The 57,493-nt window shown below is 51.9% G+C and carries 57 protein-coding genes, 1 other RNA gene and 1 pseudogene (2 of these 59 only partly in view); 39 read left to right on the top strand and 20 right to left on the bottom strand.

All coding sequences use genetic code 11. The features are described from left to right. The 8 genes from MITSMUL_RS12375 to MITSMUL_RS12170 all read left to right on the top strand — a co-directional run. Window positions 1–796: the 3' portion of an EpsG family protein gene (locus MITSMUL_RS12375; RefSeq protein ID WP_211205239.1), read on the top strand. 287 nt of this gene lie to the left of the window's left edge; 796 of the gene's 1,083 nt are visible here — the last part of the coding sequence; the start codon falls outside the window, past its left edge; the stop codon is at window positions 794–796. 28 nt (window positions 797–824) lie between these two features. Further along, window positions 825–1,856 carry a glycosyltransferase gene (locus MITSMUL_RS12770; protein ID WP_147652994.1) on the top strand — a complete coding sequence of 344 codons (1,032 nt, stop codon included), beginning with the start codon at window positions 825–827 and terminating at the stop codon, window positions 1,854–1,856. 24 nt (window positions 1,857–1,880) lie between these two features. Next, window positions 1,881–2,759 (top strand): UTP--glucose-1-phosphate uridylyltransferase GalU, encoded by an 879-nt coding sequence (gene galU, locus MITSMUL_RS09640; RefSeq protein WP_005842211.1) that lies wholly within the window; start codon window positions 1,881–1,883, stop codon window positions 2,757–2,759. 50 nt (window positions 2,760–2,809) lie between these two features. Further along, window positions 2,810–3,907: a UDP-galactopyranose mutase gene (gene glf / locus MITSMUL_RS09645; protein ID WP_005842213.1), complete on the top strand. Its 1,098-nt coding sequence runs from the start codon at window positions 2,810–2,812 to the stop codon at window positions 3,905–3,907. 84 nt (window positions 3,908–3,991) lie between these two features. Further along, the gene (locus MITSMUL_RS09650) at window positions 3,992–4,936 is read left to right on the top strand and encodes an acyltransferase family protein (protein WP_272869385.1); all 945 of its coding nucleotides are present in this window, start codon (window positions 3,992–3,994) and stop codon (window positions 4,934–4,936) included. A gap of 93 nt (window positions 4,937–5,029) precedes the next feature. Beyond that, entirely contained in the window at window positions 5,030–7,252 is a 2,223-nt protein-coding gene (locus MITSMUL_RS09655; protein ID WP_040636189.1) for an NUDIX hydrolase, read from the top strand. 289 nt (window positions 7,253–7,541) lie between these two features. Continuing rightward, window positions 7,542–7,937 carry a hypothetical protein gene (locus MITSMUL_RS09660; RefSeq protein WP_005842219.1) on the top strand — a complete coding sequence of 132 codons (396 nt, stop codon included), beginning with the start codon at window positions 7,542–7,544 and terminating at the stop codon, window positions 7,935–7,937. Between the two features lie 213 nt (window positions 7,938–8,150). Next, window positions 8,151–9,023, top strand: coding sequence for a hypothetical protein (locus MITSMUL_RS12170; protein ID WP_050751671.1), 873 nt, complete (start codon window positions 8,151–8,153; stop codon window positions 9,021–9,023). A 103-nt stretch (window positions 9,024–9,126) separates the two neighbouring features. Here the strand turns inward: MITSMUL_RS12170 and MITSMUL_RS12380 are convergent, their stop codons facing one another. From MITSMUL_RS12380 to MITSMUL_RS09690, 6 genes are all read right to left on the bottom strand, one after another. Next, window positions 9,127–9,285: a YvrJ family protein gene (locus tag MITSMUL_RS12380; protein ID WP_005842221.1), complete on the bottom strand. Its 159-nt coding sequence runs from the start codon at window positions 9,283–9,285 to the stop codon at window positions 9,127–9,129. Window positions 9,286–9,400: 115 nt separating this feature from the next. Beyond that, the gene (locus MITSMUL_RS09670; protein WP_040636190.1) at window positions 9,401–9,613 is read right to left on the bottom strand and encodes a DUF2922 domain-containing protein; all 213 of its coding nucleotides are present in this window, start codon (window positions 9,611–9,613) and stop codon (window positions 9,401–9,403) included. A 110-nt stretch (window positions 9,614–9,723) separates the two neighbouring features. Continuing rightward, window positions 9,724–9,948 (bottom strand): DUF1659 domain-containing protein, encoded by a 225-nt coding sequence (locus MITSMUL_RS09675; protein ID WP_005842223.1) that lies wholly within the window; start codon window positions 9,946–9,948, stop codon window positions 9,724–9,726. Window positions 9,949–10,149: 201 nt separating this feature from the next. Beyond that, window positions 10,150–10,788 (bottom strand): N-acetylmuramoyl-L-alanine amidase family protein, encoded by a 639-nt coding sequence (locus MITSMUL_RS09680; RefSeq protein ID WP_050751672.1) that lies wholly within the window; start codon window positions 10,786–10,788, stop codon window positions 10,150–10,152. Between the two features lie 86 nt (window positions 10,789–10,874). Continuing rightward, the gene (locus MITSMUL_RS09685; RefSeq protein ID WP_005842225.1) at window positions 10,875–11,246 is read right to left on the bottom strand and encodes a hypothetical protein; all 372 of its coding nucleotides are present in this window, start codon (window positions 11,244–11,246) and stop codon (window positions 10,875–10,877) included. Further along, window positions 11,203–11,643 carry a helix-turn-helix domain-containing protein gene (locus tag MITSMUL_RS09690; protein ID WP_040636193.1) on the bottom strand — a complete coding sequence of 147 codons (441 nt, stop codon included), beginning with the start codon at window positions 11,641–11,643 and terminating at the stop codon, window positions 11,203–11,205. The genes MITSMUL_RS09685 and MITSMUL_RS09690 overlap by 44 nt, the downstream gene beginning before the upstream one ends. A gap of 1,218 nt (window positions 11,644–12,861) precedes the next feature. Here MITSMUL_RS09690 and MITSMUL_RS12385 point away from each other — a divergent pair. The 6 genes from MITSMUL_RS12385 to MITSMUL_RS09725 all read left to right on the top strand — a co-directional run bounded on the left by MITSMUL_RS12385 (window position 12,862) and on the right by MITSMUL_RS09725 (window position 21,273). Further along, complete coding sequence (locus MITSMUL_RS12385) at window positions 12,862–13,827, top strand: glycosyltransferase family 2 protein (RefSeq protein WP_071599951.1); 966 nt, start codon at window positions 12,862–12,864, stop codon at window positions 13,825–13,827. Between the two features lie 53 nt (window positions 13,828–13,880). Continuing rightward, window positions 13,881–15,359 (top strand): O-unit flippase-like protein, encoded by a 1,479-nt coding sequence (wzx, locus tag MITSMUL_RS09705; RefSeq protein ID WP_005842231.1) that lies wholly within the window; start codon window positions 13,881–13,883, stop codon window positions 15,357–15,359. A gap of 112 nt (window positions 15,360–15,471) precedes the next feature. After that, window positions 15,472–16,608, top strand: coding sequence for a polysaccharide pyruvyl transferase family protein (locus tag MITSMUL_RS09710; protein WP_005842233.1), 1,137 nt, complete (start codon window positions 15,472–15,474; stop codon window positions 16,606–16,608). A 28-nt stretch (window positions 16,609–16,636) separates the two neighbouring features. Beyond that, window positions 16,637–18,145, top strand: coding sequence for an oligosaccharide flippase family protein (locus MITSMUL_RS09715; RefSeq protein ID WP_005842235.1), 1,509 nt, complete (start codon window positions 16,637–16,639; stop codon window positions 18,143–18,145). 4 nt (window positions 18,146–18,149) lie between these two features. Continuing rightward, window positions 18,150–19,346 (top strand): Coenzyme F420 hydrogenase/dehydrogenase, beta subunit C-terminal domain, encoded by a 1,197-nt coding sequence (locus tag MITSMUL_RS09720; protein WP_005842236.1) that lies wholly within the window; start codon window positions 18,150–18,152, stop codon window positions 19,344–19,346. A 166-nt stretch (window positions 19,347–19,512) separates the two neighbouring features. Continuing rightward, on the top strand, window positions 19,513–21,273 hold the full coding sequence (locus tag MITSMUL_RS09725; RefSeq protein ID WP_005842238.1) for an AIPR family protein: 1,761 nt from the start codon (window positions 19,513–19,515) through the stop codon (window positions 21,271–21,273). Window positions 21,274–21,733: 460 nt separating this feature from the next. Here the strand turns inward: MITSMUL_RS09725 and tnpA are convergent, their stop codons facing one another. Continuing rightward, the gene (gene tnpA / locus MITSMUL_RS09730) at window positions 21,734–21,961 is read right to left on the bottom strand and encodes an IS66 family insertion sequence element accessory protein TnpA (RefSeq protein WP_005842239.1); all 228 of its coding nucleotides are present in this window, start codon (window positions 21,959–21,961) and stop codon (window positions 21,734–21,736) included. Window positions 21,962–22,183: 222 nt separating this feature from the next. Here tnpA and MITSMUL_RS09735 point away from each other — a divergent pair, with 222 nt between their 5' ends. Genes MITSMUL_RS09735 through MITSMUL_RS09745 form a run of 3 tightly spaced genes read left to right on the top strand, consistent with a single transcriptional unit; the run spans window position 22,184 to window position 25,324 of the window. Next, window positions 22,184–22,816, top strand: coding sequence for an NAD-dependent epimerase/dehydratase family protein (locus MITSMUL_RS09735; protein ID WP_050751673.1), 633 nt, complete (start codon window positions 22,184–22,186; stop codon window positions 22,814–22,816). 19 nt (window positions 22,817–22,835) lie between these two features. After that, window positions 22,836–24,332 carry a KAP family P-loop NTPase fold protein gene (locus tag MITSMUL_RS09740; protein ID WP_005842242.1) on the top strand — a complete coding sequence of 499 codons (1,497 nt, stop codon included), beginning with the start codon at window positions 22,836–22,838 and terminating at the stop codon, window positions 24,330–24,332. A 17-nt stretch (window positions 24,333–24,349) separates the two neighbouring features. After that, window positions 24,350–25,324 carry a DUF2971 domain-containing protein gene (locus tag MITSMUL_RS09745; RefSeq protein WP_040636199.1) on the top strand — a complete coding sequence of 325 codons (975 nt, stop codon included), beginning with the start codon at window positions 24,350–24,352 and terminating at the stop codon, window positions 25,322–25,324. Window positions 25,325–25,375: 51 nt separating this feature from the next. Here MITSMUL_RS09745 and MITSMUL_RS12895 read toward each other — a convergent pair whose 3' ends face one another. Both MITSMUL_RS12895 and MITSMUL_RS12555 read right to left on the bottom strand, forming a co-directional pair. Further along, on the bottom strand, window positions 25,376–25,522 hold the full coding sequence (locus MITSMUL_RS12895) for a hypothetical protein (protein ID WP_169627153.1): 147 nt from the start codon (window positions 25,520–25,522) through the stop codon (window positions 25,376–25,378). Window positions 25,523–25,672: 150 nt separating this feature from the next. After that, window positions 25,673–26,029, bottom strand: a pseudogene (locus MITSMUL_RS12555) (IS66 family transposase); the annotation flags it as partial. Between the two features lie 213 nt (window positions 26,030–26,242). On the opposite strand from MITSMUL_RS12555, the gene MITSMUL_RS12410 reads away from it, so the two are divergent. Next, complete coding sequence (locus MITSMUL_RS12410; protein ID WP_005842246.1) at window positions 26,243–27,184, top strand: bacteriophage abortive infection AbiH family protein; 942 nt, start codon at window positions 26,243–26,245, stop codon at window positions 27,182–27,184. Between the two features lie 201 nt (window positions 27,185–27,385). Further along, window positions 27,386–28,528, top strand: a complete 1,143-nt coding sequence (locus MITSMUL_RS09770) for an AlbA family DNA-binding domain-containing protein (protein WP_071599952.1) — start codon at window positions 27,386–27,388, stop codon at window positions 28,526–28,528. A 3-nt stretch (window positions 28,529–28,531) separates the two neighbouring features. Here MITSMUL_RS09770 and MITSMUL_RS09775 read toward each other — a convergent pair whose 3' ends face one another. After that, the gene (locus tag MITSMUL_RS09775) at window positions 28,532–29,689 is read right to left on the bottom strand and encodes an SAP domain-containing protein (protein ID WP_005842250.1); all 1,158 of its coding nucleotides are present in this window, start codon (window positions 29,687–29,689) and stop codon (window positions 28,532–28,534) included. Window positions 29,690–30,014: 325 nt separating this feature from the next. On the opposite strand from MITSMUL_RS09775, the gene MITSMUL_RS09780 reads away from it, so the two are divergent. Further along, window positions 30,015–30,368, top strand: coding sequence for a hypothetical protein (locus tag MITSMUL_RS09780; RefSeq protein WP_147653000.1), 354 nt, complete (start codon window positions 30,015–30,017; stop codon window positions 30,366–30,368). A 132-nt stretch (window positions 30,369–30,500) separates the two neighbouring features. After that, a complete protein-coding gene (locus MITSMUL_RS12780) occupies window positions 30,501–30,692 on the top strand; it encodes a hypothetical protein (protein ID WP_147653002.1) in 192 nt (63 codons plus the stop codon). 16 nt (window positions 30,693–30,708) lie between these two features. On the opposite strand, the gene MITSMUL_RS12560 is transcribed toward MITSMUL_RS12780, so the two are convergent. After that, window positions 30,709–30,864, bottom strand: a complete 156-nt coding sequence (locus MITSMUL_RS12560) for a hypothetical protein (RefSeq protein WP_005842257.1) — start codon at window positions 30,862–30,864, stop codon at window positions 30,709–30,711. Between the two features lie 599 nt (window positions 30,865–31,463). On the opposite strand from MITSMUL_RS12560, the gene relB reads away from it, so the two are divergent. Both relB and MITSMUL_RS09790 read left to right on the top strand, forming a co-directional pair. Continuing rightward, window positions 31,464–31,685 carry a type II toxin-antitoxin system RelB family antitoxin gene (relB, locus tag MITSMUL_RS09785; RefSeq protein WP_040636370.1) on the top strand — a complete coding sequence of 74 codons (222 nt, stop codon included), beginning with the start codon at window positions 31,464–31,466 and terminating at the stop codon, window positions 31,683–31,685. Then, window positions 31,682–31,948, top strand: a complete 267-nt coding sequence (locus MITSMUL_RS09790; RefSeq protein WP_005842261.1) for a type II toxin-antitoxin system RelE family toxin — start codon at window positions 31,682–31,684, stop codon at window positions 31,946–31,948. The genes relB and MITSMUL_RS09790 overlap by 4 nt, the downstream gene beginning before the upstream one ends. Window positions 31,949–32,014: 66 nt before the next feature. On the opposite strand, the gene MITSMUL_RS09795 is transcribed toward MITSMUL_RS09790, so the two are convergent. The 3 genes from MITSMUL_RS09795 to MITSMUL_RS09805 form a co-directional block, all read right to left on the bottom strand. After that, window positions 32,015–32,281 carry a HigA family addiction module antitoxin gene (locus tag MITSMUL_RS09795; protein ID WP_005842262.1) on the bottom strand — a complete coding sequence of 89 codons (267 nt, stop codon included), beginning with the start codon at window positions 32,279–32,281 and terminating at the stop codon, window positions 32,015–32,017. Between the two features lie 88 nt (window positions 32,282–32,369). Further along, window positions 32,370–32,933, bottom strand: coding sequence for a hypothetical protein (locus MITSMUL_RS09800; protein ID WP_050751674.1), 564 nt, complete (start codon window positions 32,931–32,933; stop codon window positions 32,370–32,372). After that, entirely contained in the window at window positions 32,915–34,102 is a 1,188-nt protein-coding gene (locus MITSMUL_RS09805) for an AAA family ATPase (protein WP_005842267.1), read from the bottom strand. Before MITSMUL_RS09805 ends, MITSMUL_RS09800 begins: the two co-directional genes overlap by 19 nt. Window positions 34,103–34,192: 90 nt before the next feature. On the opposite strand from MITSMUL_RS09805, the gene MITSMUL_RS09810 reads away from it, so the two are divergent. From MITSMUL_RS09810 to MITSMUL_RS09830, 6 genes are all read left to right on the top strand, one after another. Further along, the gene (locus tag MITSMUL_RS09810) at window positions 34,193–34,534 is read left to right on the top strand and encodes a hypothetical protein (RefSeq protein ID WP_005842269.1); all 342 of its coding nucleotides are present in this window, start codon (window positions 34,193–34,195) and stop codon (window positions 34,532–34,534) included. A gap of 84 nt (window positions 34,535–34,618) precedes the next feature. After that, window positions 34,619–34,955, top strand: a transfer-messenger RNA (tmRNA) gene (ssrA, locus tag MITSMUL_RS12415). 167 nt (window positions 34,956–35,122) lie between these two features. Next, entirely contained in the window at window positions 35,123–36,136 is a 1,014-nt protein-coding gene (gene cbiM, locus MITSMUL_RS09815) for a cobalt transporter CbiM (RefSeq protein WP_040636205.1), read from the top strand. Window positions 36,137–36,253: 117 nt separating this feature from the next. Further along, on the top strand, window positions 36,254–36,970 hold the full coding sequence (locus MITSMUL_RS09820) for an energy-coupling factor transporter transmembrane component T family protein (RefSeq protein ID WP_211205241.1): 717 nt from the start codon (window positions 36,254–36,256) through the stop codon (window positions 36,968–36,970). Beyond that, entirely contained in the window at window positions 36,967–37,629 is a 663-nt protein-coding gene (locus MITSMUL_RS09825) for an energy-coupling factor ABC transporter ATP-binding protein (RefSeq protein WP_005842274.1), read from the top strand. Before MITSMUL_RS09820 ends, MITSMUL_RS09825 begins: the two co-directional genes overlap by 4 nt. A 681-nt stretch (window positions 37,630–38,310) precedes the next feature. After that, window positions 38,311–39,651 carry an MATE family efflux transporter gene (locus MITSMUL_RS09830; protein WP_040636208.1) on the top strand — a complete coding sequence of 447 codons (1,341 nt, stop codon included), beginning with the start codon at window positions 38,311–38,313 and terminating at the stop codon, window positions 39,649–39,651. A 512-nt stretch (window positions 39,652–40,163) separates the two neighbouring features. Here the strand turns inward: MITSMUL_RS09830 and MITSMUL_RS09835 are convergent. Then, window positions 40,164–40,868 (bottom strand): hypothetical protein, encoded by a 705-nt coding sequence (locus MITSMUL_RS09835; RefSeq protein ID WP_005842280.1) that lies wholly within the window; start codon window positions 40,866–40,868, stop codon window positions 40,164–40,166. Between the two features lie 64 nt (window positions 40,869–40,932). Between MITSMUL_RS09835 and MITSMUL_RS09840 the strand changes: the two genes are divergently transcribed. Beyond that, window positions 40,933–42,642 (top strand): phosphoethanolamine transferase, encoded by a 1,710-nt coding sequence (locus tag MITSMUL_RS09840; RefSeq protein WP_244944595.1) that lies wholly within the window; start codon window positions 40,933–40,935, stop codon window positions 42,640–42,642. A 72-nt stretch (window positions 42,643–42,714) separates the two neighbouring features. Here MITSMUL_RS09840 and cydC read toward each other — a convergent pair whose 3' ends face one another. The 4 genes from cydC to MITSMUL_RS09860 are packed head-to-tail and all read right to left on the bottom strand — an operon-like array spanning window position 42,715 to window position 48,427. Continuing rightward, the gene (gene cydC / locus MITSMUL_RS09845) at window positions 42,715–44,382 is read right to left on the bottom strand and encodes a thiol reductant ABC exporter subunit CydC (RefSeq protein ID WP_005842284.1); all 1,668 of its coding nucleotides are present in this window, start codon (window positions 44,380–44,382) and stop codon (window positions 42,715–42,717) included. Then, window positions 44,379–46,007: an ABC transporter ATP-binding protein/permease gene (locus MITSMUL_RS09850; protein ID WP_169627173.1), complete on the bottom strand. Its 1,629-nt coding sequence runs from the start codon at window positions 46,005–46,007 to the stop codon at window positions 44,379–44,381. Before MITSMUL_RS09850 ends, cydC begins: the two co-directional genes overlap by 4 nt. 36 nt (window positions 46,008–46,043) lie before the next feature. Next, window positions 46,044–47,057: a cytochrome d ubiquinol oxidase subunit II gene (cydB, locus tag MITSMUL_RS09855; RefSeq protein ID WP_040636374.1), complete on the bottom strand. Its 1,014-nt coding sequence runs from the start codon at window positions 47,055–47,057 to the stop codon at window positions 46,044–46,046. Beyond that, complete coding sequence (locus tag MITSMUL_RS09860) at window positions 47,057–48,427, bottom strand: cytochrome ubiquinol oxidase subunit I (protein WP_005842289.1); 1,371 nt, start codon at window positions 48,425–48,427, stop codon at window positions 47,057–47,059. The genes cydB and MITSMUL_RS09860 overlap by 1 nt, the downstream gene beginning before the upstream one ends. Before the next feature lie 232 nt (window positions 48,428–48,659). On the opposite strand from MITSMUL_RS09860, the gene MITSMUL_RS09865 reads away from it, so the two are divergent. From MITSMUL_RS09865 to MITSMUL_RS09890, 6 genes are all read left to right on the top strand, one after another. Beyond that, window positions 48,660–49,511 carry a 4Fe-4S binding protein gene (locus MITSMUL_RS09865; protein ID WP_005842291.1) on the top strand — a complete coding sequence of 284 codons (852 nt, stop codon included), beginning with the start codon at window positions 48,660–48,662 and terminating at the stop codon, window positions 49,509–49,511. Between the two features lie 53 nt (window positions 49,512–49,564). Continuing rightward, a complete protein-coding gene (gene ispE / locus MITSMUL_RS09870; protein WP_005842293.1) occupies window positions 49,565–50,443 on the top strand; it encodes a 4-(cytidine 5'-diphospho)-2-C-methyl-D-erythritol kinase in 879 nt (292 codons plus the stop codon). A gap of 17 nt (window positions 50,444–50,460) precedes the next feature. After that, the gene (locus MITSMUL_RS09875) at window positions 50,461–51,219 is read left to right on the top strand and encodes a GntR family transcriptional regulator (protein WP_005842294.1); all 759 of its coding nucleotides are present in this window, start codon (window positions 50,461–50,463) and stop codon (window positions 51,217–51,219) included. Between the two features lie 70 nt (window positions 51,220–51,289). Next, on the top strand, window positions 51,290–52,657 hold the full coding sequence (gene glmU / locus MITSMUL_RS09880) for a bifunctional UDP-N-acetylglucosamine diphosphorylase/glucosamine-1-phosphate N-acetyltransferase GlmU (protein WP_005842295.1): 1,368 nt from the start codon (window positions 51,290–51,292) through the stop codon (window positions 52,655–52,657). Window positions 52,658–52,806: 149 nt separating this feature from the next. Beyond that, on the top strand, window positions 52,807–53,754 hold the full coding sequence (locus MITSMUL_RS09885) for a ribose-phosphate diphosphokinase (RefSeq protein WP_036378525.1): 948 nt from the start codon (window positions 52,807–52,809) through the stop codon (window positions 53,752–53,754). Window positions 53,755–53,853: 99 nt separating this feature from the next. Next, the gene (locus MITSMUL_RS09890) at window positions 53,854–54,585 is read left to right on the top strand and encodes a Crp/Fnr family transcriptional regulator (protein WP_419537975.1); all 732 of its coding nucleotides are present in this window, start codon (window positions 53,854–53,856) and stop codon (window positions 54,583–54,585) included. 50 nt (window positions 54,586–54,635) lie between these two features. On the opposite strand, the gene trxA is transcribed toward MITSMUL_RS09890, so the two are convergent. Beyond that, window positions 54,636–54,944 (bottom strand): thioredoxin, encoded by a 309-nt coding sequence (gene trxA, locus MITSMUL_RS09895; RefSeq protein ID WP_005842298.1) that lies wholly within the window; start codon window positions 54,942–54,944, stop codon window positions 54,636–54,638. 359 nt (window positions 54,945–55,303) lie between these two features. On the opposite strand from trxA, the gene MITSMUL_RS09900 reads away from it, so the two are divergent. From MITSMUL_RS09900 to MITSMUL_RS09910, 3 genes are all read left to right on the top strand, one after another. Then, window positions 55,304–56,152 (top strand): undecaprenyl-diphosphate phosphatase, encoded by an 849-nt coding sequence (locus tag MITSMUL_RS09900; protein WP_005842299.1) that lies wholly within the window; start codon window positions 55,304–55,306, stop codon window positions 56,150–56,152. A 112-nt stretch (window positions 56,153–56,264) separates the two neighbouring features. Next, window positions 56,265–56,915, top strand: coding sequence for an aminoacyl-tRNA hydrolase (pth, locus tag MITSMUL_RS09905; protein ID WP_005842300.1), 651 nt, complete (start codon window positions 56,265–56,267; stop codon window positions 56,913–56,915). Continuing rightward, window positions 56,899–57,493, top strand: the beginning of a protein-coding gene (locus MITSMUL_RS09910) for a radical SAM family protein (RefSeq protein WP_005842301.1). The gene runs 656 nt beyond the window's last position; the window shows 595 of its 1,251 coding nt (coding positions 1–595); its start codon is at window positions 56,899–56,901; the stop codon falls past the right edge of the window. The genes pth and MITSMUL_RS09910 overlap by 17 nt, the downstream gene beginning before the upstream one ends.

Consider the following 57,493-nt stretch of genomic DNA (forward strand, 5'->3'; position numbering starts at 1 on the left):
TCGCCAAATTTCTTTATCATTAGGAATTTTTACATTAGGAACGATAGGCTTAGTCGGATTGTGGTTTTCGTTTACAATGATTCGACAGTTTGCAGCTATGGCAATTATATTTTGGGGCGTAAAATATATTTTTACTGAGAACCGTTCTTTTATAAAATTTTTCTTTGCCATTTGCTTAGCTACTTTTTTTCATGCTAGTTCTATCATGTTTATTGTTTTTTATTTTATACCAACCAATCTATCTAAGAAGAAGGTCTTTATACTCATATTAGGAATACCTTTTATTGTTAAATTGATACTCTCATTACCTTCTGTACAGTTAATGATGGCTTTATCCGATAGATTATCAGGATATTCACTAGAAAATACGAATATGGATGGAACCTCTATTTCTTCATATATAATGACTTTGACGATGCTTGTATTTGTGTTTTTTACATTGAAAAATATAAGTGAAAAAAGGAGTATATTATTATTATTAACATCTCTAGGACTGTCTTTAAAAGTTTCTTTGTCAGGTTTATATGGCTTAGATCGCATTGCTTCTGAATTTTTGATTTTTTTCTATCCTACGTTAGTCCTATGTCTGTCTGAGTTACGATATGGATACTTCACACGCTTGGGAATTGTTTCACTTATAGTCCTGATGTTTCTTGTGTTAAATATTCGCATGATAAGCGGATATTCTGATACATTAATTGCTAAAACGATAGGTGGATCGCATGCTAATATTGACTATGTTTTTAATACTGATATTAGGAATGATTTTTGGTCGATTTATGATTTATTAAAATAGAAATAAGTGATATTATTGGGGTGATAATATGAAATCGGAATTCACTTTTATACATGAAACTGTTGGGACAGGTAAACATGCAGGAAGTAAGGCACGTAAGGATGTAGATGCTATATTTTATACTATTCTTTCCTCTCCAATATTTTCATATAAGGAACGTGTATTTCATTCAATTATAGAAAAAATAAGATATGTTTTTAATATTAGGAATATAAAAAATATATTTTCTTTATTACGTATATATAATAAAAAAATATTTATTCAATACCCATTTTACTGTAACCCTATTTTGAGGGAAGGATTGTTGAGATGTTTATCTCGAAATAATGTTATTCTGATTATCCATGATGTGAATTCTTTACGAGATTTTGGACAAGAAAAAATTTCTGATGAAATTAAAGTGTTCAATAAATGTAAAGGCCTTATTGTACATAATAAATATATGTTAGATTCATTGCAAAGGTTGGGGGTGATATCCCCTATGATAAAATTAGATTTATTTGATTATATTCGAGATAATAATTTTCACCCTAATCGGAACTTTGCACCAATTGTTTCATTTGCAGGAAATTTATCAAAGAGTACTTTCCTTTATAATGATTTAGAGAATATCGAAGTTACTTTCTTCCTTTATGGCATAAATTATAATAAGAAAAATATCAAATCTGCTAATACTAATTATAAAGGCGCCTTTTCTGCAGAAGAAATTCCGGCCAGATTAGAAGGAAGCTTTGGTCTAATCTGGGATGGAGACTCTATCGATACATGCTCGGGTGCATTTGGCGAATATACGCGCTATAATAATCCACATAAATTATCGTTATACGTATCTTCGTGCTTGCCGGTGATTGTTTGGTCGCAGGCTGCTATTGCTGATTTTGTGAAGGAACAGGATATAGGTTTCTGCGTTGATAAACTGAGTGATATCAATACGGTCTTAGATTCTATGACTGAGGAAGATTATGCGCGCTATCTAAAGAATATTACAGCTTTACAGGAAAAAGTAATCAATGGCTATTTTACCAAGAAAGCCATCAGGAAAGCAATGGATTTGATGTAAAAGTTTTTGTGCGGGGGAGAGAAAATGCAGAAAATTCGTAAGGCAGTTATTCCGGCGGCTGGTTTTGGCACGCGTTTCTTACCGGCGACGAAGGCGACGCCGAAGGAGATGTTGCCGATTGTTGACAAGCCGACAATCCAGTATATTGTGGAAGAGGCATTGGCGAGCGGGATTGAGGAGATCTTGATCATCAGCGGCCATGCGAAGCGGGCAATCGAGGACCACTTTGATTCGGCTCCGGCACTGGAGATGGAGCTCGAGAAGAAGGGGAAGACTGACCTTCTGAAGCTGGTTCGCGATACGGGGGCTATCGATATCCACTATATTCGTCAGCAGCATATGAACGGTCTTGGCGATGCCATTCTCTGTGCACGCGCTTTTGTGCAGGATGAGCCGTTTGCCGTACTGCTTGGAGATGATGTCGTTTACAATGGTGATGGCAAGCCGGCATTGAAGCAGCTCATCGATGCCTACAATGCGACAGGGGCATCCGTTCTTGGCTGCCAGACGGTGCCGGAGGATAAGGTGTCGTCGTATGGTATCGTCAAGGGCGAGCTGACGGACGATGTGCGCACGATGCGGGTACTCGATATGGTGGAGAAGCCGGCTGTCGAGGATGCGCCGAGCCGCATGGCGGTCTTGGGCCGCTACGTGATCACGCCGGCCATCTTTGACATTCTCGCGCACACGCTGCCGGGCAAGGGCAACGAAGTGCAGCTGACGGATGCGCTGGAAGTCCTGGCCAAGCGCCAGCCAGTCTATGCTTATGATTTTGAGGGCATCCGTTATGATCTTGGCGATAAGCTGGGCTTTCTCAAGGCGACGGTGGAGTTCGCCCTGCGCCGCCCAGATCTTGGTGGCAAGTTTGAGGCGTATCTGAAGGAGCTCGTGCCGCAGCTGTGATTTGAAGCGGTGGTTGATTGAGCGTTAGGTGATAGAAGAGGGGTAGTATCATGTATGATTATCTGATCGTTGGCAGTGGTCTTTTTGGTGCGGTCTTTGCACATGAGGCGAAGCAGGCGGGCAAGTCGGTGTTGGTCCTGGAGCGTCGGGAGCATGTCGGCGGCAATGTCTATTGTGAGGAGAAGGATGGCATCAACATCCACAAGTATGGCGCGCACATCTTCCACACGAGCTATGAGGATGTCTGGGCGTATGTCAACCGATTTGTCAACTTCAACAACTTTATCAACTCGCCGGTGGCGAACTATCAGGGCCATCTCTACAATCTGCCGTTCAATATGAACACGTTCCGCGAGCTCTGGGACATCGTGATGCCGGCACAGGCCAAGGCAATCATCGCGGAGCAGCGCAAGGCCATCAAGGGCGAGCCGCAGAACCTCGAGGAGCAGGCCATCTCGCTCGTCGGCACGGATATCTACACGAAGCTCATCAAGGGGTATACGGAGAAGCAGTGGGGCCGCAGCTGCACGGAGCTGCCGGCATTCATCATCAAGCGTCTGCCGGTCCGCTATACGTTTGACAACAACTATTTCAACGACCGTTATCAGGGCATCCCGGTCGGCGGTTACAACAAGCTGATCGAAGCACTGCTCGACGGCATCGAGGTGCGCACGGGCGTGGATTATCTCAAGGAGCGCGCGGCGTATCAGAATGTGGCCAAGAAGATCGTCTACACGGGCTCGATTGACGAGTACTTCGACTACAAGCTCGGCCAGCTCGAGTACCGTGGCCTTCACTTCGAGACGGAGCGCCTTGAGGAGGAGAACCATCAGGGCGTCGCTGTCGTCAACTACACGGAGCGCGAGATCCCGTATACGCGCATCATCGAGCACAAGCACTTCGAGTTCGGTACGCAGCCCGTCACCTATATCACACGCGAGTACCCAGCCGACTGGCATCGCGGCGAGGAGGCGTATTACCCGGTCAACAACGAGCGCAACCAGAAGCTCTACCAGCAGTACGCAGCCCTGGCCGAGCAGGAAGAGAACACCATCTTCGGCGGCCGTTTGGCAGAGTATAAGTACTACGATATGGATGACGTCATTAAGAGCGCGTTGGAGCGAGTGAAGATAGAGCTGGCGAAATAATAGGAGTGTATGTATTGATGCAGAACGAACAGGAAATTTTGTCTCCTAGGGGGGGGACAAGTAAATCGTTTAACGTATATTGACATTGCCAAGGGCATTGGCATCTTTTTGGTGGTTGTGGGACATTGTATCCCCGATGCGGCAAGTGCAAACGGGATATCGATACCGGCGTATCGCTGGCTGCATGACGTGATCTATTCCTTCCATATGCCGCTGTTCTTCTTTTTGGCAGGATTTATGGTATCACGCCAGAAGATGCTGGACCGAGCGCAAAAGCCGCTGGACTTAGTGCGCAAGCGCGTCTCACGTTTGCTCGTGCCGTATGTCTTTGTCGGTCTTTGCTATGCGCCGTTCAAGATGCTGCTGTCGAACTTCGCCAACAAGCCGTACGACATCAGCACGATTTGGCAGATTGTCATCGGCGTCAACCCAGACGGCGAGCTCTGGTTCCTCTATGCGCTATTTGTGATTACCGTCATAGCAGCTTTGTTTGCCTTCCGCATTTCGTTGCTGGGACTCGTGGCAGCTGTGGCTTTGCTGATCTGGAATCCCTGGGGCATTATCACGAATTTCCTGTTTTTCTTTCTCCTAGGCATCTACATGCGGCGGGAGCATAAGGACTTTGTTCTTCATCTGACTGCCCGGCACATCCTGGCGACTGTGGCAGTATTCCTGATTGGCCTCTATGGCCTGTTGGGGCTGAAAGAGCATGCCTGCTTCCTCTTGACCGCTACAAGTGGCACGGTGTTGGTCCTGTGGCTCTCTCTCGTCCTGAGCCGCCAAGAGTCAGCCCTCTCGTTCCTCAGCAACCTATTGGAGCATTGGGGCATCTTGTCGATGGATATCTACATCCTCAGCGACATCATCAAGATCCCCTTCCGCGTCGTCTTGTGGAACAAGTTGCATCTCTATACGCTCAGCTTTGTTCTTTGCACAGTACTGGCAATTGTCCTTTCCGTTTGGCTCAGTGAGCATTTGATTCGTAAAAATAGCTGGCTGAGGTTCTTGATTTTAGGAGTGCGGAAGTAAGGGCCTCTTCCACCATGGAGGTTGATTGTCTAGGAGCCGTTGTGCTTAGATTCTAAATCCGTCGGATTTTTTTAGATTGGAATGGTGGGAACGATGATGCAGCAGAAATATGTCTATCTCTTCGAATTGGATTCAGTACGCGATTCGGACGAAGAGATCATTGCTGGCCAGCATGCGATTTACGATGAGATTGTCCGCAAGGGCAATGTCGTGGTGCTCACCTATAATCAGCTCGTGGATTCACGGGCGTTTTTCAGCTTGATGACGGATGAGGCGTATTATCGCAATATCCTGAAGCTGTTCGAGCAGGGCTGTATCTGCATCTCGCAGTTCGGCGATATCCGCACGGTGGCGCAGTATATCCTCAGTACGGTCGATGCGAATAAGAGATTCATCTATTCGGCACTGCCGCTCATGTTCACGCAGAAGCGGTTGATTGCACTGGTACAGCGCAGTCTCATGTACTCGGACTTGTCGGAGATCCTTGAGTATCTGGATGGTGGGCGCCGCTCGGATGCGGAAGTGGAGGATCTCTTCCTCGAGGTTGAGCAGGATGAGACGGGCCATGTGAAGCGGATCGTATCGGGAGGCTCAGGTGAGAATATCGCGGCACACCGCAAGATCTTGGAGAATCTCTACAGTTTCCTGTCCATTATCTTGCGCCTGAGCATGCTCCATCATGTCTACATCGCTCCGCGCAAGGCGAGTGAGCTCGCTCCGTTCCGTTTCCATCACCTCATGCAGTGCATCTTGCAGTTATCGCTGCCTATCCCGTATTGGGGAGAGGTGCGCTCTATCTTACAGGAGCTGCCTGCTTTTCAGACGGGGCAGAATGGCCGCTCGCGCTATTACCGTGATTTGTATCGGCAGTTTCATGCGGTGGCGGCGGATGATCTCACGGAGACGCTGCGTCAGGCGTATCCACTGGCAGAGGCAGTGGTCGACCTCTGTTACAATTACGTTTGCGAGATCAGCATCTGCAATACCTCGAAGCACTACAATGTCGAAGAGCTGCGTGCGCTGGATTCGCCCAAGCCGACTTTTGCCGCTGATTTCACGAGGCGCTTGCAGGACCTCTGGGCGGATGGGGACCAGGTTGAGAAGCGTTTCCTGCGCACGGAGACGAACCGGTTCATCTCGTTTGACAAGAAAAAACAGCTTCCGGATTTCTCGGAAGCTGTTCGCGTGGCAGATTATACAAGCCGCCAGCCGCATGAGGAATCGGAGACGGTGCCGCGCTATGAATATGCGGAGGCGGAGCAGCAGCGTGTGCACCGACAGGCCATCTTTTCCAGCATCGGGCAAAAGCTCTTATTCTCACTTATCTGCCTGCTGGTGGCTTGCGGTGTGAAGTTCGCCTTCCAGGACATGAAGCTGCTGCTGGATCACTTCATGAACGTGGGGGCGGCTGTCTTTTCTATTGTGGAGACAATCTGTTTCCTGCTGTTTACGGAGTGGATTTCGCATGCCTTGTCGGCGCGTTGTTCGCTGTTTGTGCCATTATCCAAGGCGCTGGGCAGCATGTATACGTTGCTGCGAGATGGCTGGCATGCACTTTGGATGCCGAGGGCTGTGTCTGTAGCAGCTCAAGAAACGGATGTTGTTGAGGCGCGCAGTCAGGGAGCGCCGATTGATTTTGTCAAGCCGAGGGAACTGCGCGATTATCAGGCGTATCGAAACAGACATGCAGATTTATTCGCTCCATCGGCTGAGGTCCCTGTAGCGGATACGGACGACAGGGTAGTCATGCGTGAGCTGGTTCGCTCGATGGAGATCTACCATCAAAAGTATGGTATGATTTATCAGAGCCGCTACAATACCTTCCTCGTCGATCCGATTGCCCGACCGGATGGCACGTATTACGCTTTTGAACGGGTCCTGCCGACGGCGGGGAATGGTGTCGTCATCGTCGCCTGGAAAGCGGGAAAGTTCATCCTGCTGAAACAGTACCGCCATGCATTGCGGGCTGAGCAGTACTGCTTCCCTAGGGGATATGCGGAGCCAGGCGCGACTCCAGTCGAGAATATCCGGCGAGAGCTGGCGGAGGAGCTACATGCGACCCTCGCGCAGAAAACGCAGTCCCTTGGCTTCCTGGAGCCGGATAGTGGACTGACTTCACGCCGGATTGAAGTCTTCCTCGCAGAGCTGGACGATTATCAAGCCAATATCGGCCATGAAGGCATATTGGAGGTCCGTGAGGTAAGTCCAGAGGAATTGGAAAGCATGATTGAGGACGGCACAGTCTCCGACGGCTATACGATAGGGGCGCTGGAACTGTGGCGGCTCAAAACTACTGGTAATCTGGATGAAGTATAGGGAGTGTCCATTTGGTATTGAGCCGCTCTGCAGCTGATGTGTTGCAGAGCGGTTTTTCTTGCAAAATGTCTTTACTGTTTTGTATTTACATTTTTGTTCGTATATGCGCATAAGAAGTCAGTGTAATCAACATGACGGGAATGTAAATACAAACAAATCGGGAGAAGAATGTAGATGTTTATATACGAACAAGATTGACAAATACGAACAAGATTGATAAATAATTTGAGTTGACAATTTCGTGAGAGGATGGTATGCTTATGTTAGAAACATAAAGGAGGGGAGCGAAATGGACTTATCAGGGTTTAAAAAACTCGAGATTATCGCAGGCGAACCGTTTATGTCAATCACGGACCATGCGACGGCCTTTAACCAAAATGCCGTCATCAAGCTGGGGTGCCCAGAGAAGGTATGCCTGCTTTTTAATTATGAAACAAAGCAATTAGCCATACAACCGAGCGACAAGGATGATACGAAAGCAATCTCTTTTATGAAGCCTGGTCGTGATGCTGCTAAAGGCGCACGATTTAATTCTAAGGATTTGCAATACTCATTAGCGAGACAGATGGACTGGGATATCGATCATTATATCTACAGGATTAATGGCACTTACTACGAGGAGAATAATGTCATGGTCTTTGATTTGACAACTGCGAAAAAGTCTTCTAAGCGTAGTAGAAAATAAAAAGAAACAGAGCAGATAGATAGTTGCCGCTATCGCTTCTGCCCTGTTCCTGAATACATGCTGAATACCATAGAGCTGGTACAACACATACCATATACACCTATATTGTACCATCTCTATAGCTATTTGGCAATCTTTTTACTGATTGAAAGGAGTAATGTCAAATGGTTTTTTCTTTTGGTTCCAAAAGATTCTATAGGGAGGGACTTAAATATGATGCATTTATCTGATTTATTCCATGCTTCTCCAGATATGTTTGATTTTTATGACATTAACTTAGAGGAGGATACCCCTCGGTTTATCGAACCGGGATGTATTTTTACTGCAAGCGATGAATTGAGTAGAGCTGCATGGGCTGATGTTCAGGATTGCTTTCAGTGCATATTCTTAGCATATCAGCAGAAGGCATCAAATCCTGAAAAAATCGAGTTACTGTCTCATTTGCATGAAATAAATGCGACTAAACTTGGATACGGAAATGGTCGGAATGGTAAGGCTAAGACACCAGAGGGGATGTTGGAGGTATTTTCACAGCTCGATGCTCTTTTTGATAATGGTATCGAGGTCTCTCACCCTTTGGATCTGCCGCTTTTCTTTTATGGTTACGGCGCTGATTGTTTATCCGATGCTTTGACCAATATTTTGTTTGATCGGTTGAGCCGCTACACATATGAACAAGCTCAGATGTGGGGCGTCGATGAACAATACTTCGGTTATTCTCAAAAGCCAGAGTATTACTGGGATATCACAGCGCATCGTTGGCAGGTCTGCCAGCAGCCGCAACTAGTCTTTGACGGACAACAGGTGCTACTTGTACCGAAACGGTGGTTACGAACTCGTATTCTTTGCGATACAGTACACTTTCTTCGTCACATGATACTGCATACCTTGCAAGCACAGCAGACTACCTATCTGGATGGCAGAGCGATTCGCCCGACGATAAAGGGATTGGATGCTGATTTGAGAGAAAAATATGGAGCACCGCGTGAAATCATCAAGAAGTTTGTTCGAGAAAATCCATCTCTTTTGACTAAGTATCATCGAAATTTAGCTGATTTTTATCATCAGAATTGTTCATCTGACTGATTTCCTTTGTTGATGCCTTTGCTTTAATTAGTCTCAAAAACCGCCCTGCAAGTGATGTGCTGCAGGGCGGTTTTTTGATTGGTGGGGCAATCTCGACGTTGTGTTAGTGGACCATATGGCGCTGATGTTGGAGCTCTTTGACGAGCTCGCTGAGCTGGTCGGTGAAGCGGTCCATGGACCTTTGGAAGCTGGTCAGCAGGTAGAGCGTCACGACGATGGGGAAGCCGACGCTGGAGATTGCGGTGAGGAGATTCTGTTCCATGGGGATCACCTTGTCACTTTACTTGTTGGGGGGAGTGAAGGCGGAAGGGATGGCTGGTAAGAGGCAGCCGATGCGCGGAGGGATGACGCATCGGCCGACTGGGCTTAGTCCGGGCTTAGGCGAGTTCCTCGACTTCGACGGTGCGGACGTTCGCGCCCTTGTAGGCGACGGGGAAGGCGCCGCCTACGAGGAAAGCTTTCTTGGCGACGACGTTATCGGCCCAGGCCTTGACGGCGGCATCCGAGATGTCATCCTTCGGGTCGAGCAGGGAGATGGTCTTCGTCTTGGCGTTATCGAGCAGGAATTCGATTTCAAGCGTGCGTTTCATGGTGAGACTCCTTTCGTTCTAGCAATGAGGGAGAGACAGCGCGGGCGGGGAGATGCCTGCGCCATCCCGGCAGTTCAGGTTCAGCAGCTTAGCGGAGCTGCTTGGGCGGCTTAGCCCGTGATCATCGTCGCGTTCTCAAGGCGCTGGATGTCGCCGACATCGTGCGACTGCAGGGCGCCGAGGCCCTGGCCGACGGCGAGCAGGTCCTCGTCGCTGATCTCCGGGTTGATGGAGCTGAACGTGCGCGTCGCGTACTTGACCGTACCCGTATTCGTCGTGCCGTTCTCCACCTTGATCTTGAGGGACGTTGTGATGTTCGTGCGCTGCGTAGCCATGATGATTCTCCTTTCAATGGCAGAAATGAGTGGGATAGAGGTGGCCTCAGAGACAGCCGCGAGGCCGGCGGGCTGTCTGTTGGCTTAGGTGTTATTCCCTTGCCTTGATTTTATTGTACGGGATTGACATGTCAAAAGCAAGAGATTTTTTAGAGAAGATTTTGACACTTGAGTTGACACATCCTGGACAAAAGCTTCCTATTATATATGCGCCGGTACATATCGCCAGAGCATCGGAGCGGGCTCATCCTCTTCGTAGATCAGCTCCCCTTCGGGCGTGATATGTGCCCGGAGGAACTGGTCGACGCCACTCGCGATGGCCTGGCCGAAGACGGCAGGATAGTCGAGCAGCAGCCGGATATCCTCATCGTTGTCGAGGAAGGCGGTCTCGACGAGGATGGCGGGCATGGCGGTGCGCCTCAGCACGGTGAAGTCGGGATTGACCTTGACGCCGCGGTCGGGGAAGCTCTTGTCGAGGCGGCTGACGGCCCGGTGCACCGACTTCTGCACGATGGTCGCGAGGCCATGGCCCCACGAGCACTCGCTGAACGCGTACGTCTCGCAGCCGCGGCCGCCGCCGGCATTGGCATGGATCGAGAGGAAGACATCGGCGGGCCAGTTGTTGGCGAGCGCCGTGACATTTGGGTAGGCGGGCGCCTCGCCGCGCAGGTTGTGGCTCTGCACCGTCTTCGTCGAGTGGCCGTAGCGCTCGAGCGCGATGCAGCAGTTCCGCGCGATGCGCGCATTGACCTCGGCTTCCGTGATATCGTGTTCGAGATTGACCGCACCGGGATCCGGCCGGCTACCGAGCGCATGGCCCGGATTGATAAAGATTCGCATGGGATGCTCCTTTCGTATAGAGGTGGTTTGAGGAATGAGGATGGACTTGCTCATTCCATCCACTTTCCTTCCTATTATAATAGAAGCTATGAGGCAGATTCAGACGGATTGCCAGATTTGTCCGTGCTATTATCTGATTTTGCAGATTCCCTCGCCAGCCTTGACTTCTTCGCCGCCTGCTTGGCGCTCCAGACGGCTTCTGGCCCGGCCTCGTAGATGGCCTTCGACCTGGCGAGGATGACCTCGGCCAGTACCGGATTGATGAGCTCGTAATGCGGCTTGCGCGCGATGCGCTCGATGGCGATGAGCCCGAGTTCGCAGAGCTCCTGGCGCGCCGCGACGAACGTCCCGTGCGAGATCCCGCCGGCCTCGCGGCGCAGCGTCAGCTCGCGGATCGACCCGCCGCCGTACTTCTCAATTCCCCGATACAGCCCTTGTGCATGATTCGTTGCAAACATGAGTATCCTCCTCTCGGACCTGCGTCTCTGCTACATTGAAAGCCTGATACGATTTCGAGCCAGCGAGCATTTCCTCTGGCGTCATGAGCATGTGCGGGCGCACATTGCTGATGAGATAGTACTTGACCGAGCGGCTGCCCGGCTCCTGCTCGTAGAGCAGATACCCCTGCTCTGCGAGCTCCGCGCGGGCGCGCTGCACCGACGAGCGCGAGAGCCGCAGGGCCCCGGCCAGCTCGTTGAGCTGCAAATGCAAGGGAAATTGCCAGTACGCTGCGTTCGCGCGGTAGAAGAGATACTGCCAGAGTGCCTGTGCGCTCGCCGACAGCGGCCGGACCGGCATCATCTGGTGGAAGTAGCGGAACTCCGTGATGAAGCCCGTCATCGCTTCCTTGGCCATAGAAAACACCCCTTTCATCAAAACATCTTGCATAATACGGCCGTCAACAGCAAAACGGGCCTGCTCATCTCCAAGGCATCACAGACCGAGAGGATCGTCGGACTGCTGATCTGCCGTGCGAGACAAGCAAGCCCGAATTCCGTCTTGTTTGTTGGTCGTGCAAAAGAGTGTGCGTCGCATCGCTGCTGACAAGCTTAGTATACGGTACCGGGCTGCTCCGTGTCAAGCGTAAAAATGCCTGCGAACCGAGGACACGACGTGTCAAATGAGTGTCAACCCTTGAAAGTACTAGCTTTTTGCGCTCAAAAGAAAATTTTTTGATACTTCGAAAAAGTAGATGAAAACGAGTGTAAAATGAGTCTAAATGAGAATAAGTTCCAACAACAAGCCAGAATCTGCAACCTAGATGCACCGCCTCGTCAGACCTCAGACGCACAGCCGACACAGAGAAGGGGGCGCCTCTACGTTAATTTTTTCTTTCGCTTCGCTAGAGCTACGTCTTAGAGAGCCCGCGAAGCCAGCAGCGCCAACGGAAAGCGGCTATCCACAAGGTCACAGAACACACAAAACTGAGTACAGTGCGGGCGCAGACTGACACATAGAGCGGGGCAGTGATTAATTTTATCCACAAGTATTCCGAAGTTATACACATGTTATCAACAGAGTTATGCACAGGCTATATATGAAGGAAGTTGCTCGACTTGAGAGAATCGCTGATTGCCACCCTTTTTGTTGCTGAATCTTGCCGTTTGCGCTATAATGAGGGCGTATTGGTTTGTTTTAACCAATTCAAATCTTATTTGATTCGAAGTTATATAATCTAGCTCCTCATGCATGTAGTACATGGTGAGGAATTGGGGAGGGATGGGGGCTTAACAAAGAAGAGATAGAGAATCTTTTCATGTATAAGTATCTGATTGTCGATAGCGTCTGGTTTGATGCTGTCTTTGCTCATGAGGCGAAGCGATTGAGAAAGTCGGTTTTTGTGATGGAGCGCCGCGAGCATGTGAGCGGCAATGTCTATCGGCGAAGAAGCTTATTACCACGTCAACAACGAGCGCAACTAGAGCCGCTCAAGCAGTGCGCAGCCTTGGTCAAGCAAGAGCACATATCATCTTCGATGGCCGGCTTGCAGAGTATAAGTATTACGATATAGATGATGTGGTCAAGAATGCACTGGGCTGTGTGGAAGAAATTAATTAATATTAGGAGTAAAAATTGAAAAACGAAATAAAAGTAACTGTTATTATTCCGGTATACAATAAGGAAAATCTTTTAAAGCGGTGCTTGGACTCTATAGAAGCACAATCTTATCCGTACTTTGAAGTTGTTGTGGTAGATGACGGCAGTAAAGATAACTCTGGGGAAATATGTGATTCATATAGGGAAAAAGACAGTCGCTTTCGTGTGTATCATAATGAGAATCAAGGGCCTGGTGCATCTAGAAATTTTGGAATTGAACAAGCAAAAGGTGAGTATATTACCTTTGTAGATGCAGATGATAGAATACATCCAGATTACTTAAAATCATTACTTGATGCTAGTCTTAATGGAAAATATGATTTTGTGGTTGGTAATTATGAAATAATTACTTTGGAAAATGTTCACTACCCTTCTGGATTTAATATCCCATCACGAACTGGAAATATCTATGATGATTATTATAACCTGAATTTTCTGCTTTTTACTCCGTGGGGAAAGCTGTATCGAACAAATGTTATAAAAGAAAATCATATTTTATTTCCAATTAATATGCGTACTGCTGAGGATCAGGTTTTCAATTATCAATATTATGATTATATACATCAGTACAGCTATATTGACTTGCCAATTTATTTATATACGAGAGGGAATGAGAATTCACTCTCATCAATGAAGGAAAAGCAAACTTTTTCTGATGAACTTGTCAACTTGCGTTTAAAAAAAGATTTTTGCAAACGTCATGGTGTTCAAAATGCTGGCAAAATTTTGTTGATGCAAATATATTTTATAATAGTTCGTTATTATTTTATGGGCGCTAAAAATATGAATTTTTCGCAATATCTATGGGATGACTATGAAGGTGATACATATAAAGAAAAAATAAAAATATATTTCATAAAGAGAAAATGGTATAGATTTTTCATCTCGTGGGAAACGTTTAAAGAAGGGATGAGAAGTATCCTTCGTAAAATTAGAAGTTGAATATTATATGTTTGTACTAAGAGTTTTCTTGTTAGTAAATATAGGGACGTTTTATGCAAATAACTACTAAGAAAAAAGATATAATTTGGAATTATTTAGGTGTATTTTTCTCTTTGGGTTCACAGGTTATATGGTTACCTGTTTTAGTGCATTACATGCCGCCAGATATCTTAGGTTTGTGGTATGTCTTTATTAGCATTGGCGGACTGGTGGAACTCATGGACAGCGGCTTTACGCCGACGCTGAGCCACTGTATGACGTATGCCTGGAGCGGTGCTGCTGACCTGAAGAAGCACGGTGTCTCGTTCTCGTCTGCGAAGAGCGAGCCAAATTATTCTCTAGTTTGCGGTATGTTGGCCACTTGTCGACGGCTGTATTTCGGCATCGCTCTGGCGGCTACGCTCGTTATGGCCACGCTGGGGACGGTCTACATCCAGCGGATTGCTACAGAGTACCTTTCCTGGCAGATCTATGCGACATGGGGGCTCTACATCGTCTCGACGTTCATCAATCTCTACATTGGCTATTATTCGATTGTCCTGACGGGCATCGGCGATGTATTCCGCAAGAATAAAGCCAATATCATCGCGAAAGGTGTATTCCTGACGACGGGAATCATCGGCCTTGTGTCTGGCTTCGGCATCCTGAGCCTTGGCGTCGCTTATTTTGCCAGTGGTTTTGTCATGCGTTCGCTCTGTAAGCACTATTTGTTGCGCGTACATCGTTTTGATGAATTGTTGCAGAAATATCGCCATCAGACCATGTACTCCAAGAAGCACATACTGGCGATGATGTGGCCCAATGCCTGGCGCGATGGTTTGGTGACGGTGACGTTCTATTTGACGGGGCAGGCAACCGTCCTGCTCAGCAGTAACTTTCTCACGCTCTATGAGACGGGCATTTACTCCTTCTCGATGCAGGTCATCAATGCGATTATCGGCATATCTTGTGGCATGTTCGGAGCGTATATCCCGGCCATCCAATCGGCCTACGTCTCGCGCAATCGCGACCTGATGCGGACGCTCTATGCGAAGTCAATGGCTTGTGGCCTTTACCTGAGTATTGCAGGGATAACCATCTTTGCGACCATCGGCATTCCCATCGTGAAATGGCTGCGCCATGATTTCACGATTGATCGTCCCGTATTTCTCGTGATGGCGTGCTCCATCTACCTCATGACACGCCATCGCAACTCGGCTTGCTTCATCTCGACGATGAACCGGCTTCCGTACACCTTTAGCTTTATCTTCTTCGGCATCCTGACACTCATCTGCACCTATATCGGCCTGGCGTACTTCAGTCTCGGTCTTTGGGGCATTGTCCTGATCCCACTCATGGTCCAGTCTCTCTATAACAACTGGAAGTGGAACCAGGTCGTCAACCACTATCTGAGGACGACTGAACTGGGCCTGATGAAGGCCGGCTCAAAGATTTTGCTCGAAATGGTTAGCAGGAAGTGGAAGAAGATTGCATCTGTCTTGTGGGGGGGGGGACATTTTTGCTATAATGGTAAGAGTTATTCACCGGTATAGTTGAGTCGGCTATCCGAGAATGATTCTTGCTGAATAGTAGGGATAAATCTTGAACGGATTTTCTCATATTCAGTCTATGAATCCGAAAATGATTTTTAGAGGGAGAATGTAAATGAGGGAATCTGTTACTAGAGGAATTCGTATCGCTAAATTCACGCTGGATGGACATTTTAATTATGGCAATGTCTTGCAAAGTTATGCACTTCAACAGGCTCTTTTACGCTATGTAGACTATGTCGATACAATATGGACAAAGCCTGAGACATTTTTGCCTGAAATGTGGTGGAAATGGACTTGGAAAATGTACATTAAGTGGCTGATTGATTGGCGAAATTTCCGCACTGAGATAACGAATGGTCATATCGGTCGTGAGATGGCAAGACAGACAAAAATACGCGACTTCTCGGATCGATATATCTCATATCATCGTGTTGCTCTTGCTGAATTATCCCATCAGATAAAGCAATATGATTATTGTGTTGTCGGAAGTGATCAGGTGTGGAATCCACATTTCGGCAATTATCATCAGTTCTTCCTGGGCTTCGCACCGGAAGAAAAGCGTTTATCCTATGCGGCAAGTATTTCAACTACAGAGATTCCTGCTGAAGAGCATGATTTTTTTGTGCAGGGGCTCAAGAGTATGAAGACGCTGTCGGTGCGAGAGCAGGCAGGAGCGGATTTGATTGAGCAGCTGACCGGGCGAAAAGCAGAAGTCCATGTGGATCCGACGCTCTTGCTCACTGCCGATGAATGGCGCAGCGTTAGCAGGCGGCCGACTTGGTATCATGGGGGAGAGTACCTGCTGACGTACTTCCTCGGCAGGCGTCCGGCTCAGATCGATGCGATTGCCAAGGAGCTGGGCCTCGAGGTGGTCAATCTACTGGATGAGGATATCTATGAGCACTATGTGACGGGCGTCGATGAATTCCTCTGGGCAATCGACCACGCCAGCCTCGTCTATACGGATTCCTTCCATGGCAGTGTATTCTCCATCCTGTTTCAAACGCCGTTTGTGGTCTGTGATCGCTTAGGAGCAGGTAAAGATGATGCCCTTGAGAAGATGGGCTCGCGCCTCGATACCCTGCTTGGCTATTTCGGCTTCCAAGAGCGTCGCACGAATGAGTTGAAGGGCTATCGCATTGAGAATCCCCTGCAGCCGCCGGCTTGGGAACGGTGTGAGCCGGTACTAGTGAGGGAACGGGCTCGCTCGGATGAGTATCTGCGCCGTGTGCTCGGTTTGAATGGTTGATGCTTAGAGAAGAGGTTGTAAGGAATATATGAATCAGAGACGTTGGGGAGCTATCCTTTCCTATGTCAACATCGTGGCGACAGTCGTGGTCGGCCTTCTCTATACACCAATCATGCTGCGCCTCTTGGGGCAGTCTGAATACGGCCTGTATTCGCTGATCGGCTCAGTGGTCGGCTATCTGAGTGTCCTGGACATGGGCCTGGGCAATACGATTGTGCGCTATACGGCTAAGAACCGTGTGGACGGGACGGTGCAGAAAGAGGCAGAGCTCAATGGCCTCTTCCTGCAAGTGTACTCCGTCATCGGTGTCATAACCTTTGTGATTGGAGCCATCCTGTATGCGAACATCGATGCCTTGTTCGGTGCGACGCTGACGAGCGGCGAGATGCAGCGGGCCAGAATCATGATGATCCTGCTCATCTTCAATTTTGCTTTATCATTCCCGCTGAGCATCTTTGCTTCTATCCTGCAGGCGTATGAGAAGTTCATCTTCCTGCGCGTCACGAATATCCTGCGCGTCCTGCTGAACCCGTTGCTTGTCCTACCATTCCTGTATTGGGGCTATGGCTCAGTCATGATGGTCGTCGTATCAACAATCCTGAATTTTGCTTGTCTGTTTGCGAACTGGTTCTATTGCGTGCATTATCTCCATGTGAAATTCGCGCGTGGGAAGTATGAGTCGGTCTTTTTGCGCGAGATTGCGGCATATTCTTTCTTTATCTTCTTGAACGCCGTCATGGACAAGGTGTATTGGGGGACAGGGCAATTCGTCTTAGGTATCGTTTCTGGTACGGTGGAAGTCGCTATCTATGCGATTGCCATGCAGTTCATGATGATGGATATGAATTTTTCTAATGCCATCAGCGGTGTCATGCTTCCGAAGGTGACGATGATGGTCACAAAAAACGCTACCGCGAAGGAATTGACCGACCTGATGATCCGGATTGGCCGCTTGCAGTATCTGGTTGTGGGCTACCTCTTCATCATGTTCGCCTTGGTGGGGCGTGAGTTCATCGCGCTCTGGGCAGGGCCATCTTATCTAGAGGCGTATCCCATCGTTCTCCTGCTGATGGCGGCGATGCTCATCCCGCTCGTGCAGAACGTTGGTATCGCCATCTTGCAGGCGATGAACCTCAACCGCTATCGCATGACGGCCTATACCATCTGTGCTATGATCGCACTAGCGGCGAGCTTTCCCCTGGCTGTTCACTTTGGCGGCCTTGGCTGCGCTGTAGCAACGGCTTCGTCGCTGTTCATCAGTACGGGCTATATCATGAACCGCTATTACGCCAAGCGGATCCATCTGGATATCTGGCGCTTCTGGCGGAACATATTCTCGATGAGCAAAGGATTATTGCTGTTGGCTGTAATAGCATTTTCGTTGCAGGAATATATGGCATTGTCGGTATCCTGGCTGCACTTTTTTGAGCTCGTCGTGATGGATACCGTGCTTTATACCATCATCATGTACTTTGTGGGCATGAACGAATCGGAAAAAGAGTTGGTACGGAAGATTTTGCGGAAGTTGAGGCGATAATGATATGATTGCGATTGAGAAGATGATTGCGGCAAATCGTGCGGACTGCTGCGGCTGCTATGCCTGCTATAATTCCTGCCCGTTCGATGCCATCACGATGGAAGAAGATGCAGAAGGGTTCCGCTATCCTCGCGTTGATGCAGATCGTTGCCGCAACTGTGGCAAGTGTGAGCGAAATTGCCCTGTCTTGAATCCGATTGTTAAGGAGCAGGATCAGACTCCGCCGACCTATGCAGCTATCAATAAGGATGAGGCAATCCGCAAGGACAGCTCTTCCGGTGGTATGTTCCAACTTTTTGCTGAGCAGATCTTGAAGGAAGGTGGCATCGTCTTTGGCGCTGGCTTTGATGCAGATTGGGAAGTCTGCCACCAGTCAGTGGAGACGGTTGCAGAGCTGGATCGCTTGCGCGTCTCAAAGTATCTGCAGAGCCGTGTTGAAACGTCCTTTCAGCAGGTTACAGAGCATCTCAGAGCAGGTCGCAAGGTCCTCTTTGCCGGAACGCCGTGCCAATGTGCAGCGCTGCGCCGCTTCGTAGGGAAAAATGATGAAAATCTCATCTTAGTTGACTTCATCTGTCATGGTGTTCCATCACCGAAAATTTGGCGAAAATATCTCGCACTTCGTGCGAATAAAAAAGAAATCCGAAGGATTTCTTTTCGCAACAAAAACCTTTCCTGGGAAAGGTTTTTGTTAGCAATTTCCTACGGAAATGCTAACAAATACCTCGCTGCCGACCTGAATACAGATCTCTACTTACAAGGCTTTTTGCAGAACCTGTATCTTCGCCCATCGTGCCATAGCTGTCACTTCTGCAAGAAGAACCGTCCCAGCGATATCACCTTGGCCGATTTTTGGGGCGTACAAGAAGAATCGCCGAGCATGTACGACGGGAAGGGAACCTCCTTGATCTTCATCCAGAGCACTAAGGGACGTAATCTGTTCAACCAAGTCAAAGACCATGCCAAGATCATGGAACAGGATTTTGAACGGGCAATCCTACACAATCCGTCCATGATAACATCATCAACACCATCGCCGAAGAGAACTGCGTTCTTCCAAGACGTACAGCGCGATGAAAAGGATTTCATGAAACTGCTTTATGCTTACACAAAACCGTCCTTAAAGGCACAGGCCAAACAATTTATCCGCAAGATACCAGGAACCGTTGCGTTGGTCCATATGATAAAGGGAAAGCAATAACGTATACACATTGCATCATTGACTTTTAGAATTATAAGTGTTAAAATTAAATTATGAAAGTCGAAAAGCGACTCTGCTGGGTCGCTTTTTTCAATGTATACAACGTTATATCAATTATTTTCATGAAGCTGTTTTCGAATCTAAAATAAAAAAAGAGGAATGCTAAATGTTTGATTATTATGATGACTTTAATCGTCGTGAAGCATTAAAGGAAAACTTTAATTCTAATGCATTGATGCTTTATGCATTAGAATTGAGATTTGGTATTGATGATATATTTGATGTGGCTGTAGATTCACTTACGGATGGGAGTGATGACAAAAAATGTGATTTAATATATATTGATAAGGATTTGGGAATTGCGGTTGTAGGGCAAGCGTATATGAAAAAGAAAGCAAACAAAGATGTGGCAGCGCCTGCAAATAAGGCATCTGATTTGAATACAGCTGCTGCTTGGCTGTTTGCACAATCTACGACAGAAATCCCATCCGCTATAGCAGATAGAGCTAATGAATTAAGAGAGGGAATAAAAGAAGGAAATATCAATCAGGTATTATTCTGGTATGTGCACAACTGTAATGAATCTGCTAATACAATGATTGCACAAGAGTTAGAAACAGTTCAAAAGAGTGCGCAACTATTAGTAAATGATTGTGCCGGAGAAAGCAATACGGTAAAAGTTATTGCCCAAGAAATAGGCAATGAAACTATTGAAGAATGGTATGAGGAATCTGATAAAAGAATAAGTATAAACGATCATATAGAAGTGGATTCTATAGATAAGGGATTTGAGATTCAAAGCGAAAAATGGAATTCCTATGTGACTGCTGTAAAAGGAACATGGCTTGCTTCGCTATTGAAAAAATATAAGCCAGAAAAACTTTTTTCAGGGAATTTAAGAGAATTTTTAGGAGCTGGAAAAAGAAAAAATAAAATCAATTTAGGCATGATAGAAACAGTTAATAGTCAACCTGAAAACTTTTGGGCGTTTAATAATGGCGTTACGGCTCTAGTGAATGATTATGACATAAAATCCGGGAATAAACTTTATGTAAAGGGAATAACTATAATAAATGGAGCGCAAACCACTGGAGCAATTGCACAGTCAAACTCCAAAAAAGAATTTTTAATTCCAATACGTTTTATTGTATGTCACGATAGTGATGTTATAGATGATATTATTAATAATAATAATAAACAGACTGAGGTTCTGTCATCTGATTTAAGAAGTAATGATAAGCAACAAAAACGTTTGCGGAAAGAGTTTGAAGAATATCCTGGCTATTATTATAGCGGCGGACGCAGAACTGATCGGAAAACAAGAAAAAAAGATGTTTTTGAACCATATATGGTTGCGCAAGTAGTCGAGGCTTTTCATGGTGATTGTGTCATAGCATACAATGAGAAAAAAAGCCTATGGTCTGATGATAAAAGGTATGTATCTGTCTTTACAGATAACCTTCATGCTGAACATATTATTTTTTTGTATTCCTTGACAAGAGCTATATCAGATTACAAAAAATTCTTATTAGAAAAAGGAGATGATAGAACACCTGTAGATAATAACAACTTTAATTATTTGAAAAAAAGAGGAGCGAGAATGCTACTCATTAAAGTTATTGGTATTTCAATTGAATGCATCCTTGGCAATGATAGGAACCTTGATTCATGGAAATTGTCATTTAAAAAGAATGATAATTTTGAACGACTGGTGAGTTTATGGAAACCAGTAGTCGTGATGACGTTAAAGATGGGATCGAAGGAATTGCTCCCTGTGATCGAAAATGGTGGCTTGCGTAGTATCAAAGAAGCGGAATGTGCAGGTACAAAAATAAGAGATATAATATCAGCATTTTCGGAGGCAGTCTCTATGCAAGTAAAGGATTTTAGGGATAATGTGGATACAAGAGATCTTAGAAGGAGATAACGCTGTTTTGTGCGAATTATTGAATTAAATATAATGTGTTGGTGGCTTGTCAAGCTAAGCATTAAATCATCCGGTCATTGGCTCTGGCGGTCTTGATGATGCTGTAGACGGTAGCGCTGGCCTTGGCTCCTTTCGGGGCGTCGCTGAACAGCCAGTTCTTGTGGCCGATGGTGAAGTTTCGAATGGCGTGTTCGGCAGTCTGGATGATCCCAGTTGACCAGCGTTGTATGTGAGAGCAGAATGCTCCGTGCGGATCCTCTCTTTGCCCATGGACGTCAGGGCTGTGCTCGATTAAAGGCCATTCCCAATCAGGGTGGACCTTGTGGCCCCGTTTGGACGGCGAGATTGTGAGCTGGACAGGGCCACAGCGAAGCTCTAAGGAACTCGGAACTTTTGTTGAAGTTGCTGATGGCAACGGAGCAAACTACACATCTGCTTTTTTAGCATTGACAATCGGTTTTTAAGAAGCCAATTTGGCGGAAGGCAAAGCGTTTGCCTTCTCCTGCTGCTCATGCTGTTGGATGAGCAATTTCTGAATCAGGTTCTGCCGGTAGTAGAAGATGATGTTGGCAATCCCCTCGTGCTTGCAGTAAGCCAGCGCAGAAAGACCGCTGGCACGTTGATCTTTGATGATCTCGAACCATTTCTTTAGAGATTCTTGCTGCTTGACTTGATTGACCGATTTCAATAGGCTCCCTCACTTCCTGATGTGATTCGTGCACCCTGCTCAAAATCCCGAATTCTCCCGGCATTTCGCGTCTTTCGAGTCATTCGAGTTGCGCATCCTACATGTTTCCGACGTTTCGAGTTATTTGAGTCATTCGAGTGGCACATTTCGCGTTTTCGCGTGAGTCCATTATCTCACAGCAAAGGAGGAGAGAGAATACACCAGATTATTTAGCGTTTACTCTTGTTCTTCAGTACTGGGGATGTATATGGGGAAATGCCACAAGATGTTGGCAACTTCTCGGAGGAGCAGATTGGCCTCATGGATGTATTGGATGAGCATAGCTGTTATGGTGAGAGCAAACGGATGGGTGAGAATTGGTGTGCATCCTTTGCACGAGAGTATTATGTGCCCACCCGAAGTGTACGCATTACCCACACCTATGCTCCGACGATGGATGTTGACCATGATCAGCGTGTATTTGCATCCTTTATGAAATGTCTGATGAACCAGCAGGATATCGTTATGTTGAGTGATGGCAGCGCCAAGCGAACGTTCTGCTATATTGCCGACGCCGTTGCTGCATTCTTGCTGATCTTGCTCAAGGGTGAAAATGGCCAAGCATATAATATGAGCAATGAGCATGAATTCTTGAGCATTGGTGAACTTGCGGACACTCTTGTCACGCTGGATTCCAAAAAGCACCTGAAAGTAGTGCGAAAGCAACGACCTAAAGATGATGTCTATATGGAGAATAAAGCCAATTGTGACATTTGTCCATCATCAGCCAAACTCCGCTCATTGGGCTGGACTGGCGAATATGATGTTCGTCATGGATTTTCACAGGTATTGCGCTATTTGAAGGAAAACGGATAATATATTAGGAGGAGTATCTATGATTGATGGAGATTCTACAATAGATATTTTAAATCGCGATAAATATATCGATACAGTGTTATCAATTATCAATAGTGAATCTACCCGTAAGAATGGATGCTCCTTTGCCATTGAGGGACAATGGGGAGTCGGAAAGACTTTTGTTCTAAATGCTATTTTTAATAAACTGCCTAAAAATGAATATTATGTTTTTCGATATGATTGTTGGGCATATGACTATTATGAAGAACCGTTAGTAGCATTGCTGGCCAGCATTACAGATCAAATTGATGTAGATGATTCATGCATCAATCAACTTGTTAAAAAAGCTAAGAAATATGCAAGCGTTCTTTTAGCAGAAAACGCACCATTTATTGGAAGGGTAGTAGGGGCCCTGTTTGCTGGACCAGTTGGGGCGGAAGTGGTTGGTACAGGAATAAATCAGACGAAAAAAGTTATTAATGAAGTCAATAAAAAAGAAGAGAAGGAGATAGAAAAAGCACATTCATACGATGTTCATTTCTCTCTTCGAATTTATTTACGGCAATTACAAATATTGCTAGAAAAAATTGCAAAAGAGAAGAAAATTGTCTTTTTAATTGATGAGTTAGATCGTTGCTTACCAACTTACCAGATAAAAGTCCTAGAACGTATTCATCATCTGATTGACCTTGTTTCTTTATATCCAGATGAAGAAAAGTATGGATTAGATTCTTATGGATTATCCAAGAGTATTGTAGTATATGCTGTCAACCGCAAACAGTTAGAACGCACGATACAACGCATATATGGCGACGATGTAAAGTACTATCTGAAGAAATTTATCGATTTTTCTCTTGTTTTAGACGCAGGCGAACTTTCGAAGGATAATATGGCGAAAAAATATAAAAAGGATATGAGCCTATTTCTGCCATTTAAAGAATCAGAAATGTGTAAAATAAATTGGACAGAGATGGTTGAAAAATATCTTTTCCAAGGGCTTGATATCCGTACTCAAGAGAAATTGTGGGAGAAACGGCGAATTATCCATGATAAAGTGTTTACAGTTGAAGATTGTTTATTACCTCAGGTATACTTATCAGCTGAATTAATGCTATTAGCTATGAATGAGTGGCGAAATAGAGGCAAGATATTAGACGGAGTCGTCAGTATGAGCCAGGATAATCTTGCTGAAATTATGCTTTTGAACTATAATGTAAAAGGGAAACGAAACATCATAAGTAAAAAGAATAATGTGATAAAGTTCTTTAAGGAATTAACTGACGAAGCAAAACAATTTGCAAAGAATGAAAATAAAGTATCTGTTGGACAGAATGTATGGGTTATTGTTCCTCCGCATATGACAGATGAATTTCTGTTGATGGCGGTCTGGACAACTGCCACTAATAATAGATACATAGAAATAAGATTCTGTGATGATAAAGATTCTAAGACAGTATCTCCTACAAGTGATTATAGTGATTTTTTAAATAAGATGAAAAATTTTTACAATGTTATGAAAATTTTAGTAGATTAATTATTAAAGGTGAAATCATGAATGAAGAAGAATTTTTATCAAAACTGTTTGAGCGGGAAAATAAAAGAAAGGAAGATCTTTTTCATAGAGGTGCTTATTTGGCACATTATACAACTGAATCTACGTTGATGAAGATCATAAAGAATAAAGAGATATGGCTTAGGAATACATCACGTATGAACGATAGCATGGAAATCAAATACGGGGTTATAGGGCTGGAAAAAGCCTTAGCTACAAATGGAAATGCTGATAGATTCAGGATGTTTTTGATGCATGTATTTGATGGAGATACTCGGTATGTTGATAAAATTACTAACATCATATCGGAGCGAGGATATATCGACCAGTATATAACATATATCGCTTGTTTATCTGAACACCACATGCAACCTGATGACCACGAAGAGAAATATGGGCGTTTATCCATGTGGCGTGCATATGGTAATTCCTCTGGTGTTGCCTTATTATTTAAGCCGGGTATTCTAAAACTGCCGCAGGGTGTATTATATTTTAGTCCTGTAGAATATTGGGAACAGGATAAAATAACAGAAGTTGTTACAAAGGAAATAAATTTTCTTTGTGGCTGCGAAAAAGATGTTAAAAAATATATAGAACAAGGAGTGGTATATAAAAATAATTTTTTTGCTTTGATGATACGAATGATACTGTTTGCTATTATCTTATTAAAACATCCATCTTTTGTGGAGGAAAGAGAATGGCGACTGATTTATAATCCTTTTATTTCGGAACAATTGAATCATGCTGACGGAGTCGTTACAAATGATGTAGAAGAAATACATGGTTCTTTAGAGGAAATATATAAAGTACATTTTTCCCCAGACATGTACGCATTAGATAAATTGTTAGATTCAATCATGATTGGCCCTAATAACCATTCGGATCTCACTCGAAAGGCAATAGAAGCACTTTTGAAAAAGGAAGGATTGAGTTCGATTTCAGTAACTACTTCCGACGTACCATTGCTTGTATGAATACACACGCTCATCTGAGATCGCATCTTCTCTAACCTTGATTATGTTCATTCATCTTGTAACGCCGAAGGAGATGTTGTCGATTGTCGACAAGCCGACACTCCAGTACATCGTGGAGGAGACGTTGGCGAGTGGGATTGAGTTGCGGATGGCGTGCTTGGCAGGCCGGATGAACCCGTTGGTTAGTGTTGCACGCAAGAGCGGGAGGCTCCGTGTGGAGCTTCTCTTTGTTCGTAAGCGCTAAATCACCTGGTGTATCAATCGACTGCTTTGATAGCTTACCTTTTCATCGTCGCTAAGATGCATATCAAAAAAGCTCCGCTGCGTAAGCAGTGGAGCTTGGATGGTTCATTTGCAGTTTTGCTGGATGGTATCGTTCCATGGCAGGATGTCGTCGAGGTGCTCTGGATGCCGCTGGATGTCGGCGTTCGGCAGGTGCTCGAAGAGGTACTTGAGGTACTGGAACGGGTTCAGGCCGTTGGCCTTGGCAGTCTCGATGATACTGTAGACGGCGGCGCTGGCCTTGGCTCCTTTCGGGGAGTCGCTGAACAGCCAATTCTTGCGGCCGATGGTGAAGTTGCGGATGGCGCGCTCGCAGATGTTGTTCGAGAGCGCGGCGTTGCCGCTTTTCAGGAAGGCCTGGAGCGCTTCTTTATGGCTCAGGGAGTACTGGACGGCCTTGCCGAGCTTGGACTTCGGCAGGACTTATTTCCTCATATTACCAAATTTCTCGGCGCGTGCCTTAATGCATTCATGTGAGACCATTATCCCACAAGGCGGAGGGGGAGTATATACACTGTATTATTTAGCGCTTACCTAATATCGATGTCGTCAAGACCATCCTTAAGGAGTTCGGCAAGTCGCTTTCTTTCTGCTATATATATACCTATTTGCTTTAGTTTACGGGGGGTGTTTTTGATGATAGAACAATTATTTATTCTCGGTAATGGATTTGACATGGCTCATCGATTACCAACGGGATATGAAGACTTTGTTGACTACATCAAAAGAGAAGATGCACCTGATGATGAAAAGACATTGCTGGATTTCTTGATACATTATATTGGCGAGCCATTTTATGATGGCGATTTTTTATGGAAAGATTTCGAAAATGAATTAGGAGAGGCTGATTTTTCGCAAGATATATCAAATGCTGAATATAGAGAAGATCAGTTATATGATGACGCAGATAAAGATCCTGATTACTACGCATATCAAGCGATTGCACCTTTATCAACAATCGAGCATATTGCCGCGTCTTTACCATATATTTTTGAAAGATGGATTCGCACCGTTGATATTGATAAAGCGAAGCCAATCGAAAACTTCAGGCGGCTTATTCGTCAAAATCAAGCTGCATTTCTTACTTTTAATTATACGAAAACACTTGAAGAAATATATCGTGAAAATCATGTCAAGCACATCCATGGCGCAATTGATGGAGAAAATATTTTAGTTGGGCATGGGAATCACTTAGATCGAGTTCACACATACGAAGAAGATAAAATGAACCCATTGACAGAACTATCCTCAATCGATGATATTAACTATACTTTAAGAAGCGCAGATGCGGCCTACAATTCTTGGTCAAAGAATATCAAACAGAATATCATAAGGAATGCAGATTATTTTGCTTCTTTGGAGACTTATGATATCAAAGAAGTCTACTCCTTTGGATTCTCTTATAATGACATTGATATGCCATATATCAAGATTATCATTGATGGACTTAGAAATCCTTACAATGTAAAATGGATTTTTTCAGATTACAATGAAGATGATAATCAGAAATGTGAGAAAATTTTAAGGAATAATGATTTCAAAGGGACTTTTGCGCGGTTTCATTCTTCGGATGATTGAAGGATGGTGTCTATGATTTTTGCCTGACGGTTATTATCAGTAGAGCTGCCGGTGCGGGCTTGGTGATGCTATTTTCTGAGGATGAGTCGTTTGCTGCGCTACTAGGAGACGATGTTGCCTACAATGGGACGAGTAACGAGCAGGCCATTCATCAGGCGAAGGCAGAACAATGCATAGATAAGATTAGCGAGAGGGATAGGTATGTGTTTTAGAGATTATTCAACAGTACAGATTGTTCAACATTGTTTGCAACAAGGCAAAGAAGGAGAATATTGGGACTTCAAACAAGAATGGCACAAGAGAATACAAGATTTGCTAAAGGATATTATTTGCTTTGCCAATACGGTACACGACAAGAAGTGCTACATCATTTTCGGTATTGCAGACAATTTGAAAATTGTAGGAATGACTGAGCCTAGAAAAAAGCAAGCTGATATTATTGATGCATTATCGAATTTGCATTTTGCTGGAGATGTTTCTCCTAAGATATCTGTCGAAACAGTCATGATTAGTGGCGTTGAACTTGATGTATTGATAATTGATAATGTTGAACGTACACCAGTTTATTTGAACCGAGATTATGGGAATATGAAACGCGGATGCATCTATGCGCGTGTTCAAGATAGGAATACTTCTAATAATGGAAACGCTGATATGGAGATTATAGAAAATCTATGGAGAAAAAGGATGGGGCTCATTAAGCCGCCTTATGAATATATAATAGATCGACTGAAAAATCGAGAAGAGTGGTCGGACTATGATGGTGATTTCTACAATGTTTATAAGCCAGAATATCGAATCCACAGTTACCAAGATGATGAACAAGATACTCTGGTTGCGGAATTTTATGCATATACTCAAATTAACACGAGCGTATCCTACTCTTGCATTGATATAATAGCCAACAATACCGTGTTGGATACATATCAGATTGTTCATCTAGATGGAGGAAGACTGCATGTACCTGTTCCTGAATGGGGATTCATAGGTAAAAAAGAAGGATATAATGGTCGTTACTCATATAAATTTTATCTTTCTGACAGCCCTAGATATGAATTACTGAAATTTATGTATAGTCATGAAAAACAAGAACAAAAAATAGCGTATGATTACTTTATGCGAGTAGTATTATTATTTGAATCTGAAGCTGAGAAAAATGAATTTAAAAAGTATATATCGTCCAATTTAAATCAGCTTAAAAGCCTTATTAGTATGGATACGAAAGTTTATGACACATCAGATTTACGAGGCACCGAAAAGCGTGTCGTTCAGGAACGGTTGAAAATAGGTGCAGCACTTAATAAAATATTGTTACAATGGAGAAAATTAAATAAAACTTTATAGTGTTCATATTGAGTTCAACCGGGTATGCAGTCTGGCTTCCGCTTTGTGATAGATGGTATTCAGAATATCGGTGTCATCATTGAGTTCTGCCATTACGATATCGACGCATTCTGCAGTAGTGAAGATATGCCGATACAAACTGATGGATTCGAACTGCTGTAACAACCGTTCACGTAAACCTTCATCAGATAATCCCAATCGCCCTTGGAGATTGGCCATCCATTGCTTTATGGCTGGTGGCAGCTTTGCATTTGATTGTCTGTAAGGAAAATCATACTTGAGCATGAGCTCTAAGCGAAACCTTTCATCAATATCACTGAACTCATTGTTATCCATGCCGCTCAGATTATAGGCAATTACTTCACATAAAAAGTTGAATGCCTGTTCGTATTTCTTTTCTTCGAAGAGAAATTCATACATATCGAGCCGGGTACAACGGTAAAGTCCCATCTCACCTTCATTAATATGCTTAAGAGATTCCTCATTGAAGAACTGCCAGATGAGGTCGCGGTAGCTAAAGTGATGCGGATTCTTATGGTTCATCCGGTCGTTCATCTCCCAGATGGACATATACTTGTGACGATGGAGATAGGGGACATATTGATTCTCTGTAAGCTCCTGTATACCAGATTCAGTCAGTTCGTAAAAGCGTACAGGAAATTTCTTTTCCAACTCTTCGGGAGAAGCATTGCTTAACAGACGATCAATCAAATCAGCCTTCTTGCCGCTCACCTTTTGACCGATTGCCCTCAATTCATTTTTTATTATCGGGAGTGTCTGATTCTGGATGGCAGAACGTAGGTTACCAGGCTGGATAAAACCTCTTTGTTCCAGTGACTTTAATACCTCTCCAGGATGTTCTACAGAATACTCATAATACCAGAACCCCTGGAAATGCTGATGCGATAAGTCTGTAGAATATGTATGGGCATAATCGAGCATCAGGATTTCATGCGGATATAGGCCCCTTTTTGTCGGAACCGCTTTTTTTAGACGTACACTGAGGGGGACTATATCTGGCGACGGACTATCCGCAGGGGCTTCTAGTGAAAAAGTAATCTTCACAGGACTATCGTTGTCCGGAGGAGGAGTCTGCTCTGCTGCCGAGGTGTTGTCGATGGGATGATGGAACAGTTTCTTGAAAGTATCAAATAAGCTCATGGTATCAGCTCCTTGTTATAGATTCCTTTTATTCCAGTATACCATAATGGTTCAGGTCTGTAAGGAAAAAAGTGACCCGGACTATGTATACGGGGAATTCAAAATTTCAGTTATCGTTCGATTGTATCAAATATAACGTAGGTTGAGATCAAGCGTATGATCCTCCCGAATCTCCAGTATATGCCTAAGGGTGTGGGGGCCATGGGCTCGGTAGAGCGGGTGGCTGACAAGTGGGTGTTTCTTGATGGAATCCGATTTTTGCGTTATAATGTTAATACATTATGATGGCGTTCATAGAGGCTTTCGACCGCATGATTACCTTGGCTTGTACAAGAACAAGAGCGTCCGCGCGGTCGGCGAGATTGCGGCGATAATCGTCGCGGATGCATCGAAGCCGGACAACGTCAAGTATACGGTGGAGAAGGGCGAGCTGACCGGTGAGCGGAAAGAGCTGATCACACGGGCTATCGACGATGCGAAACGATATGGCTATGACCTGCGAAAAGATTCACAGAGGTATTTCTTTGTTGATGAATTCTACGAGACGGATTTCCAGAAAAAGTCGAAATACCCGCCCAGAGGCTCGAGAGTCTTTGACCTGACCGAAGTGCTCGGTAGGCAGGATATCCCCAATGCACAACAGCTCGCTGATTTGCTCAGACAGAAAACATGGGAGTGAGATGAGGACCCCTTCCACCGCTCCGCGGTCCTCCTTTCCCGTGCGCGGGGAAGGTGCCGAGCTTGCGAGGCGGAAGGGGGTCATGGGCTCGGGCGGTGGAATGCGATCCATAGGCTCGGCGGGGGAGTGGGCTTGGAGCTTCGATTGACTTTTCTCTATTTTTATGGTATGCTTTGCATAGATAAAAAGAGCGAACCTAAGATGGTCGGCTCGGCATATCTGATGTCTAAAAAAATTTCAGCCATACAAACAGCGCGGCAGACGCTGATGGCCACCGTACATCCCGAAGAAGTCGTCCCTGGCAGGACGGCTTTTTCATTTTGAGGTGTACGCCGAAGGGTTACTTGCGAATGATGCGGAGGAGTTCCAGCAGGAACTTCCCGTCAATGACCCCGAAGGAAGCCAGCACAATCAAGGCGAGGAAGACCAGCACTGAGAGTGCAGCCAGTCCGCAGACCGTGAAGATAGCGACCTCCGAGGAGAGAAACGCTTCCATGGAAGCAGGCATTCGTCACGTGACACCAGAGGCATCACGTCCCTTTCTATCTTGGATTTATGCCAGAGCCAGACGGCTCGACTACCGATGACCATCAAATTGCATCGTAGATGACAGCAAAATGCTGTGTTAGCTCTAAGGGGGAATCCCCTCTATTGTAGTATAGCAGGGATGGGAGATGCCAGCAAGGGTAGATGCGTGGTGCGCAACTCGTCCATGGACCTCTTCCGTCAGCCTGCGGCTGCCACCTTCCCTGTGTGCGGGGGTACACCGCTTGGAGGTTGAGGTGAAATGAGTTTGGGATGAGCTTGCAAGACCATGGACCTCTTCCACCGCTAACGCGGTCCCCCTTCCCCGTGCGCGGGGAAGGCTTTTTTGTTCGGGGAATTTTGTTGGTTTTTGGGGGTGGCTGGGGAGCGTTGCCTTCCCCGGGTGGGGAAGGTGCCGAGCTTGCGAGGCGGAAGGGTGCTATGGGCTCGTTGAGGAGCATGGCCTAAGTGAATGCGATTCATGGGCTCGACGGGAGAGTGTGGCTTGGAGCTGCGATTGACTTTTCCCTCCTTCTGTATTACAATGTATTACAGAAGGAGGGGTTCTTTATGACTATATCGGTTCGTTTGAATGACAATGATGCGATGCTTTTCCGCAAGTATGCTGAGATGAATGGGATATCGATGTCGGAGCTGGTCCGCCGCGCTGTGTTGGAGCGGATTGAGGATGACTTTGACATGAAGTGCTACGAGAAGGCCATGAAGGAATACCGCGAGAACCCGGAGACGTTTACCTTGGATGAAGTGGAGAAGGAGCTGGGCCTCGCGTGACGTACCATGTGCTTTTCACACCGGCGGCCAAAAAGGCCCTGAAGAAAATGGACCGTCACACGGCCGCATTGCTTTTGGGATGGATTCGCAAGAATCTGGAGGGCTGCGAGAACCCGCGTCAGCACGGCAAGGGCTTCACCGCCAACCATAGCGGTGAATGGCGTTACCGCGTCGGCGACTATCGCCTGATAGCCGATATCCAGGACGAGCGCGTCGTCATCCTGATGCTGCACGTCGGGCATCGCCGAGAGATTTATTCATGATGACGCAAGGACCGCCCTGCAGTTGCTGTGCTGCAGGGCGGTCCTTGGTATCCGGAGCGGTTTTGCTTAGGCAATGCATGGCTCGATTTTATCGAGCTCGTGCTTCATGTCGATTTTTTGGTTGCGGATGTCGATGTCGTTCTGGAGATCGAGGAAATAGCGGTCGCTGACGCCGAAATACTTGCCGAGGCGAAGGGAGGTGTCTACCGTGACCTTGCGCTTGTTCCGCAGGATTTCCTGGATGCGCGATACCGGCACATGGATGTCTTTCGCCAGCCGGTACGCGGAAATCCCCATCGGTTCCATGAATTCTTCCCAGAGGATTTCCGACATTCGCCGCTGCTGAAGACCCACATGTAGGATTTCGTCGGATTCTTGCGTTCCTTATCTTTGCCCATGGACGTCAGGGCCGCGTTCCAATTCAATTATTCGCTGGCTTTAGTAAATCCGCTAAACAGTATTCTTTTTGACCGCGTAACCTTTTGTATTCTGTGATGGCACAAATCAATTTTGTGACATCGCAGAAATAATCTTCCAGAAAATCTTTGCTCTTAATGTGCTTACCTAGGGAAAGTTCTTCTTTGCAGTATAGGCTTGGTTTTAAAGAAGATTTTTTGCTCTTTATATACTTATCGTAGGTACCTTCTGCAATAATCAAAAGTGTTTCAATCTCAGGTCGTGTGTAAATATTATACACTGGATATCGTCCTTGATAAACAGGTTGTAATCGGAAGTTTTCACTGCGGGAATCCAATATCCTTAGGATGACAACAGATTTTGTATAGCCCCGCTGTAAATACTCCCTTTCAATCTCACTAGCTTTTCTTTTCCTGGTGATAGAGCGTCCGACCAGGTTATCCCTACTAAAGCATAGACAATCATGATCTAGCAGGAGATTCATAATTGTTTCTTCTGCGGCACCTTCACAAATGCAAATGACGTAACCATCGGCGAGCATATCCAGATTTATTTTATCGTTTGACATAAATAATCCTCCAATGCTTGCATGTTCTCATAAAGAGGAGCTGTCCCTGTTATGTAATTAGAAAGGATGACCTCACTTTTCTTTAAATCGTTACGCCGTACTAAGCTTGAATAGTTGGAAAGCTCAATGCCGTTTTGATTTCTTCTTGCGATGTAGATATTATCTTTTCGGTCCATAAAATCAAGAATCTCTGCGTAATGAGTCGTGAAAATCAAACATGCCCCACGTGGATTGATTTTTGGATTTTTGAAGATGTCTGTAATCATATGAATCAACTCTTTGTTCATATGATTTTCCAATTCATCAACAATGAGATATCCGCCAGTTTCGAGAACATTTTTTATCAAGAATAGAATATTCTTTCCCTTTATAGTGCCAGATGAGATGATGTTATCCAGCACGAATGGGGAATAAACTACTCTGGATTTTTTGTCACCTCTGAACCGAATTGTATATACAATCCCGTCGTCAGAGTCTTTGGCATTGAATTCATCCAGCATCGGATCGAACGCATGAAGAATTGCAGGATCGGTTGCTCCTCTTGCTACCGATATATTCACATTCGTGAATAAAATGAGTTGCTGCAAAGAAGTATCTGCATCCCTGGTAATAGAAAGCGAGATACTGGTATCTGGCAACATCATTGCGAGTGTTTCCTTCGAAATAGTAGATCTTTGCATAAATTGACATTTTTGCTTACCGGAAGCACATGTGTCATAACGGAATGGGTCATCCTTTGACCGTATATCTTGCAAACTCTTTCCATATAAGAACTCATCTTTGTAATAAAGGCGATCTGCGTCCGCATTATCCTTCTTTATCCCAATAATAGAACAGAGTTGCCAACACATATTATCGCAAATAAATGTAACAGTGATTTCTGTACCGTCACGTAATAATTCTTTGCCTAAAAGGTTTTTATCATTCAATGTAGCATTGTTCAAAACAATAGACATAGCAAAGAAGAGTAACTTTAATGACGAAGTTTTCCCCGAGGCATTGATGCCAATGATAGCCTCAAGTTTTTGTGTATAAATGGAACGCTGGATGGAAAAGACTTGCGTTTTATCTGTAACGCGATCAGATGCCATGAAGTTAAAAGAGAACGTACCGTTTTCATAAAGTGGCAGGTTGCGATATGCCACCTTTAAAATGCGAATAGTCTTCATGTTAATACCTCCCGATAATATTTTACCATATTTCACACATATAAACAAGTATTATGTTTATATGTGTGAAATAACCGCATCGCCGGGACGGTGTTGGGCATCTACCTGATTCACGACAACCAGCTCAAGCGTGTGCTGATCTGGGACTACATCTTCCCAAACCTCGACTATCTCCACTCGTCCTGGTTCGTGCTGTTCTTCATCAGAAAGGTGCTCGCTGTATTCATCATCTGCAGTGCCATCGAGCTCCTGCGCAAACGCTATGTCGAGCGGCTCATGGCCGCGGCGGTTGACCGCCGTTGGCCGCCCGTACAACGCATGGCATGCGCCGTGCAGGCGAAGTGGATGAGGTCCATGGGCTTGGTGGGGGAATGCGGCCTGAGTGAATGCAATCCATGGGCTCGGCGGGGACTGTGTCTGACGAGGGATTGACGGGCGGGCGGGAGTGTGCTATCATTAAGGATACCAAATGTGGAGTCATCCACGCTGTCGCGTCTTTGGGACGTGATTTTGTAGGGGGATGTAAAGGTTTCGACGGGGTATTGAAGCCACGAAGTTCGCAGGCCAATGGTCATGAACGCCTGAAGCTTGACCGCTAAATTCAACTGACGAAGCTGAATACGCTTACGCTGCCTGAGCCTAGCTCAGATAGCCCCTCTGGAAGTACGAACCGTCAGCCAACCCGGAGGTTTTAAATAAAGACGGCAGTTTCCTGTTTTGTAAAAACAGGTGGTGGAGAACTCTGAATCCCAGAGTTCCGCTCCTATGATGCCCGCATTCTCGGGCTATTGCGATAATGCTTTGTGATGTGGATGTATTTCGGACAGGAGTTCGATTCTCCTCATCTCCACCAAATTGGACAATCGCTGCCTGCGGGCGGCTTGAGGCCTGGACCTTTTGGTCCGGGCCTTTTTGTGTTTCGCGGCTGATCCGTATCCCCCTGGGAGGCTTACGCGGGCCATGAAGATGACGTATAATGGAAGCATCGATTATCACGCTTTTTATAGGGGAGATGAATTCATGCATATTCCAGAGAACTACCTGAGTCCATCGACGTGTGCGGTGCTGGGCGCGGCGATGGCGCCGGTCTGGTTCGTGGCGGTCGCGAAGGTGCGGCGCCATGTGCCGCAGGAGAAGCTGCCGCTCTTGGGCATTGCGGCGGCATTGTCGTTCCTCGGCATGATGTTCAATGTGCCGCTGCCGGGCGGCACGACGGGTCATGCGGTGGGCGGCACGCTGATCGCGATCCTGTTCGGGCCGTACGCAGCTTGTCTTTCGGTCAGTGTTGCGCTGCTCATCCAGGCCTTGTTCTTCGGCGATGGCGGCATCCTGGCCTTTGGCGCGAACTGCTTCAACATGGCATTCGTGCTGCCATTCACGGGCTATGCGGTCTACCAGCTTGTGCGCCGTCATCTGAAATCGCCGTCGGGCGAGTACATCGCGGCGGGGCTCGGCGCGTATGCGGGCATCAATGCGGCGGCGCTCGTGGCGGCCATCGAGTTCGGCGTGCAGCCGCTGCTGTTCACGGATGCGGCGGGCCAGGCGCTCTACTGCCCGTATCCGCTCTGGATCTCGGTGCCGGCGATGATGGTCGGCCACCTGACGATCTTCGGCCTCGCGGAGGTCGTCTTCACGACGGCGGTGCTCGCGTACCTGCGCAAGACGTCGCCGGACCTCTTCCAGTCGGTCCGCATGAAGACGAACCGCGCGCTCTACGGCCTCATCGCGGCGCTGATTGTCTGCACGCCGCTCGGGCTGCTCGCAGCCGGCACGGCCTGGGGCGAGTGGGACTCCTCGGAGCTCGCGGAACAGGATTTCCTCGGCTCGGCGCTCGGCTACACGCCGGCTGGCATGGAGCAGGGCTTCTCGTTTGAGGCGCTGTTCCCGGACTATGCGATTGCGGGGCTGCCGGAGGCCTTTGGCTACATCCTCTCGGCACTGATTGGCACGGCTTTGCTCGTCATCGTGTTCAAGATGGCGGCACCGCTCTTCGCCTCGCACACGGATTACGGTGATTCGGTCTCGAATCACTGATGGTATTTAGAATCTGAGGTGTTCTTCATGAAGGATTTGCCGGAATGGGCAAAGCGCGAAGAATCATATCGACCTGACAAGGACCGGGATGCATTCATCTCCCGGTCTCTTTTGCGTATGATGGAGATGCTCAAGGTACTGCGCGCGCAGGCGGGAAGGCGTCACCGCGGGCAGGCGGGGGCGGCGCTCGCGCTCTTGCTGCTCCTGCTGCTCGCTGTCGTGACGGCGCGCACGCCGGCGTTCCTCTGGACGGTGCTCGGCGGGGAGCTCGTGCTCATGACGGCGCTGACGGGCGCGCAGCTGCGCAAGATCATCGCGGGGGCGCTGACGGCTGCTGTCTTTTGCCTGCTGCTCGTGCTGCCGGCGGTCGTCTTCTGGGGGCCGGGGCCGTCGCTCTTGCTGCCGTTCAAGACGTTCCTCTGCGTGACGGCACTCAATCTCCTGCAGCAGTATTTCTCGTGGCATGAGATCACGGCGGCACTGCGGCGCTTTCATCTGCCGCCGGAGGTCATCTTCATCCTCGACACGACGCTTCGCTATCTCGTCGTGCTCGGGGATCAGGCGTCGCTGCTGCTTACCTCGCTGAAGCTGCGCTCGGTCGGCCACAACCCGCGCAAGCACAAGGCGATGGCGGGCATCATGGGCATCGTCGTGCAGCGCTCGCAGCGGCTCTCGCTCGAGATGGCGGAGGCGATGCGTTGCCGCTGCTTTACGGGGGAGTACCCGCGCCTGGAGGGGCCGCGGGAAAAGGGGGCTCTATGGGGCCGCCTCATCCCGTGCCTGCTCGTCGCGTTTTATGTGTTCTTGTATCTGCGCTTGGAGGGATTCATTTGATTGCGCTTGAAGATGTCTGCTGTGCGTTTGACCGCGAGCCGGTGCTGCGCCACATCAGTTTCACGATAAAGAAGGGGGAGGCGGTGCTGCTGACGGGGCCGAATGGCTCGGGCAAGACGACGCTCTTGCGGCTGCTCAACGGGCTGGTGTTCCCGGAGGTGGGGACGTATCGCTTTGAGGGCACGGCGATCACGGCGAAGAAGATGCGGGAGCACCGCTATTCGAAGTACTTCCACCAGCGCGTGGGCTATGTCTGGCAGAATCCGGATGCGCAGCTCTTTTGCGCGAGTGTGGAGGAGGAGCTGGCGTTCGGGCCGCTGCAGATGGGGCTGGCGGAGGATGAGGTGCGCCGGCGCGTGGAGGACGCGATCGGGTATTTCTCGCTGGAGAAATTGCGCGAGAAGCCGCCGTATTTCCTGTCGGGCGGCGAGAAGAAGCGCACGGCGCTGGCTTCGATCTTCACGATGAATCCGGCGGTCTGGACACTCGACGAGCCGGAAAACTTCCTCGACGCCGAGAGTCAGGAGTGGCTGGCGGGGTTCTTGCAGGCGCTCAAGGAGGCGGGGAAGACGATCATCGTGACGTCGCACCACCCCGATATCGCAGGGAAAGTCGCGGATCGAGAGATACGGCTGACGGCGGAGCATCAGTTGGGATGAGGCTGCTAAGCGAGCCGGGGATGTGACGAGGGGCCCGAGGGGCTGGCTGAACAACGCTGCGCAATGGAGGGCCGGGGAGAGACTGGCAACGCTTCGCCACGGCGCGCTGCTAAACGTATTTTTTGTCTTTTATGGTATCCTTAGCAAAGAGCTAAACGCGCTGCGCTTGGACGACGCTCTTTGTTAAGGATTCTAGTGGACAAAAAATCCGTTCTTCACGCAGCGCGCCGAAGGCTACGCTTTTGCCAGCCTCTCCCCTGACACGTAGTCCCGTCGATGTTCCGCTTATGCTCATCCAGCCCCTCGGGCCAAGGTACGGTTGCAAAAAGCCTCGATCGTTCGTCGTATCATCGATGAAAGGTCGAGGCTCTTTTTGCATATCGCAGCGAGGAGAGGGCTCCGCTGCAAGACGTATCTTTAGGAGGTGGGCTGTATTTCGCCTGCAGGAGCGCAGCGATAGCCCGTAGGGCTGAGTCCTGACAATCTCTGGCATAGAGATGCGATGTGAGAACGCCGCGGCAGGCGGCGAAGTGACATCAAAGGGATATCCTGCCATAGGGCTCATTTAGCGGAGCGACGAAGCCGAAATATAGCCCACCTCCGTCCGTACATATATTTCTCGAATCCCCCTTGACTCTATCATAGTTGTAGTGTTTACTATGGTGTCAAGGAGGGATCTTTTTGAGTAAGAATCTGACAACGGGCAGTGTGGCGAGGAATATCTTGTATTTCTCGCTGCCGTTTTTTCTTTCGTATTTCCTGCAGACGCTCTACGGCATGGCGGACCTCTTTATCATCGGGCAGTTTGAGGGGGCGGCTAGCATCACGGCGGTATCGATTGGCAGTCAGGTCATGCACATGCTGACGGTCATGATCGTGGGGCTGGCGATGGGGACGACGGTCACGATTGCGCAGGCGGTCGGCGCGGAGGACGGGCTGCGGGTCCGGAAGGCCATCGGCACGACGGCGGTGCTGTTCTTTGCGGTCTCTATCGTGCTGGCTGTGGTGCTGATCGCGCTTCGCGGCTCGATCACGGGTGTCATGGAGACGCCTTTGGAGGCGGCATCTGGGACGCAGGCGTATCTTTTGATCTGCTTCCTCGGCATTCCGCTCATCACGGCTTACAATATCATCGCCTCGATTTTCCGCGGGCTCGGCGATGCGAAGAGCCCGATGTACTTTGTCGCGGTGGCCTGTCTCTGCAACATCGCGCTCGACTATCTCTTCATGGGGGCTTTTGCGATGGGCCCGGCTGGCGCGGCCTGGGGCACGGTCATCTCGCAGGCCATCAGTGTCGTGCTCACGCTCGCCTATGTGAAGAGCGGCAAGGCGGGCATTGCGCTTTCGCGGCAGGATTTCCGTCCGGATCTTGCGGTGCTGCGCCGCATCCTGCGCATCGGCGTGCCAATCTCGCTGCAGGACGGCTTCATCCAGGTGGCATTCCTCGTCATCACGGTCATTGCGAACATGCGCGGGCTGACGGACGCGGCGGCGGTCGGCATCGTCGAGAAGGTCATCAGCTTCATCTTCCTCGTGCCATCGTCGATGCTCTCGACGGTCTCAGCGCTCGGCGCGCAGAACATCGGTGCGGGCAAGGTCGGCCGCGCGCAGCAGACGCTTCGCTATGCGTTGGCGATGGCGGTGAGCTTCGGCATCGTGGTCTCCATCGTCACGCAGTACACGGCGGATGGCATTGTCGGGCTGTTCACGTATGACGCGGCCGTCATCGTGGCGGGCGGCGCGTACCTGCAGGGCTACATCTTTGACTGCATCTTCGCGGGCATCCACTTCTGTTTCAGTGGCTATTTCTGCGCCTGCGGCCGCTCAGAAATCTCGTTCTTGCACAATGTCGTCTCCATCGTGACGGCGCGCATCCCGCTCGTCTACCTGACGTCCATCTGGTACCCGGACACGCTGTTCCCGATGGGGCTTGCTACAGCGACGGGCTCCATCGTCTCGGTCATCATTTGCATCGGGGCTTTTGCCCTTCTGCGAGCGCGCGGCAGGGCAGCGTTCTGCTAAGCGAGGTCGGGGATAGCTGGTCAACGCTACGCGATGGCAGTCTGCTGAAAGGATTTTTTGCCTTTTAATGCATCCTTACAAAACGCTAAACGCGCTTCGCTTGGACGACGCTTTTTTGTAAGGGGCTTGGTAGGCAAAAAATCCTTTCTTAACGCAGAACATCAAATGCTCCGCTTATGCTCATCCAGCCCCTCGGGCCAAGATGCAGTTGCAAAAAGCCTCGACCGTTTGTTGTATCATCGATGAACGGTCGAGGCTTTTATTTGCAGGAACGTAGCGGGAGGGAGGCTCCGTCGTAGGGGGTATCTTCAGGAGGGGGCTGTATTTCGCCTGCAGGAGCGCAGCGATAGCCCGCAGGGCTGAGCCCTGACACTTTTTAGCATAGAAATGCGATGTGAGAACGCCGCGGCAGGCGGCGAGGTGACATCGAAGGGATATCCTATCATAGGGCTCATTTAGCGGAGCGACGAAGCCGAAATATAGCCCCCTCCGTCCGTATGCCCGCGCACTTTTTATATATCCCAGTGCAGGTTATCGGGGTTCGGGGTGGCTTTGTCGACTTCGGTGAGGATCCACGAGGCGTTGTCGTGGGTGGCGGCGAAGGCTTTTTCGAGGCCGGCTTCGTATTCTTTGGGGATCTCCATGGCGTGCAGGGCCATGTGCATGTAGTCCTTGGCCACGAGGGTGACGCCGCGCTCGGCGGAGAGCTGGGCCTTGAAGCGGTAGCCGTAGTAGAGGTAGCTGTTGTGGTGGATGGGGATGTCCTTGTAGGCTTCGATGCGCTCGTCGACTTCGGCTTCGGCTTCCTGGGTCATGTTCATCTTGTGCATGAGGTTCCAGCGGTCGGCCCAGAGTTCGCCGCGCAGGATGTACTTGTAGAGGAAGTCGGTCGACTCGGCGAGCTCGATGGCCATGTCGATGTGGCGCAGGGCGTCGTCGTTCTTGTTGAGCTCTTTTTCGAGGGAGCTCAGGCGCTGCAGGGCGAAGACTTTTTCCTCGACGTCCTCGGCTTTCTCGTCGTCGATCTCGGCGTCGACGACGCTGTGGAAGAGCTCGAGGGCTTCATCCGTCTTGTCGATGCCCTTCATGGCGAGGAAGTGGGCGAGGCGCGCGCGGGCGTGCCAGCTGTCCATGCCGCCGATGAAGAGTTTCTCGGGCGGATGGGCGGGGGAGTCCATCACGAGGTGGACGAGCTTATGGAATTCTTCTTGTGTCATGAAAAAAACCTCCAGAATCGTGTATAATAGTTATATTATACCATTTCTTCGGGAGGTTGGGAATTTGGACGCGTTGAAACGATTTGTGCTCAGGGCTTGGGCGCGCGGGACGCATGTGGTGGAGCATGAGGCGGGGCTGCTGCTCGTCTTGTATCTCTTGAACTTTGCGCCGATCGCGTGGCTCAACATCCACATGTACAAGGGGGACCAGCTCGGGGTGCTTGCGGCGGATGCGGTCTTCCTGCTCGGCGGGGTGCTGCTCTACGTCCTGATCCTGGGCTTTATCCCCGTGCGCCGGCTGCGGCGCTTGCTCTTTGCTCTGTCGTTCTTTGTCTCGCTGCTGCTCGGCGGCGTGGAGTTCTTTTCCATCGTGCAGTACAGCTCGCTGATTGGCGCGGGCATCGTGACGGCGGTGCTGCAGACGAATCCGCGCGAGGCGGGGGAGTTCATCCGCATGTACGTGGGCTGGAAGGGCGTGGCGGCGGCTGCCCTGCTCGTCGTGGCGGGCGTCTTTGCCTACCGCAGGCTCCACCTCGTGAAGGTCCCTTTTTTGACGCGCCACCATCTGTCGCTCTCGCTGCCTCTTGTCATCGTGGCGGCACTCATAGCGGGCGGGGTGCTCCTGACGCGCTACTACTCGTTCATCGTCAATGATTCGCTCGATGTGCCGGTCGTGCGGGTCGGGCGGGCGGCGACGACGTCGGTCGAGAACATCCGCGCGTTCGAGAAGCTCAAGGAGGAGGCATCGTCGGACGTCGAGATCACGGAGAACAAGAGCGACACGCCGTACGTCGTCTTCATCCTCGGCGAGTCGACGACGCGCGACCGCATGCACCTCTACGGCTACCCGCTCGAGAACACGCCGAATCTAGATGAGCTCAATGAAAAAGGGGAGCTCGCGGTCTTCCGCGACACGATCTCGCCGGAGGCGGCGACGGTCGCGGTGCTCCGGAAGCTTCTGACGTTTGCGGATATGGACTCCGCGAAGCCCTGGTATGCCTACAACAACATGATTGACACGATGAAGGCGGCGGGCTACCGGACGTACTGGCTCTCGAATCAGGAGAGCTCGGGCATCTGGGGCAATGTCGCGCAGCTGTTCGCGGGCCGCAGCGACTACAGCCGCTTCACGCGGCTGCGCGAGTCGCATGAGGACAATGGCATCTACGATGAGGCGCTGTTCCCGCTCGTCGATGAGGCTTTACAGGCGCCGGCGGAGAAAAATTTCTACCTGATCCACCTGATGGGCGGCCACGGGCTCTACTATATGCGCTTCCCTTACATCTTCTCAAAGTTCACGGCGGCCGACGTGCCGCCGCCGCAGGACGGCCTCTCGGAGGGGAAGCGCACGGAGATTGCGCAGTACGCGAATGCCATCTACTACAACGACTTCATCGTCACGAGCATCATGGGCAAGTTCGCGGACAAGGACGCAATCGTCGTCTACATCCCGGACCACGGCGAGGCGCTCTACGACCGGGGCAGTACGTTCTCGGGCCACGTCGAGGAGCACCCGACGAAGGAGACGCTCGAGGTTCCGATGATCTTCTGGGCGTCGCCTGCTTACCGCGCGCACCATCCGGAGAAGTGGCAGGCGCTCAAGGCGGCGGTCGACCGCCCGTATATGACGGATGACTTCATCCACACGCTTCTCGACCTCCTCGACATCCGCACGCCGGAGTACGACCCCAGGAAGAGCGTTATCAACCCGGCGTTCCAGCCGCGCGCACACCGCATGGTGCAGGGGCATGACTACGATGCGGAGATGAAGTGATGGTCGGATTGCGTGCAAAAGAAGACCCTGCGGGCTGTGCCCGAGGGTCTTTTTTGCATGGTGAGTATTGCTTCACTTGCGCAGCTCGATGGTCTGCTGGAACTTCGTCACGAGCGTGCGCTCGTGGGTGATGGTGAGCAGGGTCTGGCCGGTCTCTTGGACTCTCGTGAAGAGCGCGGCCATCAGGGCGGCGGCGGTCTCTTGATCGAGGCCGCAGGTCGGCTCGTCGAGCAGGATGACGGGCTCTTTGCCGGCGATGGCGATGGCGGTCAGCAAGCGGCCTCGCTGGCCGCCGGAGAGGAAGCAGGCATCTTCGCCGAGCGGGGTGTCGATGCCTTGTGGCAGGGCGGCGACGACCTCATCGAGTTGGGCGTCTCTTAGCGCGGCGAGGATGTCTTCTTCCTTGCAGTCTGGCCGGTAGCGCGCGAAGTTCTCGCGGATGGAGCCGGAAAAGAGCACGCTGCCCTGCGGCAGGGCGGCGATGGCTTGCTGGATGGCGCCAGCGGGCAGCTCATGGTAGGGCGTGCCGCAGAGGCGCAGGGTGCCGCTGTCGGGCGGCCAGACGCCGAGCAGGAGCTCGGCGAGCGTCGTCTTGCCCGCGCCGCTCGCGCCGACGATGGCCGTGTGCTGGCCGCGCGCGATGCGGAAGGAGAGTCCCTGAAGGACGCCCTGACCCTTGCGGTAGGAGAACGAGAGGTCCTGTGCTTCAAGGAGTGGCGTCTGGTTTGCTGCATCTGCATCGCGGGAAATCGCCTGCGCTGGTGCGGGAAGCCTCTCCGGCTCGCCTGCCTTTTCATCCGTCGCCGCTGTCTCGCCAATCTGCCGCTCTGGCAGGAAATGGGCGGCCAGCAGGCTGCGGCGGCCCTGCCACATGGCTTCGGGCAGGGTGCGGAATTCGACGAGCAGGGTCTGCAGCACGAGGAAGTAGACGCAGAGGTCAATGCCGCTGAGCGCTCCGTCGGTGACGCGCAGGATCAGGAGGGCGAGCAGGGCCATCAGCACGGTGGTGTCGAGCAGGTTCTCGGCGGCATCGCGCCTGGCATCGGTGTGTGCGAGCTGTAGGGAGCCCTCTAGCAGATCGTGAGCGGGGGCCGAGAGGCGTTTGAGGGCGGGGTCGCGGCCCGCGCAGATCAGTTCATCAGCACCGCCTGCGGCATCCAAGAGGGCGCTGCGGTAGGCGGCGTCGCGCGTGCGCTGCCTTTCTTCGCCTGTTTGGCGACTGGCGCAGGAGAGCACGAGCCGCGCGAGATAGAGCGCGGGTAGGGCGAGGGCCCAGAGGCCGATGACGCCAGCGAGCAGCCAGGTGGTCAGCGCGGTGATCGTGCCGATGGCGGCGATGGGCAGCAGGGCGCGGACGTAGAAGTCGCGCAGTTCGTCGGCGCCCGTCAGGAGGTCGTGCAGGAATTCGCCCTGGCGCGCGGGGCCGCTGCGAAGCGGCAGGACCTTGGCGGCCCTGTCGTAGAAAGACGTGCGTATCTCGGTCAGGATGCGGAAGGCCATGCGGTGCGAGAGGTAGCGCTCGCCGTAGCGGAATACGGCGCGGCCGATGCCGCAGGCCCGCACGGTGGTGATGCCGAGCGCGAGCGTGTATAATGGCGGCATCAGGGCGGCCGAGGCCACGAGCCAGGCTGAGGCGCCGAGCAGCGCGAGGCCCGTGAAGAGCGCCATGAGGCTCACGAGCAGCACGGGCAGGAACTCCAATAGCGTGGTCAGCCGCAGGAGTTTCCATAAGTTCGTCATGGGCGTTCACCTCCTTTATGGGCAGCTGCTTCATCTGCCTGGAGCGCATCAAGGTCCAGCACGGTGTCGGCTGCCGCCTGCAAGCGCTCGTCGTGGCTGATGACAAAGAGCGTGTGCCTGCCGCTCGCCTTCAGGGAAAGTAGCACCTCGCGTATCGTGGCGGCTGTTGCCTCGTCGAGTGCGGCGGTCGGCTCATCGAGCAGGATGAGCGGCCTGTCCTGCACAAGGGCGCGCGCGAGGCCGAGGCGCTTGCGCTGGCCCTGTGAGAGGCTCTGGCCGCCCTCGCCAAGCGGGGTGGCGGGGCCCTGCGGCAGGGCCTCGGCCCATTCGCTTAGGCAGAGCGCTTTAAGCGCTTGGCGCACGGCCTGCTCGCTGCAATCCTGCTGGAACAGCGTGATATTCTCGAAGAGCGTCGCATTGTAGAGGTGCGGCTCCTGCGGCACGTAGCTGCAGGCCGCTGCCCGCGCAATCTGGCCGGACTCCGGCAGCAGCAGTCCCGCGAGCAGGCGCAGGAGCGTCGTCTTGCCGCAGCCGCTCGGGCCCGCGAGCACCGTCAGGCCGCCCTTGGGGACGGTGAACTGTATGCCAGAGAGCAGGGGCAGCGGGCTGCCGGGGTAGCGGAAGGAGAGATCGCGGACGGAAATTGCTCCTCTTGTCGCGGATGGACTTAGGGAGGTCTGCGTGACCGAGGAGGCTTTCAACAGGGAGGCCTCAGCTGTGTGGGCAATCATCCCACTATGGAAGGCGGTGCCGGAGAGGCGCAGGGGCTGGTAGAATTCGGGTGTCAGCAGCAGCACGAAGAAGGCGGCGCTGAAGGTCAGCTGGCCGTAGAGCAGCCGCAGGCCGATGCTGACGGCGATGATGGCGATGGCGAGGGTCGTGATGAGCTCGAGAGCGAAGGCGGAGACGAAGGAGAGCTGCAGGACGCGCAGGGCGGCGCCGGCGAAGTCCTCGCTGAGCCCCCGCACGCGCTGGCGCTCGGCCCGCTCGCGCGCGAAGAGCTTGAGCGTCGGCAGGGCGCGAAGGATCTCGGCGAGGCCCGCGGAGAAGCGGTTCATCGCGCGCCACTGCGCCTCGCTGGCCTCGCGCGTCACGCGGCCAATCAAATAGAGCAGGAACGGCGCGATCGGGACGGTCACGAGCATCAAAAGGCCCGTCATCGGGTCGACGAGGAAGGCGGCGAGGAGCAGGCAGGGCATGGTGATGGCGATGCCGAGCACGACGGGCAGGACGCGCGTGTACCAGGCGTCGAGCGCATCCGTGCTCTCGAGTGCGAGCGGCAGCAGCTCGCGCGTGAAGCGCTGGTCGGTCTGGCCCTCCTTTGAGAGCAGCCGCGCGTGGAGCTTCTCGCGCACATCCTTGCGCACGGCACCCGACAGCGATTGCTGCAGGCGGCTCTGCCAGAGCCCGATGAAGTGAAGGGCGCCGAGCATGACAAACAGCACCAGTAGGACTGGTGCTGTCGTGCTGAGGCTGCCCTTTCCGAGGAAGACCTGGTCGATGGCCAGGCTGGCCGCCCCGCAGGCGCCGAGAACGGCGAGCGCGTGCAGCAGCTCGGTCAATATGAGCCTGCGGCGCGCCCGCGCATCGCGGTGCAGGGCGCTGTAGAGAAAGGTCTGCTTCATATTCATGGTAGATTGTATCCGTTAATCGTTACTGCATCAATAGTGTTCTTCTGCATCCTTGGCGGTGACGCGCTTGCGGAAGATGTAGTAGGACCAGCTCTGGTAGATCAGGACGATCGGCACGAAGATGCCGGCGGCGACCGTCATGACGGAGAGCGTGTAGGGGCTCGAGGAGGCGTTCGTGATCGTCAGGCTCCAGGCCGGGTTGAGGCTCGAGACCATCAGGCGCGGGAACAGGCCGGCGAAGAAGGCGACAGTTGTCGCGACGATGGCGGCGGAGCTCAGGAGGAAGCTGGCCTTGCCCTTGCCGAGCTTCATGCTCAGCATCGCCATGACGAAGAAGAGCGCGGCGCCGACGAGTGCGACGGCAGCGACCGGCTTCGTGAAGAGGTCGGTGTACGTCAGCGTCATCGCCATGCAGAGCACGAAGAAGATGACGGCGATGGCGCCGGTCTTCAGGGCGACTTCCTGGCAGCGCAGGATGAGGCTCGTCTTGGCGAGGCGCAGCGTCAGGAAGGCCGTGCCGTGGAACAGGAAGACGAAGAGGAAGGCGAGACCGCCGACAATCGTGTAAGGCGTCAGGAGGTCGAAGAAGCCACCCATGTAGATCATCTTCTCGTTGATGGGCAGGCCGGCGATGAGGTTCGTGACGGCGACACCCCAGAGGAAGGCCGGCACGACGCTGCCGAAGCAGATGGCGCCGTCCCAGAAGCGCTTCCAGCAGCGGCTCTCCTGGCGGCCGCGCAGGTCAAAGGCCACGCCGCGCAAAATGAGCGCGACGAGCATGAGGAAGAGCGCGAGGTAGAAGGCGGAGAACATCGTGGCGTAGACGTGCGGGAAGGCTGCGAAGAGCGCGCCGCCCGCCGTGATCATCCAGACTTCGTTGCCGTCCCAGACCGGCGTGATCGTGCGCAGGATCTCACCGCGCTCCTCCTCATCGGAGGACAGGAACGGCAGCAGGCCGCCGACGCCGTAGTCGAAGCCCTCGAGGAAGAAGAAGCCTGTAAAGAGTACCGTGATGAGGATGAACCAGAGAATTGTTAAGTCCATCATGCGTCCCTCCCTTCTTCGAAGGAAATCTGTGTTTTCTTGATGAAGCGCATGGCAATCCAGAGCGCCGCGATGGCGAGCACGAGGTAGAGGACGGTGAAGCCCGCCATCGTCAGCCAGACGTCTGCGCCCGTGAGGTTCGGCGAGACGGCATCGCTCGTCTTCTGCAGGCCGAACACGATCCAGGGCTGGCGGCCGGCCTCTGCGACGTACCAGCCGACGCTGTTGGCGAGGTACGGCAGCGGCAGCAGCCACGGCAGGACCTTGAGGTAGCACGGGCAGGCCAGCGGGCGGTTCGTGAAGCCGAAGTAGGCGGCGGCGAGTCCGAGGAGGATCATGAGGCCGCCGAGGCCGATCATGATGCGGAAGCTCCAGAAGAGACCGGTGACATCCGGCCGGTATTCATCGGGGCCGTACTTCTCGGAGTAGTCCTTCTGGATCTGGTTGATGCCCGGCACAGCGCCCGTCGGCGTGTTGTAGAGCATGAAGGAGAAGGCACCGGGCACGGTGAGCTCGAAGTTGTTCTTGTGCATGTCCTCATCGATATCGGCGACGATGGCAAATGGTGCCGGGTCTTCCGTCTCCCAGAGCGCCTCGACGGAGGAGAGCTTCATCGGGTTGACCTGCGCGATGTACTGCGCCTGCAGGTGGCCGCTGCCCATCGTGGCGAAGAGGCCAAAGAGCATGAAGACGGCACCGGCCTTGAGCGTCTGCGTGAAAGCGCGGCGCGAGGCCTCGTCATGCAGGACCTTCCAGGCGGAGACGGCGATGACGAGGAAGCCGGCCGTCGCGATGGCGGAGAACAGCGTGTGCGTGTACTCACCGATGACGTACGGGTTCGTGACGAGCGCGAAGAAGTCCGTCATCTCCGCGCGGCCGTTGCGGACGGCAAAGCCGACCGGATGCTGCATGAAGGAGTTCGCGACGAGGATCCAGAACGCCGAGAGGTTGCTCGCAAATGCGACGATCCAGATGCAGAGGCAGTGGACCTTCTCCGAGAGTTTATCCCAGCCGAAGAGCCAGATGCCGAGGAAGGTCGACTCGAGGAAGAAGGCTGTGAGCGCCTCAAGCGCGAGCGGCGCGCCGAAGATATCGCCCATGAAGCGGGAATATTCGGACCAGTTCATGCCGAAGTGGAACTCCTGCACGATACCGGTGACGACGCCCATCGAGAAGTTGATGACAAAGAGCGTGCCGAAGAAGCGCACGAGCTTGCGGCTGGCTTCTTTCCAGGCCGGCCGCTTCGTGCGGACGTAGCACGTCTCGAGCAGTGCAACGAAAATCGAGAGCCCGAGCGTCACGGGGACAAATAGAAAATGGTAGACGGTTGTGATGGCGAACTGCCATCGGGATAGGATCAGTGCATCCATGTATCATGCCCTCCTTTTGTATTAGTGCATCGTGATGCATTATGTTTATGGTTCCATTATAGCCTAAAACGGCAGAGGAGACAATGAAAAATTATATTGAGTCGTAAAAGAAAATAATTATTGCGAAGTGCACCGAGAAAACGCAGAAAGATGGAACGGATTCCATGGGAAAAATCGCATGGCGAACGCAGATGTGGTATAATGAATACAATTAAGATAGGAGAGAAGTATCGTGGAGAAACGAAGGATCGATCTGAGCCGTTGCCTCGTGCGCGACGGCAAGGCGGACTGCCACTGCTGTGAGGAAATCTGCCCGCAGAAGGCCATCAAAGATCACGTGGTGGACACGGCGGCCTGCGATGGCTGCGGCCTCTGCAGCGCGGTCTGCCCTGTGGCGGCCATCGTGGCGCCGGAGGACTATGAGGGGGCACTGACGAAGGCGCAGGAGCTCGCACCGCAGGTCCTCATGTGCGAGAAGGCCAGCGAGGGCGGCGTGCACTGCCTCGGCTTCCTCACGCGCCGCCTGCTCTGGGCGCTCGCAGCAAAGCGGCCGCTCGCGCTCGACATCTCGCACTGCGAAGCGTGCCGGCCTGCGGTCTTTGCACATCTCGAGCGTGAGGTCGCGGCCTGCAATGATGCGCTCGCAGAGGCGGGCAAGAAAGAGATCGCGCTCGTCCATGTCAAGCCGGCCCCGCCGAAGCCGAAGAAGACAAAAAAGGTCGAGCGGCGCGGCTTCTTCCAGGCGCTGTTCCACTCGACGGCAGAGGGCTTGCAGGAGATCGCCGAGGCGCAGATCGAGCACAGCTACTGCTTCGACGCGGCGGCCTTCCTCAAGGCGCAGCAGGCAGAGCCCTGTGCGCTATTCAACGGGCTTGCGCTGCAGCAGGGCTGCACGGCCTGCGGCCTCTGCGCCGTCGTCTGCCCGACGCGGGCGCTTGCAATGGAGCGCGGCGAACAGGCAGCCTTGCACGTCGACCCGGCGGCCTGCACGGGCTGTGATCTCTGCGCGCTGCACTGCCCGCAGGGCGTGCTGGAGCTCCTGCCACAGTTTGCGGGACAGCGCGATTTCCCGCTGGATAAGTGATGATTCAATAGGTGATTAGGTGATATTTTGTATTGTGATTAGGAGGGGAAGTCTTGATTACAGTAGAGGGAAATGCCAAGATAAACTTGACGCTGGACATCCTGGGCAAGCGCCCGGATGGCTACCATGAGGTCGCGATGGTCATGCAGTCCATCAACCTGCACGACACGCTGACGCTCTCGAAGATCCCGAGCGGCATCGAGCTCACGCTCGACGTGCCGGGCCTCGAGGCCGACGAGCGCAACCTCGCCTGGCGCGCGGCGCGCCTCCTCTTGGACGGCGAGAGCGTCAAAGGCGGTGTGCGCATCGCACTGACGAAGCGCATCCCAATCGCCGCGGGGCTTGCGGGCGGCAGTGCCGATGCAGCCGCGGTGCTGCGCGGCGTCAACGCGCTCTACGAGCTCGGCCTGACAGAGGCGGAGCTCTGCGCGTACGGCGCGAAGCTCGGCTCGGACATCCCGTTCACCATCGTGGGCGGGACGATGCTGGCGACGGGCCGCGGCGAAGTGCTCGAGGCGCTCGACCCCGTGCCGCCCTTCTGGGTCGTGCTCGCCAAGCCGAAGATCTCGGTCTCGACGGCCTGGGCCTACAAGCATTACGACGAGCAGGGCGCAGAGCAGCATCCGGACAACGCGGCCATCATCCAGGCCATCGCCAAGCGCGACCGCGCGGGCATCGCTTCCTTATTGTGCAATGTACTGGAACGTGTTACTATAAAGCAGTATCCAGTCATCGCGCAGTATAAGGAATGGATGATGGAGAAGGGCGCGCTTGCCAGCATGATGTCGGGCAGCGGCCCGACCGTATTCGGGCTCTTTTCAGCCGAAGAGGAGGCGCGCCGTGCCGCCGCCTTCCTCGAGGAGCAAACGGATGCGGAACTCTTCGTCTGCCAGACGGCAGGCGCCAATTGCGATACGATACATAAGAGATAAGAATTGAGGGGAGTCAAATGGAGCAGAGATTGTCACCAATCAAATTAGACAGCTACCAGCCATTGCGTGAGGTTGTCTGCGAATCGCTGCGGGAGGCGATCCGCAAGGGTATCTTGAAGCCGGGCGAGCGCATCATGGAAATCAAGCTCGCTGAGGAGCTCGGCGTGAGCCGCACGCCGGTGCGCGAGGCCATCCGCAAGCTCGAGCTCGAGGGCTACGTCGTCATGATGCCGCGCCGCGGCACCTACGTGGCCGACATGTCCATCCGCGACATCAACGAGATCTTCGAGATCCGCACGGCGCTCGAGTCACTGTCGAACAGCCTCGCGGCGGAGCACATCACGGAGGACGAGCTCGAGCATCTGCAGCGCCTGCTCGTCATCATCGGCGGCTACATCAAGGAGTTCGAAGAGGGCAAGGACCGCGAGGGCGCGATGGAGAAGATCGTCGAGACCGACATCGAGTTCCACGACCTCCTCTACCATGCGGCGCGCAACAACCGCCTCGTCGGCATCATCTCGAATCTGCGCGACCAGCTCACGCGCTTCCGCACACTGTCGATGTCGTACCCGGGCCGCCTCGAGGCGACGCTCGAGGAGCACCGCGAGATCGTCGAGGCCATCGCCAACGGCGACGGCCGCGGCGCGAGCAAGGCGGCGGAGCACCACATGGAAAACTCCGAGAAGACCCTCCTCAAGGCGATGGACATCGCGACGAGCCGCAAGGAGAAAGCGGCCAAGAAGAAAAAAGCGCGCCCGCCCCAAAAGGACGCGTGAATTCTACAGGGTATTTACGCTCAATATGCTGTCAGCAGCATGAAGAATATAGAGATGGGAGAACGATAGTATGTCAGATTTAGTAACCGTCATCCTCGCGGCCGGCAAGGGCACGCGCATGAAGTCGAAGCTGCCGAAGGTCCTGCATAAGGCGGGCGGCAAGACGATGCTGCAGCACGTCATCGATGCGGCCAAGGCGGCCGGTGCGAAGCGCAACATCGTCGTGACGGGCTTCGGCGGCGAGATGGTCCGCGAGGCCATCGGCACGCAGGCGGAGTTCGTCACGCAGACGGAGCAGCTCGGCACGGGCCACGCCGTCCTGCAGACGAAGGGGCTCCTCAAGGATGAGACGGGCACGGTCATGGTCCTCTGCGGCGACACGCCGCTCTTGACGGGCGCGCTCCTCAAGAAGCTCTACGACGAGCATGTGGCAGCCGCTGCCAAGGCGACAGTCCTCACGGCCATCATGCCGGATGCGACGGGCTACGGCCGCATCATCCGTTCGGCGGACGGCTCGGTCGAGAAGATCGTCGAGCACAAGGACGCGACGGAAGAGGAGCGCAAGGTCCGCGAGGTCAACTCGGGCATCTACTGCTTCGCGGCCAAGGACCTCTTCGAAGCGCTCTCGCACGTGACGAACGACAACGCGCAGGGCGAGTACTACCTGCCGGACGTGCTCGAGATCCTCAAGAAGAAGGGCGAGAAGATCTGGGCCGTGGCCGCTGACGACTACGAGGACACGCTCGGCATCAACTCGCGCCTGCAGCTCGCCGGCGCCGAGAAGATCCTGCGCCGCCGCAAGAATGAAGAGCTCATGAGCGAGGGTGTCACCATCATGGACCCCGCGACGACGTACATCGATGACGACGTCAAGGTCGGCCGCGACACCATCATCTACCCGATGACGTGGCTCGAGCATGGCACGGTCATCGGCGAGGAGTGCGAGATTGGACCGAATGTCCGCTTCCAGGACGTCAAATGCGGCAACCGCGTGACGGGCCAGTTCATCTACGCGCACGAGTGCCAGATCGATGACGATGTCAAGCTCGGCCAGTTCGTCCACCTGCGCCCGAACACGCATCTCTTCGAGGGCGTCAAGATCGACAACTTCATCGAGGTCAAGAACTCCAACATCGGCAAGGGCTCGAAGCTGCCGCATCTCTCCTACATCGGCGACTGCGACATGGGCGAGAACGTCAACATGGGCTGCGGCACGATCACGGTCAACTACGACGGCAAGAAGAAGCACCGCACGAAGATTGGCAACAACGCCTTCGTCGGCTGCAACTCCAACCTCGTCGCACCGGTGACGATCGAGGACGATGCCTACATCGCCGCGGGCTCGACCATCACGAAGACGGCGCCGAAGGGCAAGCTCTCAATCGCGCGCGCACGCCAGACGGTCATCGAGAGCTGGCACGATAAGCGCGACGAGTGAGTCGCACCTCTGTGACTTTTTTTAGCAATTTGCAGGGAAATATGTCCCTTTTCGTCCATCTGTGCTATACTGTAAGGAGAGACGACTGGGCGGAGCCCGTCCTCTTTGAGCAATAATCTAGGTGTAAGGATTTGGAGGATTTTAACAAAATGGCTTTAGACACTGCTAACTTATGCATCCTGACCGGTAATGCAAACCCGGATCTCGCGAAGAAGATTGCCGACCACATCGGCGTCAACCTCTGCGATGCATATGTCGGTCATTTCAACAACGGTGAGACGCAGGTCATGATCAGCGAGAGCATCCGCGGCAAGGATATCTTCATCATCCAGCCGACGTCTTATCCGGTCAACGACAACCTCATGGAGCTCCTGATCATGGCAGACGCCTGCAAGCGCGCTTCGGCACACAGCATCACGGCTGTCGTCCCGTATTACGCCTATGCACGTCAGGACCGCAAGACGCGCGGCCGCGAGCCGATCTCGGCGAAGCTCGTCGCAAACCTCATGACGACGGCTGGTGTCACCCGCGTCGTGACGGTTGACCTCCATGCCGGCCAGATCCAGGGCTTCTTCGACATCCCGGTCGACCACCTGGCAGCCGCTCCGGTCATCGCGAATTACTTCCGCGCACAGAAGTTCGACGATGTCGTCGTCGTCTCGCCGGACCTTGGCGGTGTCACGCGTGCGCGCATCCTCGCCGACCACCTGCAGGCACCAATCGCCATCATCGAGAAGCGCCGTCCGAAACCGGGCTGCGCTGAGGTCATGAACCTCATCGGCGATGTCGAGGGCAAGACGGCCGTCATCATCGACGATATTGTCGATACGGCAGGCTCCCTCTGCGAAGGCGCCCGCGCCCTCGAGAAGCGCGGTGCAAAGCGCATCTTCGCTTCGTGCTCGCATGCCATCCTCTCTGACCCGGCTGTCCAGCGCATCAACGAGTCCCCAATCGAGAAGCTCGTCATCACGGACACGATCCCGCTGCCGCCGGAGAAGCAGTCCGACAAGTTCGTCGTGCTGTCGCTTGCCGACGCACTCGGCGATGTCATGATGCGCATCCAGAGCCACCGCTCGGTCAGCCAGCTGTTTCGCTAAGATACGTGCGTCCTTCAAGGACAAGCCATAAAAAAGAGAGCCTTCTCGAAAGGCTCTCTTTTGCTATGCGATATAAAATTTGGAACTAGAAGATAGAAGGTGACCCATTTGAATCATCCGGATAAGCGGGCGGAGTCCGATGAGCTCGGGCAGCAGAAGAATGTGACGGACCTCTTCATCCGCCACTTCGGCTTCTGGCCGCAGCTCTCGGACCGAGAGAGAGACCTACTCAATGCCCATACGCATGCCGTCCACTACGAGCGCGGCACGCAGGTCCACCGCGGGCCGTTCGACTGCATCGGCGTGCTGCTCCTCAAGAAGGGGCAGCTGCGCGTCTACACGCTGTCGGAGGACGGCCGCGATGTGACGCTCTACCGTCTGTTCGCCGACGACATCGGCATCCTCTCGGCCGCCTGCACGCTCGACTCTGTGACCTTCGACGTCTACATCGACGCGGAGGAGGATACGGACGTGCTGCTGACTGACGCCTCGGCCTTCCGCCGGCTGTCGGACGCGAACATCTACGTGCGCTGCTTTGCCTACGAGCTCGCCTCGAAGCGCCTCTCGGACATGCTCTGGAAGATGCAGCAGGTGCTCTTCCTCTCGGCCGACCGCCGCTTCGCCATCTTCCTGCTCGAGGAGAGCGAGAAACGGAAGAGCGAGGTCGTGCACCTGACGCACGAGCAGATGGCCCGCTATATGGGAACGGCCCGAGAGGTCGTCACCCGCCTGATCAAGTACTTCAATCAGGAGGGCTGGACCACGTCGGGCCGCGGCTATCTGCGCATCGAAGACCGCGAGGCACTCAGGCGCCTCGCGGGGACTTACTGATCGCTGTATGGTGTTTGCCTTGTATGAGGGGGAGAGACTGTAGGCGATGCTCAGCCGAGCAGTGCTTCGACCTTCTCCTTCGGGATCAGGCCGACGGACTCCTGGACCTTCTCGCCGTTCTTGAAGACGAGCAGCGTCGGGATGCTCATGATGCCGAACTGCTGCGCGAGCTCGGGCTGCTCGTCGACGTTGATCTTGCCGACTTTGACGTCTGGGTGCTCGCTCGCGACTTCGTCGACGATCGGGGAGAGCATGCGGCACGGGCCGCACCACGTCGCCCAGAAGTCGATGAGGACCGTGCCCTCTGCCTTCAGGACTTCGCTGTCGAAATTCTCTTTGGTGATCACAATTGCTGCCATGATAGGGAAACCTCCTTGTGCCAGGCTCGATGAACTCGGGGAGCTCTATGGGAGCCATATGGAAAAAGTATCGTGTCTCATCGAGAGGGACGTGCTGCCGCTTTGCGCGCACGTCCCTGTGATTTTTCTTCAGTATAGCAGAGGGGGGGCACGTTTTCCGTGACTTGCTCACATTTTCTTTGCCTCGTTTATCCCCTGTTTAAGTCGGACTTCTATACTATAAGGGCATTTGCAGCGGGGAGAGCTGCAAATACCCGGAAATTTCCATGCACAGAAGGGGCAGCTGTGCTATAATGGGCATACTGCTGCGAGCAGAATACGGTATCGGATACTAAGATATTACAGGAGGAAAAAAGAAAGTGGATCTAAGTATAGCGGATTTACTCAAGACCATCATCCTCGGCGTTGTGGAGGGTCTTACGGAGTGGCTGCCAGTATCGAGTACGGGCCATATGATTCTTGTCGATGAGTTCATCAAGCTCGACGTCAGCAAGGCGTTTATGGACATGTTCCTCGTCGTCATCCAGCTCGGCGCCATCATGGCCGTCGTCGTGCTGAGCTTCGAGAAGCTCAATCCGTTCTCTTCGTGGAAGACGCGTCAGGAGAAGCACGACACGGTGCAGCTCTGGATGAAGGTCATCGTGGCCTGCATCCCGGCCGCAGTCATCGGCCTGCTCTTCAATAAGTACATGGAGGAGCACTTCATGACGGCGCCGGTCGTCGCGACGACGCTGATTTTCTACGGCATCATGTTCATCATCGTCGAGAACTACAACAAGCACCGCCGCCCGGTCATCACGGACCTCCGTCGCCTCGACTACAAGACGGCCTTGATCATCGGCATCTTCCAGGTCCTCTCGCTCGTGCCGGGCACGAGCCGCTCCGGCGCGACGATCCTCGGCGGCCTGCTGTTCGGCGCGAGCCGCACGGTGGCCGCGGAGTTCACCTTCTTCCTGGCCATCCCCGTCATGTTCGGCGCGAGTGCCCTGAAGATGGTCAAGTTCGGCTTCCATTATACGGGAGCCGAGATCATCATCCTCGTCGTCGGCATGGTCACGGCCTTCATCGTCTCCATCCTGTCCATCAAGTTCCTCATGCGCTACATCAAGACGAATGACTTCAAGGCATTCGGCTGGTACCGCATCGCGCTCGGCATCGTCGTGATCGCCTACCTCTTCATGGTCGGCGATCCGACGGCTAATGACTAAAATGAATTCCTCCTGGGCCTTTGGCCCAGGAGTTTTTGTCTTTATGGATTAGATGTGATAAACTGAAATGATGAACGACAACGATAGCGAAAGATATAGGAGATAGAACAGTATGAAAATCATTGCAGGTCTTGGCAACCCCGGTGCGGAGTATGCGAAGACGAAGCACAATGTCGGCTTTATGTTCATCGACGCGCTGGCGGATGCCCTCGGACTCTCGGCGTCGGACTGGAAGGACAAGTTCGAGGCGAAGGTCGCGGACGCGCGCATCGGCACAGAGAAGGTCGTGCTCGTCAAGCCGCAGACGTACATGAATGAGAGCGGCCGCGCCGTCGGCCCGCTGATGAACTGGTACAAGCTCGCCCCCGAGGACCTCATCGTCGTGCACGACGACATGGACATCCCGGCCGGCACGATCCGCATCCGCAAGAAGGGCAGTGCGGGCGGCCACAACGGCATCAAGTCCATCCTCGCGCATGTCGGCGACGAGCATTTCGCGCGCGTGCGCATCGGCATCGGCCGGCCGCTGCCGGGCTGGACCGTCGTCAACCACGTGCTCGCCGGCTTCCCCGAGGAGGAGCAGCCGAAGATCCGCGAGGCCATCGATTACCTGATTCCCGCGGTCGAGTGCATCGTGACGCACGACGTCGACATGGCGATGAACCAGTTCAACCCCAAGAAGAAGAAAAAGGCGAAGAATGTACAGGCTGCAGAGGTAAGTGAAACAGAGGCAAAGGAGGAGCAGCATGAGCAAGCAGAATGAGGCCATTACGGCCGTTTACGCCGATGAGGACGGCAACATCCTCGATGCGCCGGGCATGCGCGGCATGGGGCGCACGGGCCGCGAGAACATCCTGCTGAAGCCGGAGGACCTCATCCCGCTGCCGGAGAGCGCGGACCTCATGCTCTTGCCGGACCGCCTGGCCGTCGGTCAGAGCGCGGACGGCGAGACGATGCCGATAAGCGGCCTCGCCGTTGCCGCCATCCTGCCGGCCGGCTACACGCGCCTCTACATGCCGGCCTACGAGCGGGCGGAGGAGGCACAGCGCCTGCCGCTCTACGGCTACACGGCCGTCGTCGTCTACAAGGACGAGCTCTGCTGCGCGGCCGTCTACACGGACGAGAACGAGAAGTGGGACCCCGTACACTACAACACGAAGGAGCTCGCGAAGCTCGTCAAGCGCACGAAGAAGGACCTGCCGGGCAACCGCATCGTCGAGCAGGTCGGCGGCTGCTCGCTCAAGTGGCACTGCTGCACGGCGCAGAACCTCTTCTACCGCCGCTGGGAGTGCGGCATCCCGACCTCGCCCGTCTGCAATGCGAACTGCTTCGGCTGCATCT

This window comes from Mitsuokella multacida DSM 20544 (assembly GCF_000155955.1).
Taxonomy (GTDB): Bacteria; Bacillota; Negativicutes; order Selenomonadales; family Selenomonadaceae; genus Mitsuokella; species Mitsuokella multacida.

Coding starts and splice junctions, on each gene's coding strand:
- MITSMUL_RS12770 (WP_147652994.1), top strand. CDS start 825: ATGAAATCGGAATTCACTTTTATACATGAAACTGTTGGGACAGGTAAA.
- galU (WP_005842211.1), top strand. CDS start 1,881: ATGCAGAAAATTCGTAAGGCAGTTATTCCGGCGGCTGGTTTTGGCACG.
- glf (WP_005842213.1), top strand. CDS start 2,810: ATGTATGATTATCTGATCGTTGGCAGTGGTCTTTTTGGTGCGGTCTTT.
- MITSMUL_RS09655 (WP_040636189.1), top strand. CDS start 5,030: ATGATGCAGCAGAAATATGTCTATCTCTTCGAATTGGATTCAGTACGC.
- MITSMUL_RS09660 (WP_005842219.1), top strand. CDS start 7,542: ATGGACTTATCAGGGTTTAAAAAACTCGAGATTATCGCAGGCGAACCG.
- MITSMUL_RS12170 (WP_050751671.1), top strand. CDS start 8,151: ATGATGCATTTATCTGATTTATTCCATGCTTCTCCAGATATGTTTGAT.
- MITSMUL_RS12380 (WP_005842221.1), bottom strand. CDS start 9,285: ATGGAACAGAATCTCCTCACCGCAATCTCCAGCGTCGGCTTCCCCATC.
- MITSMUL_RS09670 (WP_040636190.1), bottom strand. CDS start 9,613: ATGAAACGCACGCTTGAAATCGAATTCCTGCTCGATAACGCCAAGACG.
- MITSMUL_RS09675 (WP_005842223.1), bottom strand. CDS start 9,948: ATGGCTACGCAGCGCACGAACATCACAACGTCCCTCAAGATCAAGGTG.
- MITSMUL_RS09680 (WP_050751672.1), bottom strand. CDS start 10,788: ATGCGAATCTTTATCAATCCGGGCCATGCGCTCGGTAGCCGGCCGGAT.
- MITSMUL_RS09685 (WP_005842225.1), bottom strand. CDS start 11,246: ATGTTTGCAACGAATCATGCACAAGGGCTGTATCGGGGAATTGAGAAG.
- MITSMUL_RS09690 (WP_040636193.1), bottom strand. CDS start 11,643: ATGGCCAAGGAAGCGATGACGGGCTTCATCACGGAGTTCCGCTACTTC.
- wzx (WP_005842231.1), top strand. CDS start 13,881: ATGCAAATAACTACTAAGAAAAAAGATATAATTTGGAATTATTTAGGT.
- MITSMUL_RS09710 (WP_005842233.1), top strand. CDS start 15,472: ATGAGGGAATCTGTTACTAGAGGAATTCGTATCGCTAAATTCACGCTG.
- MITSMUL_RS09715 (WP_005842235.1), top strand. CDS start 16,637: ATGAATCAGAGACGTTGGGGAGCTATCCTTTCCTATGTCAACATCGTG.
- MITSMUL_RS09720 (WP_005842236.1), top strand. CDS start 18,150: ATGATTGCGATTGAGAAGATGATTGCGGCAAATCGTGCGGACTGCTGC.
- MITSMUL_RS09725 (WP_005842238.1), top strand. CDS start 19,513: ATGTTTGATTATTATGATGACTTTAATCGTCGTGAAGCATTAAAGGAA.
- MITSMUL_RS09740 (WP_005842242.1), top strand. CDS start 22,836: ATGATTGATGGAGATTCTACAATAGATATTTTAAATCGCGATAAATAT.
- MITSMUL_RS09745 (WP_040636199.1), top strand. CDS start 24,350: ATGAATGAAGAAGAATTTTTATCAAAACTGTTTGAGCGGGAAAATAAA.
- MITSMUL_RS12410 (WP_005842246.1), top strand. CDS start 26,243: ATGATAGAACAATTATTTATTCTCGGTAATGGATTTGACATGGCTCAT.
- MITSMUL_RS09770 (WP_071599952.1), top strand. CDS start 27,386: ATGTGTTTTAGAGATTATTCAACAGTACAGATTGTTCAACATTGTTTG.
- MITSMUL_RS09775 (WP_005842250.1), bottom strand. CDS start 29,689: ATGAGCTTATTTGATACTTTCAAGAAACTGTTCCATCATCCCATCGAC.
- MITSMUL_RS12560 (WP_005842257.1), bottom strand. CDS start 30,864: ATGGAAGCGTTTCTCTCCTCGGAGGTCGCTATCTTCACGGTCTGCGGA.
- relB (WP_040636370.1), top strand. CDS start 31,464: ATGACTATATCGGTTCGTTTGAATGACAATGATGCGATGCTTTTCCGC.
- MITSMUL_RS09795 (WP_005842262.1), bottom strand. CDS start 32,281: ATGTCGGAAATCCTCTGGGAAGAATTCATGGAACCGATGGGGATTTCC.
- MITSMUL_RS09800 (WP_050751674.1), bottom strand. CDS start 32,933: ATGTCAAACGATAAAATAAATCTGGATATGCTCGCCGATGGTTACGTC.
- MITSMUL_RS09805 (WP_005842267.1), bottom strand. CDS start 34,102: ATGAAGACTATTCGCATTTTAAAGGTGGCATATCGCAACCTGCCACTT.
- cbiM (WP_040636205.1), top strand. CDS start 35,123: ATGCATATTCCAGAGAACTACCTGAGTCCATCGACGTGTGCGGTGCTG.
- MITSMUL_RS09820 (WP_211205241.1), top strand. CDS start 36,254: ATGATGGAGATGCTCAAGGTACTGCGCGCGCAGGCGGGAAGGCGTCAC.
- MITSMUL_RS09835 (WP_005842280.1), bottom strand. CDS start 40,868: ATGACACAAGAAGAATTCCATAAGCTCGTCCACCTCGTGATGGACTCC.
- cydC (WP_005842284.1), bottom strand. CDS start 44,382: ATGACGAACTTATGGAAACTCCTGCGGCTGACCACGCTATTGGAGTTC.
- MITSMUL_RS09850 (WP_169627173.1), bottom strand. CDS start 46,007: ATGAAGCAGACCTTTCTCTACAGCGCCCTGCACCGCGATGCGCGGGCG.
- cydB (WP_040636374.1), bottom strand. CDS start 47,057: ATGGACTTAACAATTCTCTGGTTCATCCTCATCACGGTACTCTTTACA.
- MITSMUL_RS09860 (WP_005842289.1), bottom strand. CDS start 48,427: ATGGATGCACTGATCCTATCCCGATGGCAGTTCGCCATCACAACCGTC.
- MITSMUL_RS09875 (WP_005842294.1), top strand. CDS start 50,461: ATGGAGCAGAGATTGTCACCAATCAAATTAGACAGCTACCAGCCATTG.
- glmU (WP_005842295.1), top strand. CDS start 51,290: ATGTCAGATTTAGTAACCGTCATCCTCGCGGCCGGCAAGGGCACGCGC.
- MITSMUL_RS09885 (WP_036378525.1), top strand. CDS start 52,807: ATGGCTTTAGACACTGCTAACTTATGCATCCTGACCGGTAATGCAAAC.
- trxA (WP_005842298.1), bottom strand. CDS start 54,944: ATGGCAGCAATTGTGATCACCAAAGAGAATTTCGACAGCGAAGTCCTG.
- pth (WP_005842300.1), top strand. CDS start 56,265: ATGAAAATCATTGCAGGTCTTGGCAACCCCGGTGCGGAGTATGCGAAG.